The following is a 57,671-nucleotide window of genomic DNA, read 5'->3' as shown; positions in this document are numbered from 1 at the left end:
AAGCGCCTTCCGCGAGTTCATAGAAGTGCTGAAGGTGCATCTGCCGGAGGCAGTCTTCTGCAATGAGCTCCCTGCTGCCGGGGGCAGACGGGTAGATGCCTGAAACAGACCTCTGTCTGAGGCCTGCCTGCAGATGTTGATTAAGTAATCAGACTTCCGCTTCACGGAACCCGTGAAAGCCGGAGATAAAGAAACAGGGCACCAGCACCCGGAGTATCCGGGAAAGCGGTGCCCTGTTTTATGTATTTGTTTGTTAGAGCTATTACAATGCCCAATACTCTCGCCCAAGGCTCAATGTTAATGCACCGTGTTTTATATCAGCTAACTCACTCAGTGCCCCCGCTCAGCGTGTTCTTCCCAGAATTAAGTGGAATTTCACCACCTAATATTCTTCCGAAACATCGTTTTGGGAAAATAGATGGAAAAAGCACACTTAATTATATCTAAATTGCCTGCAGTAAGGCTTTCCGGCTAAATTAGATGGCATATTTCCACCTAATTACTCTGGGCAGTGAATTTTCATCAAAATAGATGGCGAAAATCCAACTAAATGGTTTTTGAATTATTCGGCCAGCTAGCCTCGGCAGATATGCGCTTGCTTGTTTGTTTAAAGGTGAGCTCACCTGAGGACGTGGAATGTGATCCGTTGCCAGGGGCAGCCCGAAACAAAAGGCACTTTTGCCTTTGAATTCGCAGAATTCCCGGAGCACACTGCTTTTTACCAACTTCAATATGCGCAGTGCCGGTCAGTGCAGCCGCCGGAACTGATCCGGTGTTGTGCCGGACTGCTTGCGGAAGGTGGCTACGAAGTGGCTGACATCGCGGAAGCCGACCAGCTGCGAGATGGTTTTGACAGTCATAGCCGGCTTGCTGACCAGTAATTCCTTACTCTTGCGGATCCGCAGGCGTACGAAATAAGCGTAAGGAGAAAGTCCGAAGGTCTGCAGGAACAGGCTGTTAAGATGGCGGCCCGACACATCAAGCTGTGAAGCAAGATCATACAGGCCGATAGACGGATCGCCGTAATGGCTGTCCATCCACTTCAGGAGCGGCTGAAGCTTGTCGACATTCCGGGAGATGGAGGTATTGTTATGCAGGTGACCGTACTTGTTAAGCGTCAGCAGGAAGCGGTAGGCATCGGTGGACACGCCCAGGCTGAACATGTCTGCAGCAGCATCATGCCGGTCCAGCATATCCTGCAGCATTACGGTCAACGGCGATTCATTCTCCCAGCGGTAAAAGGAATTCCTGTGCATGCCTGCAGATTCAAGGATGTGCCGGGATGAGCTGCCGCCGAAGGTGAGATAGTAAGTGCACCAGTTCTGTGACGATAGCGCCTCATACCTGTGCGGAGTGCCTGGCAGCAGTAAGATGCCGCTGCCTTCGGACAGGGTGAGCTTCTTGTCCTCGAAATGGATAATCCCTTCGCCGGAAGCCGTCTGCAGCCAGTGATAGACGTAATAGCCGTCCGGCCGCGAAACTTTTTCCTGATCAGGATTATAGCCCATGCTGTCCAGTGTAATTGGCAGATGCTCCCCGCCTTCGCGGGCGAATACAATTCTGCGCGGGGGTGAAGCTAACAATAGAAGTCACCTCTGTGTAATGCCATATTATTATATGTTATGGCGCGAATTTTATATTTATAGCGGTAAGTTTAAGGGTTAAACTAAGTATATACTTATACTATAAAGGAAGTGCGATTCGTGATCAACAATAAATTACCGAAAATCTGGTACGGCGGTGATTATAATCCCGAGCAGTGGGATGCCCCGGTATGGGCAGAGGATGAACGGATGTTTAAGCTGGCCGGGATTGATGTAGCGACGATTAACGTCTTTTCCTGGGCGATGATTCAGCCTTCTGAAGATACATATGACTTCTCGGAGCTGGATGAGCTGATGGACCGGCTATATAAAAATGGAACTTATGTATGTCTGGCAACGGGAACAGGCGCACATCCGGCATGGATGGCACACCGCTATCCTGAAGTGACCCGTGTTGATGTCCAGGGCAGAAAACGTAAATTCGGCGGACGCCATAACTCCAATCCGAACAGCCCGGTATACCGCAAATATTCGGCCAGGCTCGCCGGCAAGCTGGCTGAACGTTATAAGGACCATCCGGCGCTGCTGATCTGGCATATCTCCAATGAATACGGCGGATATGATTATTCCGAGCAGTCTGCAGCGGCCTTCCGGGTCTGGCTGAAGGACCGTTACGGCACGCTGGACGCACTGAACAAGGCATGGAATACCAAGTTCTGGGGACATGTCTTCTATGACTGGGAAGAAATTGTGGTGCCGAATGAGCTGAGTGAGGAATGGAACGGGAACCGTACCAATTTCCAGGGTATTTCCCTGGATTACCGGAGGTTCATGTCTCACAGCCTGCTGGAATGCTACAAGCTGGAAAAGGAGGCCATCCGGGAGCACAGCCCTAATATTCCGGTAACCACCAACCTGATGGGCTTCTATCCGGAGCTGGATTATTTTGAGTGGGCCAAGCATATGGACGTGATCTCCTGGGATAACTATCCGGCGCTTGATACTCCGGTCAGCTTTACGGCGATGACGCATGATCTGATGCGCGGATTGAAGAACGGCCAGCCGTTCATGCTGATGGAGCAGACCCCGAGCCAGCAGAACTGGATGCCGTACAACTCGCTCAAGCGCCCGGGCGTGATGCGTCTGTGGAGCTACCAGGCGGTAGCGCGCGGGGCGGACACCGTGCTGTTCTTCCAGCTGCGCCGTTCTATCGGTGCCTGCGAGAAGTACCACGGTGCCGTTATCGAGCATGTCGGCCACGAGCACACCCGCGTCTTCCGTGAATGTGCAGAGCTCGGGTGGGAGCTTGCGCTGCTTGGCGATGAGCTGCTGGACGCGAACAGTGCAGCGCAGATCGGGATTATCTATGACTGGGAGAACCGCTGGGCGCTTGACCTCTCGAGCGGACCGACCGTTGCCCTTGATTATGTAAAAGAAGTGCATAAATATTATGATGCGCTCTACCAGCAAAATATTGAGGCCGATATCATCGGTGTGGAAGAAGATCTGTCCAGGTACAAAGTGGTGATCGCACCGGTAATGTACATGATCAAGCCGGGCTTTGCCGCTAAGGTTGAGGCTTTCGTCAAGGCAGGCGGGACCTTCGTGACCACCTTCTTCAGCGGGATCGTCAATGAAAATGATCTGGTTACCGTAGGGGGCTATCCGGGAGAGCTGCGCAAGGTGCTCGGCATCTGGGCGGAGGAGATCGATGCGCTGCTGCCTGAGATGAGCAACGAAATCGTTATGAGCAGTGACTGGGGAGCATTAAGCGGCACTTACAGCTGCAATCTGCTCTGTGATCTGATTCACTCTGAAGGAGCAGAAGTGCTGGCCCGCTACGGATCAGACTTTTACAAGGGCATGCCGGTATTGACCGCGAACAGCTTCGGGGAAGGCAAAGCTTATTATGTGGCTTCCAGTCCGGAGGCCAGCTTCCTGCATGGCTTCCTCACGACCCTGTGCGAGGAGAACGGCATCATGCCGCTGGTTAAGGCACCGGAAGGCATCGAGTCCGTTCAGCGTGTGAAGGACGGCGTATCGTATCTGTTCCTCTTGAACCACAAGGAGGAGGAGCTTGGCGCGGATATCGGGACAGCGGAGCGCACTGATCTGCTTACCGGCCAAACCTATAGCGGCACGGCCATGGTTCCGGGCCGGGGTGTTCTGATTTTGTCCGATAAGAAGTAAGACGATTCTAAGATTTTGAATATACAAAAAAACCGGCAAATTTCGTGATGCGAAAGCTTGCCGGTTTTTTATATACATGACCGCTGAAGCCGGAACACTACTCGGTAAATGATCCGAAATCCGTAATCTTAAGGTCATACTTGAAGCTGATCCGGGCGCGGCTGAACACTTCGTCCCAGTGGTCTTCGACCTTTTTCCATGCCCGGGGCTGCTGGATGCTGAGCGCATCCCCGAAGCCGGCCACATCAGCCTTATAATCCTGCTGCAGCTTGCTGATCATATGCTCCATCATCTGCTTCAGCTTTTCTTCAAATAGCTTGGCGGCCTTTTCCGTATTATCGCCTGATGAAAGGATGCTTGAGGTGTTCCACGTTTCAATCAGCCGGCCCTCTGTCTCGATGGACACCTCAAACCGAATCTTATCCCCGTCCGAACGGGCTTTGATCTTGCTCTTCATCGCTTTCATCTCATAGGTCATCGGCTCATTGTCCCAGTCATAAGCTTTGATGACGCCGGTATCACCCTTGCCGGTCAGCCATGAGAGGCATTCAGTGTCTTCCTGATTCAGGTTGCCGACCCAATGCCCAGTGCCCCCCTTAACAACCGCTGCTCCGGCAAACTCGGTCTCGCCATCCGCAGTAACAAGATTCTGCAGCGCAAAACTCCGCTTGGAGTGTATGAGTGCGTCCAGTTTAGACAGAATCATCGGACTCAGCACTTTACTTGTTCTGCTCCTGTTGCGGAGCATCTGCCGGATATGAACGGAAGGGACTTCATCACTGCGTTTGGAGACCATCGTCTCCTCTGCCCGGCCCTGGCTGATAAAAACCATGGAACTGGGGCGGATGTCATTGTCACGGAGCACAAAATCCATCAGTTGCCCTATCGACTGCTGCTTCAGCAGTTCGGCTGAAATAACGATGACCTTAAGATGATGGCCGACAATCGGACGTTCGTTCCGGATGGAGTACTGGCGGAAAATTTCTAGCAACGAATCCCCGGTGCCGGAGACATTCTGGTAAGGCGTGCCCTGCTGGCCGCCCTGCTTGTCCTTACTCCCTGTAGTCTTCACCGGAATAACCTGAATCGTTGCCGTAATCTTGTTCTGCTTGGAATAGGTGATGCCTTTATCCTCCAGCTCCTGCTCCGCCTTGGTCAGCTCTCCCTTATCGAGGGCGAGGCCGGTATAAAGCGCCAGATCCTCGATCTCCTTGCTGCTCCAGCATCCGGTCTGGGTGGCGGCAAGCAGGGAGAGACAAAGGATAAGCGGAAGCAAACGCCTATACATGCTGCTTCAGTCCTTTCGTGCGGATAAGCCAGATGATGGAGAGCAGCACGGGCAGCAACAGAAACAGTACGAGCCCCATCCTGCCGATGAAATCCCCCAGACTGAACACTTCATTAACGGTTTTTGGAATCATCGCCGAGATGAAAATGACTGGAACCAGCATATAGATCACCGGATGAACCTTCAGCTTCAATATCTGGGAAAGGCCCAGCGAGGCCTGGAAAAAGAAGCTGCAGAAGTTGCAGAACATTTGCATCAGCCAGATCACCATCAGCGGAAATTCCATGCGCTCGAACAGAAAGCCGCTGATTTCAAAGCTGCGGATCAGGTCGATCGTCGGCCAGGTGCTTGTAATAACAGAATCAATGGAGAGCCCGCCGATAACCATGACTACTGTCAAAAGATACAGCCCAACCGGAATGCCGATGCCGATCAGCATTGTTTTTACTGCCTGCCCCGGCTTCTGCATAAAAGCGACAAGCGTCAGAATAACCTCGCAGCCGCTGTAGACGAGTACGGTTGACTTCAGGCCGCGGATGACGGGCATAATCCCGTTTCCCAGGACAGGACGCAGATTGTCGATATCGAACAGCCGGAAGCTGAGCGCGTAGCAGATCATCAAGATCATGATGCTGATCGGGAATACGATTTGAAACACTCTGGCGATGGAGTTGATACCGCCGTAAACGAGGTAGGTTCCCGCCCAGATAAAAGGCAGGACAATCGCCCAGATGGGCGTGCCCTCCAGAAGGAAGAACAGCGTGACTTCCGCCAGCGAACGGATTTCAAAGCCGGCCAGGATCAGAAAATAAAGAACCAGCAGCAGGCAGAGCACTGCACCCGGCACCCGGCCGACGATTCTGCCCGCATACTGGAAAATCGTTTTCCCGGGAAACTGCTGGCTGATCTTTACCATCAGGGTGACCACCGCCATCACAATGATGCCGCCCAGCGTGACAGACAGCCAGGAATCCGGGGTCTTTACAGCTTCGCTTACACCCCGCGGCAGGGTCAGAATCCCCGCGCCAAGCACGGTGTTATTAAGGAATACGGCTGCTTGTGTAGCGGTAATTTTGTCATCTGTACGGGTAAACATTGCATGGCTCCTCTCTTGCAAGGTATTTATGACTTCCTTCTGCTATTCTGCGTCTTCATCATAACCGGCCTGCGCTTCATAAGGCTGAGTGGTGAACGGAAGAACAGATCCTTCCAGTCACTGAGCCGGAATGGGGATACTGGTGTCAGGTAAGGCACACCGAAGCTTTTCAGCCTGGTGAGATGGCTGCAGATTAGCAGGAAGAACAGGATCGTGCCGAACATCCCCAGAAACGCAGCAAAGCCCATTCCGACAAAACGGAGCAGCCGCAGTGTAAGTCCGGCGCTGTACATCGGGATGGAGAACGAGGAGATGGCGGTGACTGCGACAACAATAACCAGAAACGGGCTGACGATCCCGGCATTTACAGCGGCGTCGCCGATAATCAGACCGCCGACGATGCCCATCGCCGGTCCGACCGGCTTGGGCAGCCGGATACCGGCCTCACGCAGAATCTCGATGGAAATCTCCAGAATCAGGACCTCGATCACGGACGGAAAGGGAACGTTCTGCCGGGTCTCGATAATGGATAGTGCAAGCTCAGTAGGAATCAGCCCGGGATGAAAGGATATGAAGGAAATATACAGAGCCGGAGCCATCAGCGCCATAAAAGTGGCCGCGAAGCGCAGCATCCGGATCAAAGAGCTGGGCAGCCAGCGCTCATAATAATCCTCAGGCGACTGGAGCAGCATGCTGAAGGTTACCGGAACAATCAGCGCGAATGGCGTACCGTCCAGCAGAATGGCAATCCTGCCCTCCAGCAGGGCATTGATTACCCGGTCGGGGCGTTCAGTATTCTGCACCTGCTGAAAAGGGCTCAGATAGTTATCTTCGATCAGCTGCTCGATATATCCGGATTCCGCCAGAAAATCGATATCCAGCTTGCTGATACGTGTCTCTACTTCCTTGAGCAGCTCCGGATTCACAATGTCCTTCATGTAGGCCAGGACAATATCCCTCTGTATCCGGGTGCCTGCCCGGTACGAGATCATCTCCAGCTGATCATTGAAGCCCTGGCGGCGCAGGATGGAGGTGTTCACACTGAGCACCTCCGAGAAGCCGAGCCTTGGCCCGCGCAGCAGCGCTTCTGAGACCGGCTCGCCAAGCGTACGGTCAGTGCTGGCTGGCGGCTCAATCAACAGACCCTGCGGCAGGCCTTCAACCAGCAGCCCGGCATGTCCGAACAGGACGGACTGGTTGAACAGGGTCAGATCGCTGGCCTCACTGAGCTGGCTGAAGGGCAGTCCCGGCCCGGACATCCCTTGAGCCGACAGGGACTCGGCTGTTGCTTCATTCATCAGATACTGCAGGATCTGAAGGTTCAGCTGCCTGTCGTCCTGCATCCCGTCAACGAAGATAAGCACGGCCTGCCGCTGCACCCGGGTCATGGTAAATTCTTTGAAATGAAGATCGGAGTTTCTGCCGATGGTACTCTTAATATAGCTAAGGTCAGCGGCATAGTCGCCGCTGAATTCCCGCGGAGCAGGGGCAGGGTCAACGCCAGCCTGTGAGGCAGACTGTCCTTTGGACGGATTGGCATTTTTGGTACCCGGTGATTCCACGGCTCTCCCGCTGCCTACCAGCGAGTACAGTCCTTTATACAGAATGTTTGCGAGAAGGGGGAACAGCAGGGCAATGCCTGCCTGGCCAAACACTGCCCAGCCCGGGATATAGGACATGATAGTAGCAAGCAATGGGATCACCCGACTTTTCTGGAGTAGACAGCTGTGTATATGAAGTTTTCCAAAGACTGCTTCAATTTAGTCATTTCTGCTAAAAAATATGTGCAGCATAAAAAAAGAGGCTGGCTCCCTTTCAGGATCCCATCCTCTTTGCCGGTTTATTTGCCGGCGGAGCCGGCCTCTACTGAGCTGTCAGTGCCGCTCTGGCCGTTCCCGTATCCGGGAGCACCGCCCCTGCCGCCTCCGCCAAAACCGAAGCCGCCTGAACCAACCGTAATTTTCACTGCTGTGGCAGTATCGGTCTGCAGGGTGTATTGGATAACATCATCAGCCTTGAGATCCGTAAGGGTTAACTCGGTCTCCTTCTGCTGCCCGTTCTCATAGGTAACAGAGACATACTCCGTATCGGCGGTGACGGTAATGTCAGTCGTCTCCTCCGAGAAATTTTGCATCATGCCGCCCTGGCGCCTGCCGTCTTGCTGGCCGGCTTCACCGCTTTGTGCGCCACCTGCGGGAGGAGTGCCTTGCTGGCCGTCAGCTTGTTGTCCGTCCTTGCCGCCCTCCGGCGGGGTGCCTTGTCCGCCTTCACCGTTATTCTGCGGCCGTCCTTCCGGCATTTGCCCGGTATACAGGGTGATGGTGCTGCCGCTGATGCTTTTGATTTTACCGATATTCATACCAGACCTGTTCATGCCGTCCGGTCTTTGCTCGCCCGTTCCAGGCTGAACGGCAGTACTGTTTGATCCGGTTCCGGCGTTTTGGGTGACGGCAGAGGGGGAGGCTGTGTTTCCGCTCCCTGGGCTGCAGCCTGCCAGCAGAACAGCGGCAATCAGGCCGGTGGCCAGCCTGTAAGGCATGTGCTTTTTCATGTCCAATTCTCCTTTAATATGGAAGGTTCAACTGAAATCCGTGGTTACTATAGCAGATGTTCCTGAAAGTCGGCTTAAAGTCGAGATACAGTAATCTCCGGGGGAAGCGGTGAAACAATTGTTATATAATGAAGGGTAGAATGCGGGAAACACAGAGAACTGGTTTAGAAAAGAGGAGCACATGACAACTTTACTGGTAACAGGCTACCGTGCGCATGAGCTCGGGATTTTTGACAATAAGCATCAGGGCATTCCCTTTATCAAAAAAGCGCTGGAAAATCGGCTCATTCCGCTGATCGAGGACGGTGTGGACTGGGTGATCACGCCCGGACAATACGGTGTGGATCTCTGGGCCTGCGAGGTTGTGCTGGAGCTGAAACGGCTGTATCCGCAACTGAAGCTGGGGATCATAACCGCCCATGCCAATCCGGAGGAGAAGTGGAAGGAGGACAAGCAGAATGAATACCGGCGGATTGTGGCGGGAGCGGATTACTACGGGGCGGTCAGCAATGCGCCGTATGACGGGAGCTGGCAGTTCAGGGCCAGGGATGATCTGCTATTCCGCAAAAGCGATGCCATTCTCCTGTTCTACGACGAGGAGGCGGCTGAAGGCAGTGCCAAATTTATGAAGGAACGGGCGCTGAAGCTGCATGCGGAGAGTGACTACGGGTTCTATCTGATGCTGGCGGAGGAGATTCAGAATATTGCAGATGAAGAGAGCCGGAGTGATTATGAGTAGTCCCCTTTAACCGGAAAAAGAGAGGAAGGATCGGGTATGGAAGCAATGGAGACACAGGAGGATATTTGTTATGTCATTCTGCTCAGTCCCACGGAGCAGGACCGCAGGGATATGGAGATTATCCGGGCGCATGTAAGGCATCTGCAGGAGCTGGAGCGCAGCGGCCAGCTGGTGCTGTGCGGCCCGTTCAGCGATTATCCCGGCGGCATGGTCATTATCCGGGCGGCTTCACGGGAAGAAGCCGTCCGGATTGCTGAACGTGATCCTTATGTCACTACCGGCATCCGCAGCTATGAGCTGCGTACCTGGGGGCTGTCACACGCAGGCAACAGGCACATGGGCATAGCTGCGGAGTAAGCGGATTGGCTGCCGGCTTAAATGAAGCTGCGCAGTGAAGGAGCTTTACGCACCTTATAGTGCTGCTCATAGGCATAGGCCAGCTTGATCAGCAGAGGCTCCTGATAGGCCTGCGCCGAGAACGTTACTCCGAACGGGGCGCCGGCCGAGGTATAGCCGGAAGGAACAACGATAGAGGGGTAGCCTGATCTTGAAGTAATTCTCGCGCCAAAATCGGCCGGGAAGAGCAGCGCATCCAGCTGGTGCTCTTTCATGGTTGCGTCGATCCCCAGCTCTTTGCAGAGCTGCAGATCGGTGGCCCGGTCGCGCAGGTAATTCGGCTCCGTCAATGTGCCTGAGGAGGTATATTCGGCATCAATCAGGGTTGATTGTCCATAGCGCAGGGTCTCCTGCGGATGGGCATGATTGAAGTCGATAATGTCCTTCAGCGTCCGCATCTTAGCGCCGGGTCCGAGCTTGGCCAGATAGGCGTTCAGAGAGGTTTTGAATTCATTCAATACTACAGAGGAATATTTAATCTCGCGCGCGGTTCTGATATCAGCCGGATCAATAATGATTGCCCCAAGCTCGCGCATCTTCGCTACAGAAGCGTTGAAGAGCGCCAGCTGTTCTTCCGTCAGCTCTTCAAAATAATAATCCCGCGGAATCCCGATCCGCGCCCCTTTCAGCCCGTCAGGATCAAGAAAAGCGGTATAGTCCTCATGCACCCTGCCGGTGCTTGTCCCCATTGCAGCATCGCTGTCATCCCGTCCCAGCATGGCGTTCAGCAGCAGTACAGCATCGCGCACGGTTCTGCCCATCGGGCCGGCCGTATCCTGTGTGTTCGACAGCGGCAGAATGCCGGAACGGCTGAGCAGGCCGACAGTCGGCTTGATGCCTACGATCGAGCCGAGATTGGCGGGATTAAGGATCGACCCCGATGTTTCAGTACCCACGGACACCGTGCAGAAATTGCAGGCAACGGCGACAGCGGATCCGGCGCTGGAGCCGCCGGTCGGTGTGGAGATATTATAGGGATTCAGCACCTGTCCGCCGCGCGAGCTGTAGCCTGAGGGCATGCCGTTTGTCATAAAGTTGGCGAACTCCGTCATGTTCGCTTTGCCCATAATAATAGCTCCGGCTTCACGCAGCTTCTGCACAATGAAGGCATCCTCGCCGGCAAAGGAATCCGCAAGCGCCAGCGATCCGGCGCTGGTATGCATTTTATCCCCTGTATTGATGTTGTCCTTGAGCAAGACCGGAATACCGTGCATCGGGCCCCGCGGCCCCTGCAGCGTACGTTCCCTATCCAAAGCTTCGGCGATAAACAGCGCATCCGGATTGAGCTCCAGCACAGAGTTAATCGTCAGGCCGTTTTTGTCATGCTCGGCAATGCGCTCGTAATACATGAGAACCAGCTGCCGTGAAGTGATTTCTCCGGCGGCAAGTGCGGTTTGAATTTCCGGAATGGTAGCCTCTACAATTTCAAAACTCATGCGGGTCCACGCTTCTTTCTCTCTTTGGATTGGTTGGTCTTCCCTTCATCTAACCATAGATTTCAGCGTGTAGATAGAGTGAATTGCAGTTTTGTAACGGCGGTCAGCCCAATTTTGGTGTATAATCCCATTTAAAGTTTATACGGGAGGATTACATTGTGAAGAAGTGGGGAAAAGGTATGCTGGCTGCATTGATCGCGGTTAGCCTGACGGGCTGTGCGGATGGCGGAAAACCGGATACGAAGCTTCCGGATGCGGAAGAGTTAATAGATAGAATCGCTGAAGCAGGCAGCGGGCTGAACAGCTATGTCCAGGAGTCACAGTCCAAGATTACAACCGAAATATCGGCCGACATTGGGGTTAAAGAGATTATCTCAGAAACGGCGACAACATCAGAGTATATTTTAAACCCGCTGCAGTTGCACCAGACAGGCTCCACAATTGTAGACGATAAGCAACCGATGGATGCAGAGTCTTATTTGACGGACAGCGGCTACTATATGTATTACAACGGCTTTTGGCGGAAAATGCCGGATACTATGCTGGAAGACTTGAAATTTGCTGCGGAGGTACAATCCAGCCCAGTGCAGCGAATGGAGCAGCTGAAGACGATTCTCCCTTATGTGAATGTGTCCCAGGAAGGGGACGAATATGTTCTGAGCGCTCATCTTTCCGGTGAGGAGACCAAGGAACTGGAGAACTTTTATAAGCTTCAGTACAGCAGTGACAATTTAGCCGGTGAGCAGCTTGCGCTGGTCAAGAGCCTGAGTCTTGAATACCGCGTAAATAAGCAGACATACTGGCCAACCGGGACAGTTGAAGAACTGGTAACCGAAGAGCAGTTGGAAGGTGAGGGTACCTACAGGGAAGTCAAGCAGACAACCTCAATCGGGCAATATAACACCGTTAAGGAAATCGTAATTCCCGAGGAAGCGCTGAAGGCTGCGGAGTAGGCGGCCGTGCGACCGCAAAAAAACCTGTACCCCGCAGCATCCGCTGCAGCGTACAGGTTTTTTGATGTCTCGCAGCGGAGGTCTAGTTCCCCGCCGGACGGAAGCCCTCTTCCGCCAGGTACTCCTCAGCCTCTTCGATGGTTTCAAAAGCCATCTCCAGCTGCAGACCGGCGTAGAGGTACCACAGATCCTCTTCAAATCTGAGGCTAAGCATGTTGCCGTCAGCGTTAACCCACAGGGTCTCTGCACCGGCAGCTGCCGCCGCTTTTTTGTTGCGTTTGCTTGGTGCAGGAGCCTCCGGAATGTACATCGACAAAGAGGCGATGGAAGCTGTGATCAGCTCACGCAGCTCAGCTTCGGAGTAGTCGCGGATATTGACGAGTCCCTTGCCGTCCGTTTCATAGCCGCGCAGCAGCCCGGCATAGACAAAACCGTTGCCGTTCGGATGCAGGTGGGAGGCGACGGTCTTCTTCTCATGCCGGCTTCCCTCGAAATGGTAGTTCACCCGGCCGAGCGAGACATTTCTCCGCTCCAGCTCCGGGTAGGAATCAAAGATTGCTAATTTCTGTTCAAAAGTAAGCATATACAGCCTCCGGTTCACGGTTCATCTTAATGTAAAGCCCGTGCAAGTGATTATACCATGTGCGCAGGCTGCGGTACTACTGCTTCGCCCGCGTGGTGCTATTGCTTACGAGCCTGAATGGACGCTAGGGCTGAAGCGGCAGCGTGAACACAAACGTACAGCCTTCAGCCGGTGGTTCACCGAGCATGAGGCTGCCGCCCATCGCCTCAGCCAGCAGGCGGCTGAAGGTCAGGCCGAGCCCGAGGCCGCGCAGCTGGCTCTGCTTGCTGCTGCTGCGGAAGAAGGCCTCGAAGACCCTATCCCTGATATCCGGGGCAATGCCTGGCCCGTCGTCAGTGATGCAAATCTCCGCATATCCCTGGGGAAGCCTGCTGAGCTTAACCGTCAGCTGCAGCGGCTCTCCCGCCGGTGCAGCCTGCACGCTGTTGTTCAGCAAATTGACAATAATCTGCTGGATGCGCAGCGGATCACCCCGCACATACAGCGGCTTTTGCGGCAGCTCAAGCACCGGCTCAATTACCTCATCGGCCTGCGTCAGCCTCCACTGGTAGATGATTTCCGACAGGAGCGGAACAACGTCTATCCGGTCATGGCGGACAGCAACGATGCCGGCGGTCAGAGCGTTGTAATCCAGCAGATCGGCGACCATGCGCTGCAGCCGGCCCGCCTCCTGCAGGGCGATGTCGAGGAACTCATCCGCCTCGTCACCCTCAACGACACCCTCCCGCACGGCGTGGACCAGTCCTTTGATGGAGGTGACCGGCGTCTTCAGCTCATGGGATACTCCGGCCAGCATGACCGCCCGGGACTGCTCGAACTGCTGCAGCTTGCCGGACATCTCCTGGAAGGAGACAAGCAGCTCATGAATCTCCCGCTCTTTGGCCCCCGTATCCAGAATGATGTTATATTCACCGCTGCTGATCTGCGAAGCGGCTGCGGCTACCCGCTGAATCGGTTTGGCCAGCTTGCCGGATAACAGATAGATGGTCAGCCAGCTGAGAATAATCAGGAACAGGACAATAATGGAGAAGAAAATAATCTCCTCCTGCGGAATATGCCGCAGCGAGCGTTTGGACTGAAGCACGATAACCTGCCCCAGTGTCTCGCCGCCTTCCCGGATCTGGGCAACCGCGGCCTTGAATTCCGGACTGCGGGCATCAGTTAAAGTATCGTTAAGCTTGTCATGCATCTCTTCCTGGGTCAGCGGCGGATCGGAGAACAGCAGCTTGCCCGCCGGGTCAGTCACAATGACGCACATTTCCAGTGATACCTTGAAGAACCGCTTCCGGTCTTCGACCAGCTTGGCCAGCGTCGGGCTGATCTGCATCGTCCCGTCACTGCTGACGCTGCGGTCGGCAATTTCCTGGGCCAATAGCCCGGTGGTCTGCATCCGGTTACTCATCGCCTCCTGCTGAATCCACCAGAAGGTCAACAGCGCCGTCAGCAGCAGCCCGGTGCTGATAATGATGATGTAGCGGAGCGTCCAGTAGGTGAGAATGGAAGTGCGTTTCCGCTGTTTTTTTATTCGGTCCATAGCTGATACCCCGTCCCGCGCAGGGTGCGGATTTCCCCTTCTGAAGCAGGCCAGTGCGAGAGTGCCTGCCTCAGCCGCTTGATCGACAGGTCAACAGCGCGGTCACTGCCGTCATAGTCCATCTCCCACACCTGCTCAATCAGCTGGTCCCGGGTGCAGATCTGGTTTGGCCGTTCAGCCAGAAACAGCAGCACGGACATGTCGCGCGGGCTGAGATTGACCTCGGCCCCGTTCAGGAAGATGCTGCGTGCGCTGAAGTCAACGAACAGGCTGCCGAAATGGCGCTTGCCGCTGCCGTCAGACCACTGGGAAGGGCGGCGCAGCACCGCATTTACACGGGCGACGACCTCCTCGGGAATAAACGGCTTGGACATATAATCGTCCGCACCGCCGTCAAGCCCGGTCAGCCTGTCCTTGATGCCGTCCCGGGCAGTCAGCATGATGACCGGGCAGCTGCTGATTTTGCGGATCTGGCCCAGCAGCTCGAAGCCGTCCATTTCCGGCAGCATAATGTCTAGCAATATAAGAGAAGGAGGCGATGCCCCGAACGCTTCGAGTGCCGTCCGCCCGTCGGCGGCACGGGTGACGTGGTAGCCCGCTTTTTTCAGATAGGCGCTGAGCACGCGGGCAATGGCTTCTTCATCTTCAACAATCAGAATGGATTTCAGGTCATAGCCCTCCTTTTGCGGACTGATCAATCGGAATTACTTAAAATCACGACCATTTTACCACATTCCACCGCTGGGTGCTTCGACTTATTCCCGACATATTGCTCTGCTAGAATGGGTTCAAGCCGGACAAGGCAGAGAGAAAATACCTGGATGGAGGGAATAATAATGAAGAAAAAAACATGGATATGGACAGCTGCCGGTGTCGTTGCCGCAGGAGCCATTGCAGCCTTTGTGCTTTTGAACAACAGCTTGGGCAATAACGTGGAGATCGAGTCGGTTATTCCTGCACAGGAACAGACAACAGCTAACGCAGCTAACTCGGGAACGGCAGCGGCGAATGCGGCAGAAACGGCAGGCGCAGCGGTTACGGCAGAACAATTGAACGGTGCATGGAGCGTAGCGGATACATCGAAGGTATACTGGTCGGTTACAACCTCCCAAGAAACAGTGAATTTCGTCAATCCGTCGGTTACAGGGACATGGAATGTGAATCTGGAGGATGCAGCGGCAATGACCGGTGAAGGTGCAATTGAGATGAGTGCGCTGGATTCCGGAAACGGACAACGGGACGAGCATATAAAAGCTGCTGATTTCCTGGATGCAGCCCAATTCCCGCAATCGACCTTCGTCGTAAGCTCCTTCTCCGAGCTGCCGGCCGAATGGACGGAAGGTACAGCGGTGCCTGTTCAGATGCAGGGAACGCTGACCGTTAAGGGAATTGACAAGGACGTTGTGTTTGATTCGCAGGTGGTATACAGCGGGGGACAGCTTATGCTGTCAGGAACAACAACGGTTACCTTTGCCGACTTCGGCCTGACCAGTCCCCACAACATCGTAATGGAGACGGAGAATGACCTTGAGGTGCGTTTGGAGCTTGTGCTGAACAAGTAACCCTTAATATAAATGGACACTATTACTATTTTTATAAAATAGCATGAAAAAACGAGCCCGTTCCGCTTCCGGAACGGGCTCGTTTTTGTTTGATCCTGCAAATCCCGGCACACATCAGCCTGCTGGTTAATAAATACATCCATTGGCTAATCTTCCTGCTCCGGATCCGTTTCAGCTCCGTCTGCCGCCGCTGCCCCGTCCGCCGTGCTCTCCGGCTGCGGAAGGCTCTTCTTCGGAATACCGTCCAGGCCGTATTCCCAGTCGTAAGCGTCAAAAATTTTGCGGGCTACCGGAGCAGCACTGTTGGAGCCGAAGCCGCCCTCTGGAATGACTACGGCGACCGCCAGCTTGGGCTTGTCGCGCGGGGCAAAGGCGATAAATACGCCGTTATCGGCCAGGTGGCTGCTTTTATTTTCATAATATTCCTGCTGGGACGTACCGGTCTTGCGGGCAAAGTCATACGGGAAATCCTCAAAAGCAGTAACGCTCGTGTTCATGCCCTTGATGATTTCGTTCCAGTAAGCATTGTTAAAAGTAACCTCGCTCAGCACCTCGCGGCCGAAGGCTTTGACGGTGTTTCCGGCCGGATCTGTAATTTTGCTGACCAGCTGCGGTTTAATCCGTACACCCCGGTTAGCCAGTGTGGAAGCATACTGGGCAAGCTGCAGCACGGTATACCGTCCCTGCTGTCCGAAGGAGGCATAGACCAGCGCAGACTGGGGACTCCCGTTCTCCGCTTCTTTGAAATAGTTAATTACGCCCCTATGCTCCTTAGGCAATCCGCTCTCCGGCGGCTCGCCAAGCCCGAACTCCTTCATATACTTATCCCATACATCGACGCCCTTGGAGCCATACTTTTCGTAGAGCTTTTTGCCGACCATATCAATCATAAAGACGTTGGAGGATTTCTCGATGGCTACAGCCGGAGATTTAAAGTACCCGTAGGCATGGCCGCCGGAATTGCGGACCGTAGTTTCATAACCGGCCCGCCCGAAGGTGGTGCTCCCTTTGTCGGTATAGCTCGTACTGGTTGTGATAAAGCCTTCATTCAGCCCGATTAGTACAGTCAGCGGCTTAATTACCGAACCGAGCAATACCGCTGAGTCAAAATTATGACCTGAGCGGCCTGAGGAAATTGGAGTTACTGCGCCGTTCTGATAATTCTGCTTCAGCTCATTCCACACGTCAGCAGGCATCGTGCCTGTAGTCCACAGGTTGGTATCATAATCCTCCATGCTCGCCATCGCTACAACGTTACCCGTATCGACCTCCATTGCCACTGCGTAGCCGGTTTTGGCGTCAGGATGAACTTTTCCCTGCACAGGATTACTGTGAACCCACTTGATCTGATCGAGGATAGCCTGCTCGGTCTTCATTTGAATGGTTTTGTCGATGGTGGTCCACAGATTATTGCCTTTGACAGGAGGTACTGTCTCCACGATGCCTTCAGCCATATTCTTGGCATTAACAGCTACGCTCAAGTAGCCGTTTCGTCCCCGTAACTCGCGCTGGTACTGCAGCTCAAGCCCGTCGAACCCTACAAACTCATCGTCCCGGTAGGCCAGCCCCGGATCAGCATCATTCCTCATAGCTGCCTGAATGTTCAGATACATATCAAAGCTTTCCTTTGATTTCTTGAAGGGCTTGATATATCCGACCGTCTGTACGGCTACGGTGTCCGGATCATAATGGCGCTCGTCCTCTTCGCTAACCGTCAGATTCGGATACTTGTCCTTGTTTTCCATGAAGTAGGCAATTTCCTCATTGCTCATACCCCGTTTGACCGGACGCGGCATGAAGCCGGAATATACCTTGGAATCAAGGTCCATCGCTTTGAGAATAGCCGCTTTGGTCAGCACCTGATCCTCAGGCACCTTGGCGCCGTATTTGGCAAAATCAGCAGCCAGCGCGGCAGCCAGCGTATCCGCTTTGGCAACAGCCTCAGGAGTACGTGCGGTAATGCCGGTGTCTTTGTCAGTCGCGGTCTGGGCGTATTCGGCCGTCAGGGAAAAATACAGCGTCTGCACCGGGGTCGAATAAGCCAGCTTCTCTCCGCCTTTCGCGAAAATGGTCCCGCGGATGGAGGCAAGCGGCACATTTTTGGTATCACGGCTGGCTTCGGCCTCGGTGAGCGTGGAGCCCTCGACAAATTGAATAATGGCAAGACGGACAATAATAATGCAGAATATAATAAACGTGCTGAAGAAAAAGATATTGATGCGCAGACTGAGTGACTGATTCGGTTTCGGATCGTCTTCCATAGCATTTGGCCTGAAAATATCTTTCACAGCTAGCCTCCCTGCAGAAATATCTGCTCTATCAATCTATGAACCATCGAAACGGTATATAGATCATATTTTACCATAATAAACCACTATACGGCATATTCCATCAGTTCCGGGTAACGGGATAAAAGGAGCGAAAAATGATGATTGAAGTGGCTGCGGCGATTATCCATAATGAAGAGGGAAAGCTGCTGATCGCCCGGCGGAAGCCGGGCAAAGCGCAGGCCGGACTATGGGAGTTTCCCGGCGGCAAGCTGGAGGAGGGCGAGGATGCCCGGCAGTGTCTGCACAGGGAGCTGATGGAGGAGCTGAATATCAGCATCCGGCCCTATGAGGCTTTTGGCAGCCATGAACATGATTATGGCAGCCTGAGAATCAGGCTGACCGCCTGGAAAGCGGAATATACCGGCGGTGAGCTCCGGATGAGTGACCATGATGCCTGCAGCTGGGTGGATAGGCATGAGCTGGCGGAATATGACTTTGCCCCGGCGGATCTGCCCTTTGTGGAGCGGCTGATAAAGGACAAAATGAACAGCTGAAAGGCGGATGATCTATAGTGACCGAATATAACAAGCTTGTCAGGGACGGTATTCCGGCGCTGATTGCTTCGCAGGGAAAGACATGTGCTACGAGGATAATGGACACCGGAGAATACATACAGGCACTGAGGGCGAAGCTGCGCGAGGAAACGGAGGAATATTTCAGGGCTGAGCAGGACAAGCATGCGCTGGAGGAGCTCGCTGATCTGCTGGAGGTGATCCGGGCGCTTGCTGAGGTGCATGGCGGAGACAGCATACTGCTGGAGCAAATGCGTGCAGAGAAGGCGGCACAGCGGGGCGGGTTTAATAACCGAGTTTTTCTGCTGCATACGGAGGAGTAGTCCGATGTTCAAAAACAAGATTACATTTTCGCTTAGTGCTGTTGCTGCTACTGTTCCGGTATTATTCTATATATATTTATACCGGCGGATGCCTGATTTTGTCCCCGTGCATTACGATGGTGCAGTGGCAGACCGGTTCGCTTTAAAAGGGAGCTATGAGATTATTCTGATCAGTCTGCTTGGCTGGCTCGGCTTCGGTATGATCAAGCTGCTTCAGTTGCTGCTGCGGAGGCTGTTCCTGCGCAGCTATATTGAAAATCTGGCTGTGGTTCACCGGGTCTGGAACGCGGCCACGCTGCTGGTCACAGCAGGCTTTTCAGTGCTGGCCATATATACGCTGCTGGCTATGGTATAAGCCGGCAGCATTCTTTTACACATGAAGCGCAGTTTGATAGAATCAATAGGAGCAACAACTATTTGGGCAGGAGGGAACAACAATGACTAACGATAACGCTTACAAGATAAAATGGGGCATTCTGAGCACCGGCTGGATTGCCCATAAGTTTGCAACGGATCTGGCTCATGCCAGCAATGGTGTCGCTTATGCCGTCGGATCACGCTCGCAGGAAAGTGCGGATGAATTTGCCCGGAACCATGGCATTCCGGTAGCCTACGCTACCTATGAAGAGCTGGTCAGCGATCCTGAGGTGGATGCGATCTACATCGGGACTCCGCATCCGTTCCATAAAGAGAATGCGCTGCTGGCCCTGCGCGCCGGCAAGGCGGTACTCTGCGAGAAACCGTTCACCGTAAATAGTGCAGAGCTTGAAGAGGTTGTGGCTTACGCCCGTGAACACAAGCTGTTCCTGATGGAAGCCATGTGGAGCCGCTATATTCCGGCCATCGTGAAGGTGCGGGAATGGATCGCGGCCGGCCGGATCGGGGATGTCCGTCTGGTCAAGGCTGACCTCGGCTTCCGCTCAGACTGGAATCCGCAGGGAAGACTGCTTAATCCTGAACTGGGCGGCGGCGCGCTGCTGGATGTCGGCATTTATCCGGTATCCTTCGCTTCCATGATCCTGGGGCCGAATCCGGAGTCAGTATCCAGTACTGTACATATCGGGGAGACCGGAGTGGATGAGCACTTCTCGCTGCTGCTATCCTATGGGGATGGTAAAAGCGCTTCGCTGAACGGCGGTATCCGGCTCACACTGACGGAGGAAGCGCATGTCTTCGGAACCGAAGGCTATATTGTTGTCAAAGACACGCTGGTGAATCCTCGGGCAGCTGAGCTGTACATCGGCGGGGAGCTGGCAGAGTCCTTTGAGCAGGAGCGGGCTTCGGACGGCTATTGCTTTGAGGCAGAGGAGGTAGGCCGCTGCCTGCAGGCTGGCCTGACTGAAAGTCCGGTCATGACGCTGGACGAGTCAGTAGCCATAATGAAGCTGCTGGATCAGGTCCGGGGCCAATGGGGACTTAAATATCCCGGGGAAAAATAAACTTATGGTCTTATAATATCTGCGGCGGCTCTCAGAGAGAATGTGTTTAATAGCTCTGAGGGCCGCTTTATTACATCAATCCTAAGGAGGAGGATTTAATGGCATTAATTAAAGACCGCTATCGGGGATGCCTGCACGGGCTGGCCGCCGGCGATGCGCTTGGAACGACCGTGGAGTTCAAGGCCCCGGGTACCTTTGCGACTATGGACGATATTATCGGCGGCGGGGTCTTTGGACTGCAGCCAGGAGAGTGGACCGATGATACTTCAATGGCACTCTGTCTGGCGGAAAGCCTGCTGGAACAGCAGGGCTTTGATCCCGCCGATCAGATGCAGAGGTACCTGAAATGGTTCCGCGAAGGATATCTGAGCAGCACCGGGGAATGCTTTGACATCGGCAATGCCACGCGGGCTGCGCTGCTTAAATATGAAGCCGGCGGCGGGGCCTACAGCGGCTCCGCTGACCCGCTGGCCGCCGGTAACGGCTCGATCATGCGGCTTGCTCCTGTTGTGCTGTATTATGCGGCTAATCCGGCTGATGCTATCCGCTATGCGGCGCTCAGCTCCAGGACTACCCACGGAGCAGCGGAATGCCTCAGCGCCTGCCGCCTGATGGCCGCCTATATTCTGGCCGGCCTGCACGGCTGCAGCAAGGAGGAAATGCTGGCCCCGGAAGCCTTTACAGGCTGGCTGAAAGACGATGAATTGACACCGCATATTCTGGATATCAAGCAAGGCACTTATAAACATAAGGAGCCGCCGGAAATCCAGGGCAGCGGCTATGTTGTGGAATCACTGGAGGCGGCGCTATGGGCGTTCCACCGCTCCGAAAGTTTTGCCGAGGGGGCGCTGCTCGCTGTCAATCTGGGCAATGATGCCGACACCACCGGAGCGGTATACGGCCAGATTGCCGGAGCTTATTACGGGCTGAGCGGCATTCCGGAAGGCTGGGTGTCCAAGCTTGCCATGCGCAGTCTGATCGATGATTACTCGTTAAGATTGTTGAATACAAAGAATAACCTTAGGCAAAATTAGAACCAATAACCCTAAGGGAGAGTGAAGCAGGATGGCAAGAAGAAACCGGAAATATGCAGTACCGGGGGCAGCGCAGGGCATGCAGAACTTCAAAGCGGATGTAATGAGGCGCGAAGGTTACGCGGTGGATCCGAATCACCCGGATGATGTGAAATATGAGGTAGCCAAGGAGCTTGGCATTCCGCTGCAGTCCGGCAATAACGGTAACCTGACAACCGAAGAGGCAGGGCATATCGGAGGCCGGATCGGCGGCTCCATGGTCAGGGAAATGATCCGCCTGGCCCAGGAGCAGCTTGCAGAGAAGGGCAGTCTTAAATAGCAGCATTCATAGCATTAATCACGCGCACTTTTACAGGGTTCTGGCCGCCAACGGCAGCTCCACCCGGATCTCGAGAAGCCCGGCATGGATGGCTGCTCCGGCCGCGCCGCCCATTTGCTCGGCCAGCAGCCATCGACAAGCCCGGTCCGGAGCCGCCGCGTCTGGCTTGATCACCCGTATAAGTGAAGCCCCGCACCCTGCGGGGCTTTTTTATATTTACCAGGCTGCCGTTCCAAACGTCCGGATTCCACCGCCAAAGGTCCGGATAATACCGCCAAAACATTTTAATATTAAATTGCTTCCGCAATATGCGATCATATTCTAATGATCCGCAGGCAGCACTCAGATTATTACACACAGGAGGGGATTATAATGTTAAAAAGGTTAAGCACCGGCAAATTGTTGGTCTATCTTCTGGTACTGGCGCTTGTGGCGCTGCAATTTCCGGGAGCTCCACAGGTTCTGGCGGCGGCACAAGTGTATGAGGCGGAGTCGGCCGTACTGTTAGGAGGGGCAGTTGCCGCGTCTGACCATACCGGCTACACCGGGACCGGATTCGCGGGCGGGTTCACGGACAGCAACAAAGGAAATGCTTCAGCGAAGTTTACTGTAAGCGCTTCATCTGCAGGTAATTACACGGCTGCCCTGAGATATGCCAACGGTACGGGCTCCGCCAAAACCTTAAGCCTCTACGTGAACGGCGCCAGGCTGAAGCAAATTTCGCTTCCGGCGACAGCCGACTGGAACAGCTGGGGAACTGCTTCGGAGACGGTTGCCCTGAGTGCAGGCAGCAGCACAATCACCTACAAGTTTGATACAGCAGACACCGGCAACGTCAATCTGGACAATCTGTCGCTGGATCTGTCACTGGGAGCCAACCTGGCCCTTAACAAAAGTGTTACCGCAAACAACGTCTTCTCCGGTTTTCCCGCAGCTAATGCGGTGGACGGGAATGCATCCAGCTACTACGAGGGGGCAGCTAACAGCTACCCGAACACGCTGACCGTTGATCTGGGCAGTACACAGACGGTTCACACTGTAGTGCTCAAGCTTCCGTCCGGCTGGGGAACAAGAATGCAGACCCTATCTGTACAGGGCAGCACAAATAATACCTCATACAGCACGCTTGCCGCTACCGAGACTTACACCTTTAACCCCGCTGCAAACAACACGGTATCCATTCCCTTTACAGCAGCCTCAGCCAGATATGTGAGAGTAAATTTTACAGCAAACAGCGGGGCAACGGGAGGCCAGGCTGCAGAGCTTGAGGTATACGGCTCAGGTACAGTTACTCCGACCCCGGCACCGACCGCGACAGCTACACCTGCCCCAACGGCCGCACCGACCGCGACACCATCGCCGACCGTAACACCAGTGCCAACAGCAACACCAGTACCAACAGCCACGCCGGCTCCAACGCCAACGCCATCGGCAGGAGCTTTTGGAGCAACGATGCCATATGACACCTACGAAGCTGAAAATGCCGCCTACACCGGTGCGCTCATCGGCCCTTCCACCACAGCCGGTGAGCTTGCTTCCGAAGCTTCCGGCAGAAAAGCGGTCAAGCTGACCGCCGCAGGCCAGTATGTGCAGATTACGCTCGCCAAACCCGCGCAGGGTGTGACCATCCGCTATGCGATCCCGGATAATGCGTCCGGAACGGGCATAGAGTCGGCGGTCAGCATGTACGTAGGCGGAACGCTTTTCAAGGATATTAATCTGACTTCCAAATACAGCTGGAACTACGGGGAATGGGGGACAGAGGGCGGAGAGGTCCGCTGGTCCAACAACCCGAATGCGGCTTCAACCACACCTGCACATATGTACGATGAAGTGTCAGTCCTGCTCGACAAAGCCTATCCGGCCGGTACGGTCATCAAGCTGCAGCGGAATGCGTCCAACCTGAATTTTGGCTCCACCGCTTATGTCACAGTAGATTTGCTTGAAACAGAAGCCGTTCCTGCGGCGCTCACTATGCCGTCTAACTACGTAGCTGTTACCTCATATGGTGCTGTAGCAAACGACGGTGCAGATGATACGGTAGCTTTTAACAACGCAATTGCTGCTGTCAAAAACGCCGGCGGCACCTACAAGGGCGTATGGATTCCGGCGGGAACCTTTCACCTGAACAACGGCAGCAAAGGCGCCGGCTATGACAGCAGCGGAACAAGACTGTACCTCGACAGCGGCGTTTCCGTAAAAGGGGCAGGCATCTGGCACTCCACCCTGTCCGGCAATTATGCGGGCTTTTATCTGAGAGGCGGAAATGTAACCCTGTCCGATTTCAAAATCAGCGGCAGCGACATCATCCGTGACGATTACAACGGGCTTACTGCGGTCGAGGGCAACGGTACGAACTCAGTAATCACCAATCTTTGGATCGAGCATGTAAAAGTAGGTTTCTGGTTCACGAATCAGACGGATAACGTTACCGCATCCAACTCCAGAATTCGCAATGTCTGGGCGGACGGCGTCAACCTGCACCGTGGCACTTCAAACTCTACCGTTACGAACAACTCGGTGCGCAACAGCGGTGACGACGGCATGGCTATGTGGTCCGACGCTTTTCTGAATACCAATAACACGTTCAGCTACAATACTGTTCAGATTCCGACCCTGGCCAACAACATCGCCATTTACGGCGGCAAGGACAACAAGGTGATCGGCAACCTGCTTACGGACACTGTACGGACAGGCGGCGGAATCTCTTTTGGCACCAATTTCAATCCTCCGTTCATGACCGGCACGCTGACCATTCAGGGGAACAAGCTGCTGCGAACAGGCTCAGCCCACCGTGATTACGGCTATCAGATCGGCGCAATCTGGGCTTACTGGCTGAACAACAGCGGCAAGGCGCAGAACCTCACAGTTAACGTATCCGCTAATACGATTCAGGACAGCACGTACTCGGGGATTTTTGTGGAAGAACCTGCTCCGAATATTTCAGTCACGTATACCAATAACACAATCCTGAATTCCGGAACCTATGGCGTATATATCAACGGCTCGGCAACCGGCAGCTCGGTGTTCAACAGCAATACGGTTACTGGTGCGCCAGCCGGTACATTTGTGAATGCTTCCGCCAGCTTCACCGCCACAGGTTCGGGGAACAACTGGTAAGAGATGTTATATAGAAAAGGCCATCCGGTTTCGGATGGTCTTTTTGGCAATGCGAATATGGTGTGTGCTGAAATAGACGGATTCGCTTTTACAGTGGTATGTTATTACATATTAGGAAAAAGCTTAGGTTTGCCCTTCTAATCAAACTCTAATCTGGCTGCAAAGCCTTTCTCATCCTTCGTGGTATACCATTAAGCCGAACAATCACAAGGGATGGGGAGGAATAAGGGTTATGAAAAAATCTGTGAAAATGACAGCGGCGGGATTTGCGGCAGCAGTGCTGCTGTATGCAGGCTCAGGGTTCGGAAGTGAGGTGCTTGCCCGGCAGCTGGATGAGGCTGTTTTTGAAGCGAAGCCGGCCGGGCAGGTGAAGACGCCTGTTGCGGTTGAGGTGACAGAGTCCGGATATTCTTTTGACAAAGGGACAACCGGCATCAAATTGGGCGCTGACACAGAGATGATCGTTATTACCGGCGTGAACGGTTCCATTGAACTGAAGCAGGGCAGCGGCACACAGATAGAGGTACATACAAAGGTGGTAGTCGATCATGCATCCCGTACAGAAGCAGAGGACATAGCCGCCAAAAGCGGAATCAAGGTCCAAGAAGGCAAGGAGCTCAGCATCAAGACCTACGGTGAGGCAGCCAGCAGCCGCTATAATATCAGCATTCATCTGACGGTTACGCTTCCCAAGGCTGTTAAATCAGGTGTGAAGGCGGAGCTTAACAATGGAAATGTGCGTTTGTCTAAAGTGACAGCGGGCGGGATGATTACATTAGCTGCAGATAACGGCAATATTACGGCAAAAGAGAGCGGGAGCGAGCTCAACCTGCATACGGACAACGGGGTAGTTACGCTATCAGGTGCCGGGAAAAGCGCAGCAGCCTCTGTAGTGAACGGAAACATTGAAGCTACAAAAGTTACAGGACCGCTGGATATCCGGACTGTAAACGGCAATCTGACTGTTAAGGATGCTTACTCCTCCATCAAGGCAGAAAGCGTTGCAGGCAATATCCATATTGAAACTTCAAAAGTCGGCGGCCACTGGGACGTGTCCAATACCGCAGGTAATGTCAGCCTGGCCTGGCCTGAGCAGGCGGATGTGCAGGTGGAGGCAAGTGCAACGTTCGGGAAGCCGGAAACGGAGTTCCCGTTAACGGTAAAGGGCGGGAGAGTCAGCGGAACCATCGGTGCCGGAACGTACCGCATTGAGGCTTCTTCGCTGGCCGGCTTGTCTCTTCAGCACAGCAATTAATTTGATAGCGTGAGAAGGTGGAGTAACGTTTGAGTATGAAGGAGCATGTCCTGATTATTGAGGATGAAGCGGCCATGGTCCGGCTGCTGGAGCTGGAGCTGGCTTATGAGGGCTATGACATTACCGTTGCCAGAGACGGGCTGGCTGGTGCAGAGCAGGCCATACAGGGCAGCTATGATTTTATTCTGCTTGATCTGAACCTGCCGGGGATTAACGGAATTGAAGTCTGCAAAAGAATCCGCACCGTCAAGCAGACGCCGATCATTATGATCACCGCGCGCGATACCATCAGCGAACGGGTGCGGGGGCTGGATACCGGCGCGGACGATTACGTGCCCAAGCCGTTCGCCATTGAGGAGCTGCTTGCCCGCATGCGTTCCCTGCAGCGGCGGCTGCAGCAGAGCCGGGAGCCGGTGGATCTGCTGGAAGCCAAAGACCTGACGCTCAGCGCAGCTTCGCACCGGGTAACCCGCGCCGGTCAGAATATCGAGCTGTCACAGCGTGAATTTGAGCTGCTCCGTTGCCTGCTGCAGAACAAGAACCGGCTGATGAACCGGGAAGCGCTGCTGAATCTGGTCTGGGGCTATTCCTATGAGGGAGAAACCAATGTAGTGGATGTCTATATCCGCTATCTGCGCATGAAGGTGGATGAGGGCTACGTGGACAAGCTGATCCATACAGTCCGCGGCAGCGGCTATATTCTGAGGGACTGACGGGGAGGGTAAACGAAAAATGAAGGGATGGACATTCTCCCGCAAGGTCAGTGCATCCATTGCACTGGCCTCCCTGATTGTGGCGGCTGTGCTTGGCGGCTTCGTGTATATTACTTTCAGCCAATGGACACAGAAGCAAGAGAAGGAGCTGCTCACCGAAAAGCTGAAGCAGTTCGAGCTGCAGATTAAGGAGGTTACCTTCCTGCCCTCGCTGCTAAGACCCGGCTTCGGAAGAGGGAGCGGGGCGGCGGCGGTGCTGAAGCCGGATCTGTCTTCCTTTGCCGCTGATCTGGATGAAGGCCAGACGCTGCAGCTGCTGGATGCCAAAGGGCGGGTGCTCGCGGAGGAGGGCGCTGCGTCGGGAGCCGGTGCAGCTGCAGAGAAGGACACTGCGGTATTAGGCGATGTGGAGACATGGAAAGATGCGATGCTGCCTGGCGGTGCGGAGACGGGGAACGGTGTGGCAGATTCAGGAGGTACAGAGTCGGATCGGGCCGGGGGTTATGAGGCTGTAAGCAGCCTGACCCTGCCGGCATTTGGCACGGTAACCCTGCGGCTGGCTGACAGCGGGGATTCTGCAGCAGCGGCAGCCTCGCGCGAAGTAGGCCGGCTGCTGCTGCTTGGCCTGCTGCTGGCGGCCGGGGCAGCAGCGCTGGCCGGGTGGCTGGTCGCCCGCTCCGCCCTGAAGCCGATCCGCAGCATGATTGGTGAAGTGCAGAGCATCGGGGCGGCCAATCTGTCGCGCCGGCTCCCGCTGCCTGCAGCGCAGGATGAACTGCATCAGCTGGGGGCGACCTTTAATGCGCTGCTGCAAAAGCTGAGTGTATCCTTTGAGCAGCAGCGGCGTTTTGTGGCGGATGCTTCCCATGAGCTGAAGACACCGCTGGCCATCATTGAAGGGCATACCCATATGATCCAGCGCTGGGGCAAGCAGTCGCCGGAGGTGCTGGAGGAATCGCTGGGCTACATGATGGATGAGGCGGGCCGGATGAGGGAGCTGATCGCCCAGCTGCTGCTGCTGGCCGAGACGGAGGAGGCGGTGCCAGGGGGAGCCGGGGAAGAATGTGATGTGCAGCAGATACTGCATGAGCTTCTGCCCCAGACCGTGCACGTAGGTCCCGGTGTCTCTTTGAGCGCCGGTGAAGTAGGGGATGCCGGTCCATTGCCGGTCCGGATGCCGGCCGGCGCCTGCTATCAGGTGCTGCGCAACATTGTGGAGAATGCGCTGAAATATACACCTGAAGGCGGCAGTGTGCGTATTGCGCATGAGATAGACCTGGATCAGGTCATTGTATCTGTGACGGATACGGGAATCGGAATTTCATCTGAGCAGCTCCCGCATATTTTTGACCGCTTTTACCGGGCGGAAGGATCCCGGAGCCGGGCCAAAGGCGGATCAGGACTGGGGCTGGCCATCGCCAAGGCGATTATGGAGCGATACGGAGGCTCGATCGCCATTGAGAGTATAGAGGGGGCAGGCACCAAAGTGGTGCTGTCATTTGTACGGGGGACGGATCAAGGGTTGGGGATTTAGTTGTACGTGGTAGAGTAAGAATATCGCTGGTTTGCAGCTGTACGAGGGTGTAATCATCTCCGGATCGTAACGGACCCAGGGGACGTTATTTCTCTATTCTCCTGCGGTTTGAGTTTCTAACGGACTCAGCTGCCGTTATTGTAACGAAAAAGCGGTGATTTCTGCGAAATTATGCCAAATAACGCCTGTAGTGTCCGTTAGCTTTCGCAAATGCCGGTAAACCACAGAATAAGGTCATCTCGGTCCGTTAGACCTTTCCGGACTGATCCCGCAACAAAAGGGTCGTCACAACAGCCATATCCGGCTGTTATGACGACCCTTTTTTCAGCTGCCGCGTAGCTTAGCGCGGATTCAGCTGCACCTTTGAGCCTTTGCCGCCGCTCTGGATGCCGGTGTCCTTGACTCCGGCTTCCTTCAGATCGGCGACGAGCCGCTCAATTACAGTCTTGGCAGCAGCGGCTTCCTTGGCGCCGGAAGCCTGAACATTCAGCAGCACCGGCTTGCCGGAGCGCAGGTGCTTGTCCGCCTGGCGCAGCTTCGTGTCATAATCGTGGTCCTCGATATGGGCGGTGAAGCGCAGCTCCTTGACCTTGACCTTGTCTTTGCCGCCGCTCCGCCCGGCGTTCTGGCCGGAACCGGCCTTGCGTGCGGAAGCCGCTTCCTTCTGGGCCGCAGCCTTTGCTTTGCCCTTGGGCATCAGGGTGCAGGGCGGAGGGCTGCTCATCAGCGAGGTGCAGACCAGATCAGCCCCCTGGGACCGGGCCAGCGCCAGCGCTTCCTCCCTGGAGACAATGCCGAGCTTCTCGCCCCGGAGTCCGGTAAGCACAACCTCGGACGCCCGTATTTGTTCGTTCATGAATACTGCCATTGATCGTTAACCTCCTGCAAACATGGATACTGTTATCATAACGGGAAGTGGCCTGCCGTTCAATCAGCAGAGCGGAGCTGCGCCCGCGAGCCTGTTTTTTAATCGACGCCCGTAGCCTGTTCTGCAAGCTTGTTCTTAAATCGACGCCTGCAAGCCTGCTCCTAGATTCCCGAAATTCCCGCCTGCGAGCCGCCCTGAAATCCGCGCCAGAACCCCGCCGAATCTCCGCCAGAATCCCTAACTGAATAAAAAGGACCCGGCAGTCTCTGCCGGGTCCACGTATATAAAATCCGTTGCACGATAAAATCCATTGTGATATAGTTAAACAGCGTCACTATTTTCTCTTAATTTAAGACATAAGTATTACATCTTATTTACACTTTAATCTTACCATAGGAATTGCAGCTTTGTCAAACCTGATTTTTTTGCAGAAGGCAGACCAGATTAATAAAAGGAGTGTGTCAGCGGATGATTCATGCGGAGGATTGGCAGCGGGAGCAGGAAAGGCTGGATTTGGTAACGGGGGAGCTGCAGACAGCTATTGCCGGAATTGAACCGGAAGTGTCCGGACTGCGGGAGCAGGTAACGGAGATCCGCAAGCGGTTCTGGGAGGAGGTTACCGTTAATACCAGCACGGACGAGGATTTTGAAGAGACCTTCTACAGCATCAAGCAGCAGGAAGCGCTGCTGTCGGAGCGGGAGCGCAGCCACCGGGTGCGGATGCAGCGTTACAAGAGCATGAAGCGGCTGCTGCCGTCCCCGTATTTCGGACGCATTGATTTTCAGGAGGAGGGGCAGGGCGGCTATGAGCAAGTCTACATCGGCGTAGCCTCTTTTGCCACTGAAGACGGCCTGGACTTTCTGGTCTATGACTGGCGCACTCCGATTGCCAGCATGTATTATGACCATTCACCCGGAGCTGCAGCCTATGAGACACCGAGCGGAGAAATAACAGGAACGATGACACTGAAGCGGCAGTATCAGATCCGGGGCGGCAAGCTCCAGAATGTGTTCGATACAAGCCTAACCATCGGTGATGAGCTGCTGCAGCAGGTGCTCGGCAAGGGTGCCGATTCTCAGATGAAGAGCATTGTGGCTACCATCCAGAAGGAGCAGAACGCGATTATCCGTGATGACAAAAGCCGCATGCTGATTGTCCAGGGCGCGGCCGGCAGCGGCAAAACCTCCGCGGCGCTGCAGCGGGTAGCCTATCTGCTGTATAAGCACCGTGACCGGATCACTGCAGATCAGATCGTGCTTTTTTCGCCGAATCCGATGTTTAACAGCTATGTATCCACTGTCCTGCCTGAGCTTGGAGAGGAAAATATGCAGCAGACGACCTTCCAGGAATATCTGGAGCACTGGCTGGGGACAGAGTTCCGGCTGGAGGACCCGTTCGCGCAGATCGAATATGCGATGAGTCCTGAGACAGCTCCGGGTTATGAAGCGCGGATGAGCGGGATGACCTATAAGGCTTCCGGTGATTTTTTGCAGGCGCTCCGGAGCTACGCGCTGTGGCTGGGACAGGAGGGCATGTTGTTCCGCAGCATCCGCTTCCGGGACCGTGAGCTGATTACGGCGGCACAGATGAAATCGCAGTTCTACAGCTACGCTCCTACTATACGTCTGGCTAACCGGATTATCCTGCTGCGGGATTGGCTGCTGCGGGAGCTGGCGGCGCTTGAAGTCAAGGAGCTGGAGGCGGACTGGGCCCGCGATGAGCTGGATTATCTCGATACCGAGCAATATGCCGAAGCCTACAGCACCCTGCTCAAAAAAGTGCAGCGGCAGTCGGCAGTCTTCGATTTCGCAGAGCAATATGAGGAAATCTACGGGGAGCTGCGCGGACAAGAGCAGGGCGAAGAGAACGTGTTCGATTACGCCGACCAGGAGGAGGAGCTGCTGCTCCGGCTGATTGTGAAGGAGAGCTTCAAGCCGCTGAAACGGGAGGTCAGACGCCTGAAATTTATAGATGTAACCGGACTATACAGCCAGCTGTTTGCGGAGGATGCTGAGGCTTACAAGCAGATGACGGGAAATGCAGCTGTGCCGGAGCTGTGGGCTGACATTTGCGGGCAGACGCAGCAAAAGCTGGACCGGCTTGAGCTTTTCTATGAGGATGCAACCCCGTTTCTGTACCTGAAGGAGCTGATTGAAGGGACGCGGACGAATACTATCGTCAGACATCTCTTTATAGATGAAGGTCAGGATTACTCTCCGTTTCAGTATGCTTTTCTGAAGCAGCTGTTTCCAAGGGCGCGGATGACTGTGCTCGGCGACTTCGGGCAGGCGATTTTTCCGCAGGCGACGAATCTGGCTGAGGCAGACTCATCTTTAACGGAGCTGTACGGTGAAGAAGAGACGGCTCTGATCACCCTTGTCAGGAGCTACCGGTCCACCCGCCAGATTGTGGAGTTTACGAAATCCATGCTGCCGGAGGCGGGGATTATCCCGTTTGAGCGGGACGGCAGGAAGCCGTGTCTCATCAAGCTGGGCAGTGCCGATGAACGTACGGTACGGATGATGCAGGATATTGCTGCGCTCAAGACGGAAGGCCTCGATTCCATTGCAGTCATTACCAAAACAGCTGACGAAAGCCGGGAAGCCTATGAGGCACTCTTTTCACACGGCGCTGAAGGCCTGCGGCTGGTTACGAAGGATACGCTCACTTTTGAAAAAGGAATTCTGGTCCTCCCCGCCTACCTCGCCAAAGGTGTCGAATTCGACGCCGTGCTGATCTATGATGCTTCTGCGCAGACGTATCGGCGGGAGAGCGAGCGGAAGCTTTTTTATACAGCATGTACGCGTGCAATGCATCAATTAATGCTCTATTCGTCCGGGGACTGGACACCATTTATTCAGGGAATGGACGAATCCTTGTATGACACTAGGACTGTTGATTAAGCAGGATATAAGGGCCATAAGCAGCGGGTAAACTCAGTTAAAAGCAAACTCTACATTGGCACCTGCCAGCGCGCCGGATTATGCTTAGCTCATATTGCCTGAAAGAAACAGGAGGAATGGCCATGATAGAGGCTCTATCCGTGATGCACCTGGAAACGGAGCGGCTGATTATCCGCCCATATATCCAAAGCGATCTGCAGGAATCGTTTGAGCTGATGCAGGACCCGGAAGTGCTTACGTATATGCATATGGATGTCTTTTCCGCTGAGGATTATCAGGGGGTTTTTGACTGGCTGATCAGCAGCTACGGCACACCGTTTGATGAAGCTTTTAAATATTCGTTCGCCATCCGGGAAAAAGAGTCCGGTGCATTCATCGGCTGGTGCGGTGTAGGCACACTTGATTTTTGCCCGCCTGACAAAGAGCTGTATTATCTGATCGGAAGACAGTACTGGGGCCGGGGGTATGCTGCTGAAGCGGCTGCGGCCTTGGCGGAATATAGCTTTGGGGTAATCGGGCTGGACCGGTTATATGCCAAGGCCGACCCGCGGAATACAGCTTCTGTTAAGATTCTTGGCAGGCTCGGCTTCAAAATGGACCGTGTGCTCGAAGGCCTGACCGGAGATTACGCGGACTGTAACGGAGAAGAGATGTATGTGCTGACCAGGGAACAAGTTGGGGGTGGTGAAAATGACAACGCCTTCCGAAGCTGGTTATTGAAAATAAGGATCACCGGTGGGCTGAATACACGGAGCGTGTTGGCAGGTTTGTTGAGGAGCAGGCTGTTAAAGTTTACTGAGTAGAAACTCTATGTAATGAAGCAACACCCCTGCACTCGAAGCGGGGGTGTTGTTGTATATGGCGGATTACGGGATTTCCGTACGCACTGAGGACAACTATCATTCAGCGAGACAGCAGCTCGTCCACAGCAACCGGGAATAACGTTTTTACCATGCTGAGGATGGCTTTGGCATAATCCTGAATTTCCTTCTGGGCATCATGCTCCAGCCGCTGCTGCAGGAAATGGGCGGCCGATTGCAGGGATGCCGTCCAGTACCAGCGGACATACAGGCCGTAGGCAGGGAGAAACAAACGTGCCTGCTCTGCACAGATGCCGTCCGCGAGGGCAGCTTCATATTTTTGCATACCCAGTTCAGTGTAATCCATCAGCTCTTTCGTATATTTCTCCCCAAGCTCCCAGGCAATCAGGCTGCCGCTGCCCTGCTTGGAATTCTCCGGTGCACTCCGCCACTCTCCGCCCGAAGGCAGATAAAAGGCCGGCTCCTCCGTAATATACCTGCGGCTGGACTCATTCCAGGCCTCCAGACTGTCACCGGTGCCCTCGTAATGGGCCGAACCGACCACATACTTCCACCACTGCCTGGCGACCATCAGCGGCGCATAGATTTCGAACTGGATGACAGCATGTCTGAACGGTGAAGTATGGCCTTCCCGGGCCAGAAACCGGATCAGCCGGATATCCTTTTCACTAAGCTCCTCCGATTGTTTGGCATAAGAAACCCGCGCTGCATTCACAACGGTCAGATCACTGCCCATATGATTGACCAGCCGGACATATCCCTTATCAAGCACATTAATCAACATTTCATCAGCCTCCAATAGATTAAGCTTTTACTCTTATTCACCTGCCAGGAATACTTTTCCTGCATATGGCTTTTTTGGCTGAGCGGCTGGGATATATTGTGGTATAATTTCCCTGCTTGTTCGTATCCGGGGAGTGGAGTGATTTAGTATGCGACTCAGACAGATGGCAGTTGCCTTTTTGTTTAATGAAGCCGGGGAAATGCTGTTTCTGCAAAAAAAGAGCGGCAGCCGTTTTCTGGGCGGACACCTGGTTCCTATTGGAGGCCATGTAGAGGAAGGGGAATTCGGCGATCCCCGGCAGGCGTGTGTGCGGGAAATTGCAGAAGAAACAGGGCTTGCGGAGCCGGATGTCGGAGGCTTAAAGCTCCGCTATATCATTAACCGGCTCAAGGCCGGGCAGGAGATTCGCATACAGTACATATTCATGGGGATTGTTGCATCTGGAAGCCGGCTGGTTTCCGGTGAAGAAGGAGAGCTGCTGTGGCTCGAAGCCGGCAAGCTTGACGGCATGCATGTCACGGCATCAACACGTGCTGTGCTGCAGCATTATTTTGAACATGCGGTACATAACGAATCTATCTTTACGGGCACTATGCATTCGCTGCAGGGAGAGCCTGCCATGGCCTGGAGCGTATTGGAAGATTGGGAGGATTAATAGATGAGCGGTTATGTTTCGATTCTGGGTGTGCCGTTTTCCAGAAAGACGCTTGATGGAACGGTAGCCTGTCTGGCTGAGCAGATCAACAAGGAGAACTCCGGATTGTTTCATCTGATTACAGCCAATCCGGAAATTACACTGGCCAGTCAGTCAGATCCGCTGCTGCAGGAAATTATCCGCTCTGCAGATCTGATTGTACCCGACGGTATCGGGATTGTGCTTGCGGCCAAAAGAAAAGGTGAACCCGTCCCTGAACGCGTCACGGGCTATGATCTGCTGCTGCGGCTGCTTGCACAAGGGAATGAGCAGGGGTGGAGCTTTTATTTTCTGGGGACGGATGAGCGGACAAGCGTACAGGCAGCGGAACAGATTGTCCGCAGTTATCCGCAGGTGAAGCTTGCAGGACGGCACCACGGTTTTTTCAGCGCGGAGGATGAACCGGGGATTATAGCAGATATCTGGAAAAGCAAGCCGGATGTACTGATCCTTGCCATGGGCGCACCTTATTCAGACAAGTGGCTGCATAAGCACCGCAGAGAGCTGGAGGGGGTAAAGCTGGCATTCGGAGTAGGCGGCAGCCTGGATGTCATCTCGGGAAAGGTAAAGCCGGCCCCCGCTATCTGGAAAAAGCTCAATCTGGAGTGGGCTCACCGGCTGCTTTTTGCACCTGTAGCCAAAGGCCAGAAGTCCCGCTGGCGCAGACAGGCTGCGCTTCCCAAATTTGTCTACCGGACGATGATCCGGAAAGGGAACTAAAGAGGATACAGGGTTGAACTTGGAAATGCGAACCGCCATTACAATGAAGGAAGAGTGCCCATGCAATTGACCGACAGCAGCAAAAGGATCGGCCTGATCAAGGATACAGTCTATTGCTTTATCTCGTCCGAAGCTGAAGTGCTGGAGATCGAGAGCACCCCTATGAATCTGGGGTCAAAGGCCGTTGAGCTAACGCGCAATAAGGTCTGGCTTCAGTCCGGGCCGGGAATGACAGGCAGAGCCGCTCCGAAAGAGGAGGTCTCTCTGATCACGAAGCAGGCTACCTTTGTGGAGCGTTCGGCACTCTCCAGGCTCTATTCCCAGGGGGCGAAGGTTCCGTTCAGCCTCTCGGGTCAGCCGCTGCATGAAGGACGAAGCCTGCTGTGCATTGAAGATGCAGACTGCCGGACCGATTATGGCAGGCTGAATGTACCTGCACTGCAGCATAAGGAGATGGAGGCGCTGGCGTATATCCATTACGTGAATCTAGGCTGCAGATGCGATCTGCCGTGGCTGCCGCAGGTTAACGAAGCCTATCTGTCGGAGGTTATTCATACAAACTGGAGCGTTTCCTGGAAATACGCCAGGCAGAATCCCGCTTTTGCCGAAGCATTCGGGCCGGAAACCCTTTCGGCAATTGAGGGGATAGCCGAACGGGTTGTACAAGACATGATACCGGTAATCCATGATACGGACACGTATACAATGATCCATAATGATCTGAACCCGGGCAATGTTCTTGTAAAGGACGACGCGGAGATTTGTTACATCGACTGGGAGGAGGCGCGATACGGCTCACTGTTCTTGGACATCCCCATGCGCTGCGGGACGCTGCAGCAGGCGGAGGATTACCGGAGACATCTTGGCCGCCTGGGCTACGAAATCCCGCAGCAGCATTATGCCATGCTGTTCCGGGCGGCTTCCCGTTTCCTTGGCCTCCGGTTTATGTGCTGGAATCTGGGAGTATGGCAGCAGAACGGACAAGCCAGAGCGGATCTGGCCAAATATATGAAGATGGTGACAGCCCCGCTGTATGGATGACAGGAATTACGGCAGGAGAGTTGCTTGAGCAGGAGAAAAAGGAGGAAAAGCGATGTCCCGGAGCTTCGAGGTTGTACTGAAAAAGGTGGTCGATCACTCTTACGCAATTGAAATTGGTGAAAAGCTGTTTCCCTCGCTGATCCGCGATCTGCAGCAGGGACTTGTCCCCGGCGTAAGCAAGTTCGCTGTGATTACGGATTCTTCTGTTGAGCCGCTGTACGGGCGTCCGCTGGTTGAACTGCTGCGCCGGCATAATTTTGCGGCAGAGCTGTTCGCCTTCCCTGCGGGCGAGAAATCCAAGACCCGCGAGACCAAAGCGCTGCTTGAAGACCAGCTGCTTAGCCATTCCTACGGGAGGGATTGCTGCATCATCGCAGTAGGCGGCGGGGCGGTTACGGATCTGGCCGGTTTCCTGGCCGGAACCTTCGGCCGAGGGGTACCGAGCCTGAACTATGCAACGACGCTGCTGGCAGCGGCCGATGCATCCGTCGGCGGCAAAACGGGCGTGAATACGCCGGTTGCAACCAATCTGATTGGTGTTTTCCATCAGCCGCGCAAGGTGTATATTGATCTGGCCGCCTGGCGTACGCTTCCGGTCCGCGAGCTCCGAAGCGGTCTGGCTGAGACCATTAAGCATGCCTGTCTGGCCGATGCCGGATTTTTCTGTTATCTCGAGGAGAATATCGGGAGGGTTGTTTCACCGGACGGTGAGCTGATCCTGGACCCGGAAATCTGTGAAGAGATTGCGCTGCGCAACTGCCGGATTAAATATGGGGTAGTCCAGCAGGACGAGCATGAGAGCAACCTGCGGCAGATCCTGAACCTCGGCCATACGGCAGGGCGGGCACTGGAAGCGGTCAGCGGATATGAGCTGCTGCACGGGGAGGCTATTGCCGTGGGACTCGTAATCCAGGCGAGACTTGGAGTAAAGCTTGGTTATATGACCTGTGACGAGGCCGACCGGGTGACAGCGCTGCTGCAGCAGGCAGGCCTGCCTACAGAGATTCCGGCGTCCATTACGAACCGGAGGCTGGTGGACAAAATGTACACGGATAAAAAAGTGCGCAGCGGACAAATCCGCTTTGTTTTCCAGGAGGGGATCGGGGCGATGAAGAGGTTTGCGGACGGCTCCTATTCTGTTCCGGTGGAGGAAGAGACTATTGTGGCATTGCTGGAAGAGCTTCGCGGCTAAAGATTCCGATCCTGTATACGTGAATCTGCCCCTGCTTACACGGGGCGAGTACAGGTGAAGGAGTGACAGGAGGTATCCTGGCAGCCTCGGAGATGATCTGAAACCGTATGGGCAATGATTTTTGTGTGATATTACCTAACATAATGATCTGTCATGCTTACTTTTGTTAATAAAAATGACATATTTTTTGTTGACAACTCTATCTTTTTATCTATAATGATGTATAAGTGATAGGTGATAACACGGTTTTCAGTTCTTGTGTAGTATTATATGACATTACTATGAGCTATAAAGGTGTGATCGCCATGATCGCTTCCGCTGGACAATGGAAACAGGATATTCTAAGGGTGTACAACGAGATCAACAAGAAGCTGTTCAACGCAGGCGTTAAGCAGCAGAAGGTAGATTTTGTAGGGAACAAGATTATTATCTTATCCGTTAACAGCCGGGTTCCCGTACTCAAAGTGCTTGATACGCATCATGCCTCGGCCGGTCGCGAGATTAATCTGGTGCTGCATGAAGTGTTCAAGAAGGAGATCAAGCAGGCGTTTATGGATGAATTTCAATTGAATATCAAGGCCGTTCTTAAAGATTATGATGTGGAGACCGAGTATTCCGGTACGATCATAATTTTGGAGAAAGACCTGGAGCAGTACCTGAACGTTACGTTGGAACTCTGATCTGTCAAGAGAGCCGGCCTGCCGTCAGTTTTCAGACAAAGCCCTTGGGCTCTGTCTAAAGCTGGCGGCTTTTTGCATATCTAGAGACTGGAAAGGGAGGCGATGAAATGAAGACAAAGATTGAAATTGCCGGAGTAAGCAAGTGGTTCCGCCGGGATGGACAGGAAATTATCGCTATGCAGGAGACGAATCTGTCGATTGAAGAGGGACGGTTTGTCAGCATTATCGGCCCCAGCGGCTGCGGGAAATCGACGCTTTTCAATATCATTGCGGGTCTTATGCCTCCATCCACGGGCCGTGTGCTGGCTGACGGGGAGGATATTATCGGAAAGACCGGACATGTGGGCTATATGCTGCAAAAAGACATGCTGCTGCCTTGGCGGACGATCCTCGACAACATCATTCTCGGAATGGAAATCCGCGGTGTACCGCGTAAAGAAGCCGTAGCCCGTGCCCAGCCCCTTATGGACCGCTACGGACTGAAGGGGTTCGGCGGGCATTATCCCGCAGAGCTGTCCGGCGGCATGCGTCAGCGGGCGGCGCTGCTGCGGACGCTGCTGTATGACCGGGATATTATTTTGCTGGACGAGCCCTTCGGTGCGCTTGATGCCCAGACCCGGCTGACGATGCAGAACTGGCTGCTGGAAATTTGGGAGGACTTCCGGAAGACGGTGCTCTTTGTCACCCATGATATTGACGAAGCGATATACCTGTCGGATGACATCTATGTGTTCTCGGGACGCCCCGGAAGAATTATCTCCAAAATTTCGGTGGACATGCCGCGCCCGAGACATATGGAAGATACGGTGTCTGCCTCCTTCATGGAGCTCAAGGCCCATCTGCTGGATCTGCTCTCCGGCAAGCCGTCTGCTCATATTTCCTGAACAGCAGATTGCCGGATGTATTGATACTTACAATTTAAGGGGGAGAAGAGAATGGAGAGTGTGCAAAAGAAGGGATATATCATCCACAAGCTTGAAGCAGCCGGGCCGGCGGTGCCCAGACCGGAGAAAAAGCAGGTGGAGCCGTTCATCCAGGACGAAGAAGCACTGGCCCGCCGCACCAAACGGGTGATCAGCTTCGGACGCCTGACAGTCGCCCTGCTGATTGTACTCTGCTGGGAGCTGTTTACGCGGATCGGCTGGATGGATGCCTACTACTGGAGCAGTCCGGTGCGAATTCTTACCACGACCTGGACGCAGATTACGCAAGGGACGCTGCTTGAGGATATCGCCTATACCTCCAGCTCAACGATTCTCGGATTTGTTGGCGGCACCCTGATCGGATCGCTGCTGGGTCTCTCCTTCTGGTGGTCGCGGAAATTTGCCGGAATCAGCGAGCCGTTTCTAATCCTGCTGAATGCCATGCCGAAGCTGGCTCTGGCTCCGGTGCTGGTCATTCTGCTTGGCATCGGATTCTTCTCGAAGGTGGCGCTGGCATTTGCCATGACGGTAGTGGTCGCCGCCTTGTCGGCGCACAGCGGTGTACAGAGTGTGGACAAGGACATGGAGAAGCTGATGTACTCCCTCGGCGCCAAGAGACACCAGGTGTTTACCAAAGTGGTGATTCCGTGGGCCATGCCGTGGATGATCAGCAGTCTGCGGATTAATATTGCCCTGTCACTTGCCGGAGCCATTGTCGGAGAGTTTATTGCTTCAAGCCACGGGATCGGGCGGATGGTTATTTATGCCGGAACGATTCTGGACATCAATCTGGTCTGGGTAGGGGTTGTAGTCCTGTCAGTATTGTCCATGGTGATGTATATGGGGGTCGTGCTGCTCGAAAAATGGCTGTCCAAAGGGTACGGAATGAAGAAGGCGTAGCAGAAATCATTATAGATTATTCATCCAAAAGGGGAGAAACGAATGAAAAACACACGCAAGTTCAAGCTGCCCGCCGTCCTGCTGCTTATCTCCGGTATGATTCTGCTGTCAGGCTGCGGTGCCGACGGGGCCACGGATGCCGATGCCGCCGCCGCAGACAAGGGGCTGAAGAAGCTCGTCATCGCTGAGCCGCTCCACTACACCGGTTATCTGCCGCTTTATGTGGCCCAGCAGGAGGGTTATTTTGAGGAAGAAGGGCTTGAGGTGGAGATGCTGCAGGCTGCGGGCGGTGCACATGTCACGTCGGTAGTCAGCGGGGATGCTTGGGGGGTTATCGGCGGGCCGGAGTCGAACGCCTTGGCGAACATCGGCAATTCGGATCCGATTATCTCGGTAAGCAATGTCGTCAACCGTGCGAATGTCTATCTGATGGCCAAAAAGGGTACGGCACCGGCAGGTGGTTCGGATGAGGAATTAAAAGCTTTTATAGAGGGCAAAAAAGTAAATGCCGGACGGCATGGCGGAACACCGAACCTGCTGACCCAGTATTTGCTGCTGGAGCTCGGCCTTGATCCGAAAAAGGATGTACAGCTGCTGGAGCCGGCAGACGGTTCGACGGTTGTTGCGATGGTGCAGCAGGGCGCGGCGGATATTGCGAACGGTGCAGAGCCGCAGATCAGTGACGGGATGGAGAAAGGAGTATGGGACGAGCCTTTTTATAAATTTCATGACATGGGTGACTATGCGTATTCAGTCCTTAGCGTGAAGAAATCGACGATTGAAAAGGACCCGGAAACGGTGCAGAAGGCAGTAAATGCAGTGGTCAAAGCACTGAAGGCGATTCAGGAGGATCAGGCGATGGCGATGAAGGTGCTGAAGGCCGAGTTCCCGACCCTTTCGGATGCGGCAGCGCAGGCTGCGCTTGACCGGGCGTTCGAAGATCAGCTGTGGAGCCCGGACGGAATCATCTCGGAGGAAGCGCTCGATAAGGATATGAATGTGATGATCAAGACAGGGATTTTTAAAGGCGAATATACCTACGGCGGACTTGTGGATATGCAGTTTGTTAACAAGACCAACGGAAATTGAACATGCAGCGATGAGGCTCTCCAAATAAAGAAGAGGTGACGATATGGAATTAACAGCAGATCTGATTATGCCGGAAAGAACAGCACTCATAATAGTGGATGTACAGAATGATTACTGCCACCCGGAAGGTGCGCTTGCTTCAGCAGGGAATGATGTATCCGCTGTAAAAGAGATGATGCCGCGACTGCACGGGCTGATTGCGGCGGCAAGAGCGCATGATGTCCCGGTTATATTTATCCAGACGTTCCATGAAAGAGCCACGGATTCGCAGGTATGGGTCTCGCGTTCCGGACGCGGTTCGCTGGGTGTATGCCGGAGAGGGAGCTGGGGGGCGGAGTTTTTTGAAGTAACGCCGCTCGCGGATGAGATTGTAGTCAACAAACACCGTTACAGCGCCTTTATCAATACTAGGCTCGATTCTGTACTGCGGACCTTGCGGATTGAAACACTGATTATGACCGGAGTAAGCACCAACGTATGTGTGGAATCAACGGCTCGCGACGGCTTTATGCGGGATTACCATATTGTACTGGCGGAGGATGCCTGTGCCTCGTATTCCCGGGCGGCGCATGAGATGACTGTAGAGAACATGAAGGGCTATTTCGGCGTAGTCTCTTCGGCAGCTGAAGTGGAGGAGAATTGGAACATCTGGAGTCAGTCTGCGCTGCAAAAGATATTATGAATTCCCCGGATGTGCGGGCGCCCCGGCGGGTTAACCTTTCACCCGTAAAGGTAGTCATCTGTCTGGGCGCATTCCTGTCCAACCTGTCCGCCGGCATGTTCAATATTGCGCTGGTCGATATCTCAACGGATTTGAATATCCCGGTGGCTTCCGCACAGTGGGTGGTGAGCATCTACCTGCTCGTCATCTCGGTACTGCTGCCCGTGATGGGCAGACTTGGAGATATGCTCGGGCGCAGGAAGGTGCATAACTTCGGCCTGTTTGCTTTTGCATTCGGAGCGCTGGGCTGTGCACTGGCCCCGAATGTGGTGCTGCTGCTGGTCTTCAGAGTCATTCAGGGAGTCGGCGCCTCAATGTACCAGGCCACTAACATGGCCCTGATTGTCTCTGTGTTTCCCGGGGAGCAGCGGGGGCGGGCGCTCGGTCTGATGAGCACTTTTGTAGCGGCAGGCTCTATGGCCGGACCGGCACTTGGCGGCTTCCTGATCCAGTGGTTATCCTGGGAGAGCAATTTCTGGCTGCTGGCCGCAGTAGCCGGAGCTGTAGGTGTGCTTGCGCATCTGCTAATTCCTCCGGATATGGAAACAGAGGGAGGCAGACTGAATCTAGGGGGAGCGGCCTGGTCCGCTGTTGCCCTGTCTGCGCTGATGCTTGCTCTGGATCTCGGCGGCCGGACTTCGTTCTTATCACTGCCGGTGCTGCTGCTGTTCGCGGCTTCTGCTGGAACAGCTGCCGCTTATGCTTCTCATACCCGTGCAGCGGGCCGGAGGGAGAAGCAGCCTGCTGTCGAAGCGGAGGCTAAGGAGTCCGTGGAAGCTGGCCCGCGGTTAGGCCGGAACCGGCCAGCTTCTGTTGTACCCGGGAAAAGGGGCTTTGCCGACCGGAGCTTTGTTATGGGAATTGCCATTACGGTGATCACGTATATGGCGGCTTTTACAGCACAGCTGGCTCTGCCTGCGGTGCTGCGGCTCTCCGGGGCCGAACCTGCCTGGATCGGTCTGATCATGATCGGGTATCCGCTGGCACTTGTGGTGACGGCGCCGTTAAGCGGGGGGATTGCGGACCGCAAGGGCCCGCTCGGCATTCTGGCAGCAGGCCTTCTGCTCATGAGCGCCACACTGCTGGCGCTGGGGTTCGCCGCCCCGGCGCTTGGTGCAGGCACGATGTTCCTGCCTGTGCTGCTGCTGGGCTGTGCGATGGGCATGATCACCTCGCCTAACACCAGTATAGTTATGGGGCTTGCCGCCAAAGCAAGACTGGGCATGGTCAGCAGCATACTGGCATTATCCCGTAATATCGGGATGATGCTCGGCACAGCGGCAGGCGGCCTGGTCATTGGAAGCGGAATTACCGGAGAGGGAGGGACATACAGGGCTGTGTTCCTGGCATGTGCGGCAGGAGTAGCCGCCGCCTGCATCTGGCTGCTGTACTCCTTCCGTCGAAGCGGCAAACAGGAAGGTGCGGGGCTGCGCGGCTCGGCACGCTGAGCGCAGCAGGATGCCCGCATCTTTACATGCTCCAGCGGTCCTTCATTATAGAGAATTCTCAATTCACACAACTCTCCGCCAAAAAACTCTGCCTCTGCCGGCGGAGTTTTTTGGCGGAGGAATCATTATGCTGCGTATAAATTAAAAGTCCTTTTGTACAGGTGTTCATACAGGCCCATAAACCGGGAGGAGTGCTGAAACCGCTTCTGCTATTCTGGGTAAGTAATAGTAAAGATAAGCAGGAGGGGATTGACATAGGTAACCCGATTAAGGAATTCAAGAACAGCCTCGACGGCCTGAAGCAGTCGCTGGATGGGGTGAAGCAGTCGGTGGACCGCCTCAAAAAGCCGGTGGATGAGGTGAAGGCAAATGTCCAGGAGACGCTGGATGAGGCGAAAATCAGGCAGGCAGGGGTAAAGTCGGAGTTCAGCCGGATGAAAGCCTGCGTTCAGGAGACAAAAGCAGTGCTGGGTGAGGTCAAGGATACCGTCTCCGCAGCCTCAGAAGTGCTATACGCACAGAAGCGCTATAAACGTCTTTTGGGACGCGGGAAAAAGTCAGACATTGCCGGCTCAGCAGGATAATTCCGGCAGGGTAATGTGATTTTTTGGAGTGCCCGGATGAGCTGGAATGGATGGCGGTGGCAGGATGGTGTCTGGAATGTACAGGCGGGGATTTGCGGATAAAGCAAGACCTGCTGGCTGCTGCCGATTTAACGGACTGAGATGACGTTATTCACCTAATTTGCGGCACGGCTCAGCTTTAACGGACTCCACAGACTTTATTGCCCGCCTATACTCGGATAACCCGGCTTGGTGGTATAAGTAAGCGCATCCGGGTCCCTTAAGAGGGAAAACCACCGCAAAACCGGCATATAAAGTCATCTGTGTCCGTTAGAATTGCTGCAGCTGGTATGGACAGGGATTCAGGATTTACACAGTCAGCATATCTTCTACAACAACAAACAGAGCAGCGTTCCTCGGATGAACCGAAGAATCGCTGCTCTGTTTTATTTAGTTCAAGCCGGTATTGGCATTCGTGCCGTCACCCGTATCATCCGAAGCCGGATTCAAATCCGTGCCTGCATCCGGGTTAATATCCTGACCGGATTCCATATCCGTACCCGTTACTGCACCGCTTGAGCTGAGACTCTCCAGCGAGTCAACAACAAATACAGGAACGTACTGTCCGCCGGTTTCTGTCTCTATATAATCATTGCTGCCCTGATACTGGCCCTTGACCACAGCAGAGCCTGTAAACGAACCGGCAGCGCCTTGCAGAGCGAAGTAACGGCCTTCGGCGAAGCCGACGCTCCGCCCGCTATTGTCGATATAAATTTCCATACCCAGCTTCACGGTTTCGTACGGGTAAAGCTCAAGATCGAAGGCGGAGATAAGCGGAGGCTCTGTCACCACCTGCCGGATTCCGGCAAACTGATAGCTGCCTTCACCTAAAGTATACACTCCGGTCTCACCGGACACGCCGTCGCCAGTATCTGCATTGGCTACAAGGATTGAGGCGTCCTCTGCCTGCAGCTCATAGCTGTCACCGGCAAAGGTGAACAGTACAGAAATGCCCTCAGGCTTAATCTGATAAGCTGTAAAATCCGTGCGGCCGTCATCCCGGCTCCCTTGAGCTACCACAACCGGCACCTCGGCCACAGCAGCCAGCCGGTCGTCAAAGTAAATGCCGCTCAGCTGCCCGAAGTCCGGAATAACGTCACCAGTGCGCGTGGAGGTGATTCCGTCTTCCTGCAGATCGGCATAGTACAGCCTGCCGCTGTTATCAATACCGGCTACAGCGATCTTCGCCCCATACTTAGAAGAAACGGAAGTTACAAATACATATTTACCTTCCTCATTACCGCCCGGCAGCAGGCGGACAGGCTCTGCCGTATTCCAGGCCAGCTGCGCAGCGGCTATCTCGGCTGAGGTATCCTGAAGCGGAGTGAGGCTGCTGTACAGCTGAATCGCTTCAGCATACTGCCCGCCCCGGACCAGCCGGACAGCACTGGATAACAGCTTTGAGGTGCTGCGCTCAATGGAGGACAGCAACCTGGAGGAGCCGGCATCAAGTCCTGCTGCTGCAGCATAGTTGCGGTACATGACGGCATGACCCGCAAAAGCCGTGACGTTATCGCCCTCAAGATCCTTGTCGAGAATAAGCTTTGCGCTTTCTTCCGCCTGCTCATGCACCCATGGAGCTGTATAACTGTGACTGCCGTAGGCCTGTGCCATGGATAATGCGCTGTCCAGCATGGCCTGGAAGCTTCCGGCTGCTGCCAGCACCTTCAGCCTGGAAACGTCATGCGATTTGAATCCGGCTGCCAGCAGCTCTGTCTTGGTCTCCGCGCTTCCATAGTAAGCGTCAGGAATCAGCAGCAGGTTCCATTTGTATGTCTCACCGGTATCATCTCCGCTGCCGCCGGCTGCGAGCTCAGCCAGAAACTGGTCTTTAAATTGCCGGAAGCCGCTTGTCAGCTGCACCGAAAGGCCTGACTCCTCCGACAGCTGGCGGTAAAAGCGCTCATACGGCCCGCCGCTGATGAAATATTTGGATTTCAGGCTGAGCAGAGCAGCATAGCTCTCCATGAATCCGGAAAAATCTTTGGTTACGAGCTGATCTGCAGACGTACGGACCAGTGTGTCCAGACCGCTGCGGATCGCCGTAATCGGTGCCAGCTCCGTAAGCCGTCCGGCAATCTCTTCTTCTTTATAATAGATAGAAAAATTATCCGCTGCCTGACGGTACAGCCGTTCGGCGGCGATCAGATCCCCGGCGGCGTACAGCCGCTCAGCTTCCTGCACCATCCGGAGCTTGTCTTCAATCCGCAGCGCCTTCGAGATAAGCAGCCCCGCCATGCATATACACAAAACGATCATAATATTCCGCAGGGTTATGGCTTGTTTGAACGTCATAGTATAGTAGCCCCTTTTTTTCGAAAATACAGCATGCCTGAATCTCCCGGCACTCTATCTAAAAATCGGGGTCCCAGCGGTACTTCGCTTCCCTGACTTCAGCTACCTTCTGGTCAAGTCCGTTCCATGCCTCATGCGGGCTGGCGGTGATCAGTCTGGACAGGCGCAGAAACCGGTCCTTGGGCAGATCCTGTATATATCTTCCGATCAAGCCGGAATAGAGCAGCACATAGCGCTTCAGGCGTACAGCCGCCCCGGCAACACCGGCCAGAATATCTCTGCCCTTATCCATTTCGAGAATCTGCGCCTCATAATTTTTGACATAGCGGAGGGTGCGGTCCTTGATCAGCTCGGGCCGCACCCGGGCAATCTCACCGATATATTCGGCGAGCAGCGGCTCGAAATCACGCAGCAGCAGCTGCTCCAGCTCCAGATTCATATCCTTGCGCAGCTGGAAGCCGTGCAGCAGCGCTACACGCTGGCGGGCGATCCGGTCGCCGCGCAGCAGGACGGAAATTTCGCGCAGCTTCTCGTAAGCGAGCACATCATCCTCGCGCAGCACGGCGACTGCCTCCTGCCGGTTCAGCTCCAGACCTTCCCGGATGCGGTCGATATTCCGGCCCAGCAGCTCGTTGAGGGAGACCAGATTTTCATTCTGCCGGACCTTCCGCTGCATATAGTAGAGAGCTGCGATGAGTACAGCTCCCCCGGCGCCGCTGAGTGCCATCTGCTGCAGGCTCTGGCCGAAGTAGACCGCAGCCAGGGTAAGCAGGAGGAGGAGCAGCAGGCGGGTCTGCATCTTTCGTCCGGCAAGCGATGCAGCCTGCTGGTCAATGGGTCTGAGCGCGGCGCGGCCGCACTTGAGGCAGCGTTCTTCGCCCAGCGCCGTATAATTGCCGCAGTGCCGGCAGATCCGCAGCTTGTTATAGGCGTAGCGCGGAGCCTTGAACGGCCGGAAGGTTACGGGTCTCTTTTTAGTCACGTGATGGTGTCCCTCCGTTCAGGGCGGCGAGCAGCCGCTCGTCGATATCGTCACGGGTAAGCGGCCTGCGCCGCCTTGAGGCATAAATTGAAATTTGAATGACGGCATATAGAAACGCAATGCCGAGCAGGACGTATGAAATCATGGAACTCTTCCTTTCACGCGGGCCTAAAGTTGAAGTTTACAATGTTTAATTATATCATAATGGCATGCTATTGACAGATTTTAGCTAACTGCTGCACCGTCCCTATTAACGAATATAACACAAGAGGAGCCATCTTTATGCTTCGTACACAGCTTTGCCCCAGAACAACCAAGAATATGCTGCAGAGGCTGATCCCTGTACTGCTGCTGATCCTGTGCCTTACGGCATCGCCGTTCACCACCCTGCGGGCTTCGGCGGCTTCGGCCGGTTCGGCTGCTACAGCGGCGGGCCCGTCCCGGATTGATGCAGTGCTGCTGATCGATGTCAGCAACTCCATGAACAAGAGTGACAAGAACAATATCGCCGGTGAGGCGATGAAGATGTTTATAGATATGCTGTCCACGCAAGGCGACAAGGTCGGTATTGTAGCCTACACCGACAAGGTGCAGCGCGAGAAGGCGTTGCTTGAAATCGGCTCAGCCGGCGACAAGCAGGACCTGAAGGATTTCATCGACGGGCTGAACCGCGGGCCGTACACCGACATCGCTGTCGGTATGGAAGAAGCGGTCAAGGTGCTTGAGAACGGCAGTGACCCCAGCCATGAGCCGATGATCGTCATGCTGGCCGACGGCAACAATGATCTTGATGAGGCAAGCGGCCGGACGCAGAGCCAGTCTGACCAGGAGCTGTCTGCTGCGGTGGATGCCGCCAAGCAGAAGGGCTACCCGGTTTATACTATAGGGCTTAATGCTGATGGCAAGCTGAATAAAGACATTCTGGCCGGACTGTCCAATGAGACAGGCGGCAAATCGTTTACGACGAACTCCGCGGATGATCTACCGCAGATTCTGAGCGAGATTTTTGCCAGCCACCTGAAGCTGAAGATTGTTCCGGTCCAGTCGATCACGGCGGACGGCAGCTTCCAGGAGGTTACGGTAAATGTGCCGAACAGCAGCGTGCTGGAGGCGAATATCTCGATCATGTCAGCACAGCCGGTGACTGCGAAGCTGACCGATCCGTCGGGCAAGGAAGTGGCGATCCCGTCAGATGATGTGCTGCTGTCCAAGTCGTCCACCTACAGCCTGATCAAGCTGCTGTCGCCGGAGCAGGGGGACTGGAAGCTGCAGGTTAAGGGTGTTCCCAAGGATAAAATCGACATCAATCTCGTATTCAACTATGATCTGGAGCTCAAGATAGACGCGCTGCCGTCGGCAACGTACAAGAAGGGTGACACCGTGGACATCGTCTCCCACCTCTATAGTAACGGTGCTCAGGTAACACTCAGCAATTTGTATCAAGATATGAATGCGGTGCTGCTCGCTACGGACCTCGATACGGGGACAACAGAGGAGCTCCCGCTGGACAATTCCGGGGCGGAGTTCAAGGGTTCTTTTGAAATAAAAGAGAGCCATAGCTACGAGCTGAAGGTCCGTGCGGAAGAGAGCAGCTTTTACCGTGAAAGTGATGTGCTCAAGATCGATGCGAAGACGGGGGCTGTAAGCACAGCGCCTGCAACAGGAGGCGGAACAACGGGAGAAGAGCCGCTCCAGCCAAAAGAATCCTCGAACACCCTGTACTTCATCATCGGCGGTGTTCTGCTGCTGATTATTGCGGCAGTGGCCGTATGGATGCTGCGCAAGCAGGCCAACCGCGGCTTTGTCGGGCAGATGGTCGTAGAGGTGCTGGATGGCAACACCGGAGAGAAGACGTATCCGCAGTACAAGAAGCTGTCCGGCTTCCGCGGCAAATTCACGCTGCACCAGCTGCTCCAGCTGGCTCCTGAACTGAAGGAGAGCGAGAAGGTCATCTTCACACCGGGCAAAAACGACCGGCTGCTTCTGCGCAGCAGCGAGGGTATTACAGTAGAGAGATCCGGGCGGGCGGCTGACGCTTCGCGCGGGCTGGAGCTGAAGAGCGGGGACCGCGTTTCGGTGCCGCTGCAGACAGTAGACAAGACCATTCTGTTGGAGTTTTTAATATAGAGGGGGAGAACCTATGAAACCGGTAGTAAGAGAGCATATTCAGCAGCTGGACGTATCGCTTGGCGGGGGAATCGTCAGCGACAAGATCAGAGTGGATACGATTGACAATCCGATCCTGATCATCGGCCTGGGGGGTACGGGGATTGATGCCCTGCTGCGCCTGAAATACCAGATTAACCGCCGCTTTAAGCTGCCTGAGGACCCGATTTCCAAGAAGAAGCGGGATAAGCCGGACAACGTGGAATTTCTGGCTTTTGAAACGAATGAACAGGACCGCGGCAAAAAATACAAAGGCATCGGCCTTGATCCGCAGAGTGAATTTGTGCTGCTTGCGAACGCGGAAATCGGCGGTCTGCTGCAGAACAGAAGCATCCTTGACCCGTATATTACGGAGTGGCTGTCGCCTGAGCTGAGCATTACCGATGGCATGAACGGGGCCGCCGGTGTGCGCCAGGCCGGACGCCTGCTGATGTTCACCAAGATCAACCAGGTCGTCGGCGCGATCGACAAGAAGATCAAAACTCTGTCCGTCGGCACTAACAAAAAGCTGATGGTATTCCTGCTTACCGGCCTTTCCGGCGGTACTGGCAGCGGTTCTTTTCTCGATATCGCTTATATTGTGCGCGGGATTATTGAACGTGACTACGGTGCAGCGGGCATCGACCGGGTCAACACGCTCGGTTATCTGTTCACACCGGACGTCAATCTGTCCAATAAAAGCCTGAGCGAGCACACCCGCGAGTATATCCGCAAGAACGGTTATGCGGCGCTCAAAGAGCTGGATTACTGGATGAATGTAGACAGCCGGGGTGAGCGGTTCCGCCAGCAGTACGGCAATATTTTGACCGTAAATTCACCGTTGCCGCCGTTTAACCTCTGCCATCTGATCTCTGCAACCAATACAGAAGGCAAGCTGCTGGAGAACGCCTACGATTACTGCATGAACGTAACGGCTGAGAATATCACGAACTTTATGGCCAGTGAGGAAAAAGCCTCCGGCGAGGAATTCGCCATCCACGACTATATCAGCAACATTAACACGAACATTGCACAGATGAACAAAACGTATCCGGCCAACTATCAATACAACATTATCGGGGCTTCGTCGGCCGTGCTGCCGATTGAAGAAATGACTACTTATCTGGCCTACCGCCTGTTCGACAAAATGGACAAGATGTTCCAGCAGGCTCCGGGACAGGAGGATGTCGAGAAATTTGCCCGCAAGCTGGGGATCGATCTCGATACGATGATCAAAACGTTTGAATCCCGCGTGCCTGAACCGCTGCCGGGCTATCAGAACAGCGAGCGGCTGAGCCACGCCAATGTAATCAAAAACCAGGTTGTCGATATGGACACCGAGCTGGAGCAGAGCTTCCTGTCCCGCGCGCGTGAAGAATATATCAAGGCCAAAAAGCAGCTGCCGGGCGAAATTACCGGACGGTTCGGCGAGGAGCTGGAGCGTATTTTCCTGCATCCGGAGCAGGGTCCGTTCTATGTGTCGCGGCTGCTGTATACCGAGAAGGGCTTCTGCATTCTGAAGCTGATCCAGTCCTATATCGAAGCGCTGCGCGAGAGCCTGCTGCGTCTGCCGCGTGATATCGAGACGGCCCAGGACAGTGCGGAGGAGAAGCTGGGCGATGCGCGGAGCGCTTTTGTCTCCAAAGAGAAGAAGAAAAATGCTTATATCGAAGCCAAAATCAACGAGTACTGGCTGCATGCCGATGTTGAGCGTACGGAGCAGATGATCCAGTTCTACGAGGATCTGTTTGAGCTGCTGAACGAAGAGAACAGCCGGATTTACGGGGTGTTTACGGAGATTCTGAGTGCGCTGAGCACGATTTTTGAGAAGAACGGAAACATTCTGCTGAACGGTGAGGAGCAGACCGACCACCGCGGCAACAAAACCTACTATTGGAATATCGTCAACGTGCCGGATATTGCCTCGAACATCTCCAAGCTGATGGATCAGAAGGACGGCGACGACCTGATCCGTGACTTTGCCCGCGAGATGCTGAAGCATTCCGGACGCTGGGTGAGAGAGCAGGAGATTGATATCGTCCGCTCGATTTCCGAGTTCCTGACCGACAAGTTCGGCGATCTGATCACCCGTTCGATGGAAGACTTCCTGGTGATGAAATACGGCCGCGAAGAGCCGCTGGACAAATTTGTGGAGCGGATTATCGCCGGACGGCTGGATGAGGATGCCGTACCGATTTTCCATCTCAGCAACAGCTCGGGCAGCCTGCACTTCCCGTCATGGGGCTTCGTCTCCGTGCCGGTTAAAGCGCCGGGCATCCTGAAGGGGATCCGCAATTACCAGAACAATGCGCTGGGCAAATCGCAGTTCACGATTAAGGAGAGCGAGGTCAAGAACCGGATTTTCTGGCTTAACACCCGTAACGGTGTGCCGCTCTTTGTCTATACTCCGCTGCGCGTATATGAAGAAAACTACGAGCGCACCATTCTCGATAAGGAAGGCATCGGCCGCCATCTGGTGATGACCGACAAGAACAACTGGACCTATCTGCCGTCGCCGATTCCAGAGAAGTCCTGGGGCGATACGTATGTGAATGCCCGTGTGCGTGAGTACAATGCCAGAGTCCGGGCTGATTTTGAGCGGGCGCTGGCATCCGGGGTTATTACCGAAAAAGGGCTGGACGAAAATACGAGCAGCCGCTACTCTGTTGTCTTTACCAAGCCGTTCGATATCGATAAGCTGCTGAGCGGCTATGACCTGCAGCTGGGCGCTTCCCGGCCGAACCTTGGCGAAGTGAAGAAGGCTGCCGATGAGCTGCGCTCACTGCGTGAGAACGGGCTGGAGCGTGAAGGCGTGAAGGACATCTTCGGCAGCATCAACAAGGAGCTGGCCCAGGAAAATCTCATCCGTTCGCCGCAGCTGATCAGCCGTGTGCGCGAAGAGCTGGTTAAATATGATGCGCTGGCAGCCAAGGCTGCCGAGCTGGATACGCTGCTGCGCCAGTATCTGGATGAGGACAAATGGCTTGACCAGTTCATCGAGGCGCTCTACACCGATACCATTGTCAAAAAAGGCGCGCTCTACGTCTACGACCGCGACGAGGAAGAAGATGCCTGGGAGCCGTTCGCCAATTTAATGAAGGAGCGCAGCTACGTGGAATATGCCGTCTACCGTCATTTCCGCGCGCTGGATGAGAAGAGCCGCAGTGTGCTGCTGCGCAAAGCGGCACGCCGTTCCGGGGAAATGACCGCAGCCGAAGATGTAACCCCGCTGCTCTATAAACTGGAAGGCCTGTATGTTTCCTTCCTCGAAGCGCGCGACAGTCTGGAATACGAGCGGGTAGAGCATGCCGACGGCGATGAAATGTACGGCTTCTACAAGAGTCTGACCGGCAAGCTGGCCAGCATCCGCAGAAAGCTGAAGTAAGCCTATGATTAGAACAGAAGCACTGGTCTATGCAGAACAATATGCGGCGCAGGAAGAAGCGCTGCACAGCAAGGGGGATGGACGCAGCAGCATCCATTACCCTGCGCTGTTTCTGTTCCTTGGCGACAAGGTATCGGCAGCGATTGAGCCGGTGCTTATGCGCTGCGATCGGAAATGGGATAATGCCGCCGGGGTACTGGCGCTGCATGCCGGCGCGCATGGCGGCAAGGAGCAAGATAGCAAGGAACGGGTGATGACGATAGCCCTGCCTGATGCGGCAGGGCGTGATCCCCGTACAGTGCGCCAGGATGTCTACCGGGAGTTTCACGAAGACAGCCGTTATCTGGCCGGGATGAACCGGACGCTCCGGCAGATTGGCAACAGGATAGCAGACTATGGACGGCTGTATTCTTCTTTTGACGTAATCCATCTCTCCATCATTACGCGGGTCGATGACCCGCTTAATGTGCTGCTGCCGGAGATTGCCCTGCTGGCCCGGGCAGTGCTCAGCCAGTCGTTCAAATCGGTGCAGACCGACCTGTACACGCTGATCAACGAGCGGGAGCAGGGGGATAACTTCGGATATTCCAGCTCGGTCGGGCTGGCTTTTCTGCGTGAGCTGGAAGGCATGCAGCTGCCGGACTATACGTTTAAAGCGCCGCTCCTCGTTACGGAGGACGGCTTGTCGATACCGGTGGCCCATGGCCCTTCCGCCCTGTTCGATCTGGTCTACCTGCTCTCGGACAAAAACGAGCGGGGCATGACCCCGGTGAACGGCATGGAGGATAACTACGAGATTATCGCGCATATCAGCCTGCTCAAGAACCGTGTGCGTCCCTCTTCCGATCAGGCTTCCGGTCACGGCGGCTACAACAATATGACGTTCAAAAGCGGCATCCGCGGCAGCACCGGCCGGCAGGGCTATGCCTCCGCCGGGTTCTCGGCGGTGCGCAGGCCGAGCAAGCCGATTGCCATGGCGGTGCTGTACCATGCTTTTCATGTTCTGGCCGCGAAGCTGCAGACCGGCGGCGGCTTTAGTCTGCGCGACCGCCAGGCGCTGCTCGGCCTGACGCCGGAAGCACTGCGCGAGCGGGCTGCGGGCCTCCTGCCCGATGAGGCGGGCATCGCCGAAATGACCGGGCTGATGAGCCACGGCCGCCCGTCCTACAGCGAGCTGAAGCCGCTCTCGCTGCGCGAGGCGGAAGCTTTGCTGTTCGGCGACGGCGGTGAGGCGTATTTCCGCAGCAACTTTGCGGATGTATCCGCTGCGCGTGCTGCGGCCCTTGACCCTGCGCGCGAGTGGGCCGCCGTACTGGCAGCTCAGGAGCAGGCCACTCCGCCGGTGACGTTCTACCAGCTGGCGGAGTGGACGGCCGAGCAGGGAGAGGCCGGAGGCAGTGTGCTGAACGCGCTGCGCCAGCACATGGGCGGTTTGCGCTCGGCGCTGGCGGGCGCCGAGGAGGAGCTGGAGCAGCTCTACGCGCAGAGCGTGGAGCGCCAGCCGTTCCAGCGGGTGCCGCTGCTGGATAAGCGGACCGTGCGCAATTTCATTCATTATTTGTTCGAGAGTATATATAGTAGAAAATACGAGATTCTCAGGCTGAAGCTGGAGCTGGACATTGCGCTCCGCTATGACGCTGCACTGGAACAGCTGCATGCCGAGAGCAGAGCCAAGGTGCAGACGATGCAGGCGCTGGAAGAAGAGCTGCGCAGCCTTGCGCTGGCAAGCATTGGGCGGTCCGGCGAAGCAGTAGACCAGAATATTATGGAATACTACCGCACAGTGACCGCAGAGGTCATGCTGGACATCGAGACCCGGCGCGGGCCGGACATCTTCTTCAGCGACCGCTTCATGGGCAGCATCTCGGAGCTGCTGCGCCAGGGCGGTCCGGCTGTTGTCCGCCGCCTGATCGAAGTATGCAGGAGAGAGCTGCTGACCGCAGCGCCGTTCGTCCTCCCGTTTGAGGAAGAGCTGCTGCGGCGGGCCAATGTTGCAGCGGCTTACGAGAACCGGGAGATTGTATCCAGGGAAGAGCTGTTCAGGCAGCTCTACCTCGGCCTTGAGGACGGGGCAGCCATAAACGTCCGCCTGTTCGAGTATACGCAGGAGCACCGCCATGAGGAGAAATATTTCTTCGGCGACAGCGGCTCCGAATTTCTGCGTTATGCGCTGAACGCGGATGGAACCACCCGGATATACCGCCTGGGCGTTGTCCACGAGCAGCGCAGAAGCGGTGTGGAGAAGCTCAACCTGATGGGCGGCTTCCATCTGGAGGACCTGCTCTACTACCGCAACGGCAAGGTCTACTATGAAACCTATGTCCAGAACGGCTATAAGCTGCACGGCGTGGATGAGGAGCAGCTGCCAGCGCTTAGATGAATAATGAGGCTGCTGAGATGCTGTTGAGCTGTGGAACTGTTGTGCTATGGAGATGTCCGGTTGTTATCTGCAAGGGAGTTTTTCCGCCGCCTATTTCGACAGGGAACACACGTCCAAGAGGAAAACAGGCTGGCTGTGCTCCGCAACGTATAAATATAACAATAGTTGTTCCTGAAAGGATGAGGATGGATGCAGCGGAAAATCAATCTGCTCTTATTGTGTTTCAGCCTGCTTGGCGGCGGCATAGCTTTTGTGTTCGGAGAGCTGCTGCTGGGCAGCAGGCCTTATGATCTGCCTTCAATCCTGATTATCGGCATCTATTTCGCCATAGTGGCGCTTGGCATCGGACTGGGTGCACTGCTGGCTGAGATGATCTCCCCGCGGCTGAACGGCTTGTCATGGAAGCAGCGCTATCTGGGGCTGTCGTGGAAGCTGCTGCCGCTGACGGTGGTTATACTGTTCGGCGTCGGCACGCTGATGGAGTTTGTGTATGAGCTGAACTTTGGCGGCATCAAAACGGTCAAAAACGTCGTGATGGTCATCGACGACTCGGGCAGCATGCAGCAGAGCGACCCCGGCAACAGCCGGTATGCCGCCGCGCAGGCACTGGTGCAGCAGATGGACACTGATAATCAGGTGGCTGTAGTCACCTTCAGCCAGGATGCTGCAGTGGTTCAGCCGCTGATCTCACTGCGGAGTACCGAAAACCGCGAGAAGGTGTCGGAGATTATCGGCAGTCTGCAGACGACGGAAGGCGGCACGAATATCAGCGGAGCACTCACCGAAGCCATGAACGTAATTAACACAGACAGCGGAGCCAGTCGTGGAGCGATGGTGATCATGCTCTCGGACGGCTTCAGCCAGTTTGATACAGCCACTGAATTAAATGAGTATAAAAGCCGGGGAATCGCCGTGAACACCGTCGGGCTTGCGCTGGACGACCCGTCAGGCGCCTCATTGCTAAGGGATATAGCCGCTGCGACAGGCGGGCAATATTATGATGTTACCGATGCTGGCCGTCTGGGAGAAGTATTCCAGCAGATCTATGACCGGCTGGGCGACCGCACCCTGCTCACAGAGCGCAGCGATGCTACAGCGGACAGTCCTTATTATGCAGTTGTGCGGATTCTGGCGCTGATGCTGGTGGGCACTGCGCTTGGGATCGGGCTTGGCATTATTTTTGATAACCGGCATTTGGCCAAAAGCTTCGGCATCGGCGGCTGGGCAGCCGGCCTGTGTGCCGGACTGATTCTCGAATTCGGGCTTGACGGCCATTCCGTCGGCGATACGCTGGTCCGGCTGAGCGCTGTACTGGTGCTGGCGGCTATCATTTCACTCTTTACTTATGTAGTACCGGTCGGCGAGGGACGGCTGTCCCGCCGGGGAAGAAGAGAGGCAGCAGCGGCAGCATCCGGATCCGAAGGGTTTCATTCGCCGCGCAGAAACAGGAACAGCAAGGGCTTTTGAGGCCCGGCAGCACCAGCTAAAGTTAATGAACAGGTGAAAGGAGCATACAGTCATGAGGTACGCCGAAGAAACTCCCCCTGCACAGGCCATTACGGAAGTGACTGCCCGGGTGGAGGACCGGTTCTGTACGCTGAGATGGCGCTGGCCGGACGGCGTACAGGCGGTCTGCATCCACAAAGGAACAGCGGAGGGCCCGGGCCGCGGGGAGCTTCCCCCTTCCGGCATGAAGCTGTACACCCGTGAGGAATACAAAGCGAACAACGGCTACCGGGACCGGATGGATGATATCGGCCTGGTGGTCTATACCATATATGCCCGGATTAACGATAACGGGGAGACACTGCTCATCAGACAGCCGGATCGTGCCAACGAGATTACAGTCAGTGCCGGCAAGGCCAGAATTTATTATTCCGTCAGCCAGAAGAAAACGATATTCGGCAAGCAAAAAACAGTACATATGACGATTACCGCCGAAGTGCCGGTGCCGAAGGATGTACTCTGCTATGTCAAAAAAAGAGGCGGGTACCCGGCTTCCAGGGAGGACGGCGTGCTGTTCCCGTTCGTGCAGGATTTTGCCGCCGGACGGAACGCGCTGCCGCCGATCGAGATCGGTAAAGAGGACTTTGTGCGGATCTTTTTCACTGACGGGCGGAGGTACGGGCAGTATTACGAGCTGGTGCCGGAATAAGTGTACTTTATGCAGCTAAAAACTCGGATTTATTGCTGGAACAGGCTTTAGCTGCACTTTATACAGCTATATCAGGAGATTTCCCCGAAAAGAGGCTAAACTGGCTGATATAAGTGTACAAAGGAGACAATTTCATAATCCAAAACCCTTGCTGCGCTTGGATTTTTTGAGCATAGAAAAAGGAGTACCTCCCCAAATTCTCGAAGTTATAGGCGACCAAACCGACACCCGAGAAAGAAAAGAGGTAATCCCTATCTATTCAATTCGACAAGAAGAGCTATTTTCCTTTGAGGAATTGCTCCTGATGCGCCCAGAAAATAAATACTGCCAAATCTTTGAACATTTAGATCTGGCTCCGGTCCTGCACGTCCTTCGGAAAAAGAACCACCGTGGTCGGCCGCAGGAGCTAAACATTCCTGCCATGATCTACTCGCTGCTTATCTCCAAAATGGAGGGCATTGAGTTTGTTT

At 54.8% G+C, this 57,671-nt stretch carries 49 protein-coding genes and 1 pseudogene (1 of these 50 running past the window's edge); 35 read left to right on the top strand and 15 right to left on the bottom strand.

The genetic code is table 11. The annotated features are described in order from the left end of the window. Window positions 1-103 carry the final stretch of a LysR family transcriptional regulator gene (locus BLR64_RS17360; protein ID WP_090716054.1) on the top strand. Its footprint begins 815 nt before the window's first position, so only the last 103 of its 918 coding nucleotides appear in the window; the start codon falls outside the window, past its left edge; the stop codon is at window positions 101-103. A 643-nt stretch (window positions 104-746) separates the two neighbouring features. Here BLR64_RS17360 and BLR64_RS17355 read toward each other — a convergent pair. Then, on the bottom strand, window positions 747-1,583 hold the full coding sequence (locus BLR64_RS17355) for an AraC family transcriptional regulator (RefSeq protein WP_090716053.1): 837 nt from the start codon (window positions 1,581-1,583) through the stop codon (window positions 747-749). Window positions 1,584-1,703: 120 nt separating this feature from the next. Between BLR64_RS17355 and BLR64_RS17350 the strand changes: the two genes are divergently transcribed. Further along, complete coding sequence (locus tag BLR64_RS17350) at window positions 1,704-3,734, top strand: beta-galactosidase (RefSeq protein ID WP_090716051.1); 2,031 nt, start codon at window positions 1,704-1,706, stop codon at window positions 3,732-3,734. Window positions 3,735-3,831: 97 nt separating this feature from the next. On the opposite strand, the gene BLR64_RS17345 is transcribed toward BLR64_RS17350, so the two are convergent. The 4 genes from BLR64_RS17345 to BLR64_RS17330 form a co-directional block, all read right to left on the bottom strand. Further along, on the bottom strand, window positions 3,832-5,022 hold the full coding sequence (locus BLR64_RS17345) for a Ger(x)C family spore germination protein (protein WP_090716050.1): 1,191 nt from the start codon (window positions 5,020-5,022) through the stop codon (window positions 3,832-3,834). After that, window positions 5,015-6,118, bottom strand: coding sequence for a GerAB/ArcD/ProY family transporter (locus tag BLR64_RS17340; RefSeq protein ID WP_090716049.1), 1,104 nt, complete (start codon window positions 6,116-6,118; stop codon window positions 5,015-5,017). Before BLR64_RS17340 ends, BLR64_RS17345 begins: the two co-directional genes overlap by 8 nt. Before the next feature lie 26 nt (window positions 6,119-6,144). Next, window positions 6,145-7,812 (bottom strand): spore germination protein, encoded by a 1,668-nt coding sequence (locus BLR64_RS17335; RefSeq protein WP_090716047.1) that lies wholly within the window; start codon window positions 7,810-7,812, stop codon window positions 6,145-6,147. A gap of 146 nt (window positions 7,813-7,958) precedes the next feature. Next, entirely contained in the window at window positions 7,959-8,669 is a 711-nt protein-coding gene (locus BLR64_RS17330; RefSeq protein ID WP_090716045.1) for a hypothetical protein, read from the bottom strand. Between the two features lie 181 nt (window positions 8,670-8,850). On the opposite strand from BLR64_RS17330, the gene BLR64_RS17325 reads away from it, so the two are divergent. After that, a complete protein-coding gene (locus BLR64_RS17325; protein WP_090716044.1) occupies window positions 8,851-9,408 on the top strand; it encodes an SLOG family protein in 558 nt (185 codons plus the stop codon). 36 nt (window positions 9,409-9,444) lie between these two features. Continuing rightward, window positions 9,445-9,765 carry a YciI family protein gene (locus BLR64_RS17320; protein ID WP_208607193.1) on the top strand — a complete coding sequence of 107 codons (321 nt, stop codon included), beginning with the start codon at window positions 9,445-9,447 and terminating at the stop codon, window positions 9,763-9,765. 17 nt (window positions 9,766-9,782) lie between these two features. On the opposite strand, the gene BLR64_RS17315 is transcribed toward BLR64_RS17320, so the two are convergent. Next, window positions 9,783-11,240 carry an amidase family protein gene (locus BLR64_RS17315; protein WP_090716042.1) on the bottom strand — a complete coding sequence of 486 codons (1,458 nt, stop codon included), beginning with the start codon at window positions 11,238-11,240 and terminating at the stop codon, window positions 9,783-9,785. A 158-nt stretch (window positions 11,241-11,398) separates the two neighbouring features. Here BLR64_RS17315 and BLR64_RS17310 point away from each other — a divergent pair, with 158 nt between their 5' ends. Then, the gene (locus BLR64_RS17310; protein ID WP_090716041.1) at window positions 11,399-12,193 is read left to right on the top strand and encodes a DUF6612 family protein; all 795 of its coding nucleotides are present in this window, start codon (window positions 11,399-11,401) and stop codon (window positions 12,191-12,193) included. 82 nt (window positions 12,194-12,275) lie between these two features. Here the strand turns inward: BLR64_RS17310 and BLR64_RS17305 are convergent, their stop codons facing one another. The 3 genes from BLR64_RS17305 to BLR64_RS17295 all read right to left on the bottom strand — a co-directional run bounded on the left by BLR64_RS17305 (window position 12,276) and on the right by BLR64_RS17295 (window position 14,978). Next, on the bottom strand, window positions 12,276-12,776 hold the full coding sequence (locus tag BLR64_RS17305) for a hypothetical protein (RefSeq protein WP_090716039.1): 501 nt from the start codon (window positions 12,774-12,776) through the stop codon (window positions 12,276-12,278). Window positions 12,777-12,900: 124 nt separating this feature from the next. Continuing rightward, complete coding sequence (locus BLR64_RS17300; RefSeq protein ID WP_090716037.1) at window positions 12,901-14,310, bottom strand: HAMP domain-containing sensor histidine kinase; 1,410 nt, start codon at window positions 14,308-14,310, stop codon at window positions 12,901-12,903. Next, window positions 14,298-14,978, bottom strand: coding sequence for a response regulator transcription factor (locus tag BLR64_RS17295; protein ID WP_090716102.1), 681 nt, complete (start codon window positions 14,976-14,978; stop codon window positions 14,298-14,300). The genes BLR64_RS17300 and BLR64_RS17295 overlap by 13 nt, the downstream gene beginning before the upstream one ends. A 168-nt stretch (window positions 14,979-15,146) precedes the next feature. On the opposite strand from BLR64_RS17295, the gene BLR64_RS17290 reads away from it, so the two are divergent. Further along, window positions 15,147-15,872 carry a YceI family protein gene (locus BLR64_RS17290; RefSeq protein WP_090716035.1) on the top strand — a complete coding sequence of 242 codons (726 nt, stop codon included), beginning with the start codon at window positions 15,147-15,149 and terminating at the stop codon, window positions 15,870-15,872. A gap of 146 nt (window positions 15,873-16,018) precedes the next feature. On the opposite strand, the gene BLR64_RS17285 is transcribed toward BLR64_RS17290, so the two are convergent. Further along, on the bottom strand, window positions 16,019-18,160 hold the full coding sequence (locus BLR64_RS17285) for a peptidoglycan D,D-transpeptidase FtsI family protein (protein ID WP_415841099.1): 2,142 nt from the start codon (window positions 18,158-18,160) through the stop codon (window positions 16,019-16,021). 137 nt (window positions 18,161-18,297) lie between these two features. Here BLR64_RS17285 and mutT point away from each other — a divergent pair, with 137 nt between their 5' ends. The 10 genes from mutT (at window position 18,298) to BLR64_RS17235 (ending at window position 28,451) form a co-directional block, all read left to right on the top strand. Beyond that, window positions 18,298-18,696 (top strand): 8-oxo-dGTP diphosphatase MutT, encoded by a 399-nt coding sequence (mutT, locus tag BLR64_RS17280; protein ID WP_341833390.1) that lies wholly within the window; start codon window positions 18,298-18,300, stop codon window positions 18,694-18,696. Between the two features lie 17 nt (window positions 18,697-18,713). Further along, window positions 18,714-19,037 carry a nucleoside triphosphate pyrophosphohydrolase gene (locus tag BLR64_RS17275; RefSeq protein ID WP_090716032.1) on the top strand — a complete coding sequence of 108 codons (324 nt, stop codon included), beginning with the start codon at window positions 18,714-18,716 and terminating at the stop codon, window positions 19,035-19,037. Window positions 19,038-19,041: 4 nt separating this feature from the next. Continuing rightward, window positions 19,042-19,392: a DUF1648 domain-containing protein gene (locus tag BLR64_RS17270; RefSeq protein ID WP_090716031.1), complete on the top strand. Its 351-nt coding sequence runs from the start codon at window positions 19,042-19,044 to the stop codon at window positions 19,390-19,392. 82 nt (window positions 19,393-19,474) lie between these two features. Further along, window positions 19,475-20,476, top strand: coding sequence for a Gfo/Idh/MocA family protein (locus tag BLR64_RS17265; protein WP_090716029.1), 1,002 nt, complete (start codon window positions 19,475-19,477; stop codon window positions 20,474-20,476). A gap of 98 nt (window positions 20,477-20,574) precedes the next feature. Beyond that, complete coding sequence (locus BLR64_RS17260) at window positions 20,575-21,510, top strand: ADP-ribosylglycohydrolase family protein (RefSeq protein WP_090716027.1); 936 nt, start codon at window positions 20,575-20,577, stop codon at window positions 21,508-21,510. A gap of 31 nt (window positions 21,511-21,541) precedes the next feature. Further along, on the top strand, window positions 21,542-21,829 hold the full coding sequence (locus BLR64_RS17255) for an alpha/beta-type small acid-soluble spore protein (protein WP_090716026.1): 288 nt from the start codon (window positions 21,542-21,544) through the stop codon (window positions 21,827-21,829). Between the two features lie 372 nt (window positions 21,830-22,201). Further along, entirely contained in the window at window positions 22,202-24,949 is a 2,748-nt protein-coding gene (locus tag BLR64_RS17250; protein ID WP_090716024.1) for a galactose-binding domain-containing protein, read from the top strand. A gap of 232 nt (window positions 24,950-25,181) precedes the next feature. Further along, a complete protein-coding gene (locus BLR64_RS17245; RefSeq protein ID WP_090716023.1) occupies window positions 25,182-26,204 on the top strand; it encodes a DUF4097 family beta strand repeat-containing protein in 1,023 nt (340 codons plus the stop codon). 35 nt (window positions 26,205-26,239) lie between these two features. After that, entirely contained in the window at window positions 26,240-26,917 is a 678-nt protein-coding gene (locus BLR64_RS17240; RefSeq protein WP_090716021.1) for a response regulator transcription factor, read from the top strand. Window positions 26,918-26,936: 19 nt separating this feature from the next. Continuing rightward, on the top strand, window positions 26,937-28,451 hold the full coding sequence (locus tag BLR64_RS17235; RefSeq protein WP_090716019.1) for a HAMP domain-containing sensor histidine kinase: 1,515 nt from the start codon (window positions 26,937-26,939) through the stop codon (window positions 28,449-28,451). Window positions 28,452-28,791: 340 nt separating this feature from the next. Here BLR64_RS17235 and infC read toward each other — a convergent pair whose 3' ends face one another. After that, a complete protein-coding gene (gene infC / locus BLR64_RS17230; protein ID WP_090716018.1) occupies window positions 28,792-29,319 on the bottom strand; it encodes a translation initiation factor IF-3 in 528 nt (175 codons plus the stop codon). Window positions 29,320-29,787: 468 nt separating this feature from the next. Here infC and helD point away from each other — a divergent pair, with 468 nt between their 5' ends. Both helD and BLR64_RS17220 read left to right on the top strand, forming a co-directional pair. Continuing rightward, window positions 29,788-32,223, top strand: coding sequence for an RNA polymerase recycling motor HelD (gene helD / locus BLR64_RS17225; RefSeq protein WP_090716017.1), 2,436 nt, complete (start codon window positions 29,788-29,790; stop codon window positions 32,221-32,223). A gap of 122 nt (window positions 32,224-32,345) precedes the next feature. Continuing rightward, entirely contained in the window at window positions 32,346-33,026 is a 681-nt protein-coding gene (locus tag BLR64_RS17220; RefSeq protein WP_090716016.1) for a GNAT family N-acetyltransferase, read from the top strand. A 100-nt stretch (window positions 33,027-33,126) separates the two neighbouring features. Here BLR64_RS17220 and thyX read toward each other — a convergent pair whose 3' ends face one another. Next, window positions 33,127-33,828 (bottom strand): FAD-dependent thymidylate synthase, encoded by a 702-nt coding sequence (gene thyX / locus BLR64_RS17215; RefSeq protein ID WP_090716014.1) that lies wholly within the window; start codon window positions 33,826-33,828, stop codon window positions 33,127-33,129. Between the two features lie 148 nt (window positions 33,829-33,976). Between thyX and BLR64_RS17210 the strand changes: the two genes are divergently transcribed. The 11 genes from BLR64_RS17210 to BLR64_RS17160 all read left to right on the top strand — a co-directional run bounded on the left by BLR64_RS17210 (window position 33,977) and on the right by BLR64_RS17160 (window position 43,820). Continuing rightward, entirely contained in the window at window positions 33,977-34,483 is a 507-nt protein-coding gene (locus BLR64_RS17210) for an NUDIX hydrolase (protein ID WP_090716013.1), read from the top strand. 3 nt (window positions 34,484-34,486) lie between these two features. Continuing rightward, a complete protein-coding gene (locus BLR64_RS17205; RefSeq protein WP_090716011.1) occupies window positions 34,487-35,242 on the top strand; it encodes a WecB/TagA/CpsF family glycosyltransferase in 756 nt (251 codons plus the stop codon). A gap of 60 nt (window positions 35,243-35,302) precedes the next feature. Then, window positions 35,303-36,283, top strand: coding sequence for a phosphotransferase (locus BLR64_RS17200; RefSeq protein ID WP_090716010.1), 981 nt, complete (start codon window positions 35,303-35,305; stop codon window positions 36,281-36,283). 52 nt (window positions 36,284-36,335) lie between these two features. Then, window positions 36,336-37,475, top strand: a complete 1,140-nt coding sequence (gene aroB, locus BLR64_RS17195) for a 3-dehydroquinate synthase (RefSeq protein WP_090716008.1) — start codon at window positions 36,336-36,338, stop codon at window positions 37,473-37,475. A 305-nt stretch (window positions 37,476-37,780) separates the two neighbouring features. Further along, window positions 37,781-38,155, top strand: a complete 375-nt coding sequence (locus BLR64_RS17190) for a Na-translocating system protein MpsC family protein (RefSeq protein WP_208607192.1) — start codon at window positions 37,781-37,783, stop codon at window positions 38,153-38,155. Window positions 38,156-38,262: 107 nt separating this feature from the next. After that, the gene (locus BLR64_RS17185) at window positions 38,263-39,039 is read left to right on the top strand and encodes an ABC transporter ATP-binding protein (RefSeq protein WP_090716006.1); all 777 of its coding nucleotides are present in this window, start codon (window positions 38,263-38,265) and stop codon (window positions 39,037-39,039) included. A gap of 51 nt (window positions 39,040-39,090) precedes the next feature. Continuing rightward, complete coding sequence (locus tag BLR64_RS17180) at window positions 39,091-39,978, top strand: ABC transporter permease (protein WP_090716005.1); 888 nt, start codon at window positions 39,091-39,093, stop codon at window positions 39,976-39,978. A 42-nt stretch (window positions 39,979-40,020) separates the two neighbouring features. Further along, window positions 40,021-41,067, top strand: coding sequence for an ABC transporter substrate-binding protein (locus BLR64_RS17175; RefSeq protein WP_090716003.1), 1,047 nt, complete (start codon window positions 40,021-40,023; stop codon window positions 41,065-41,067). 43 nt (window positions 41,068-41,110) lie between these two features. Further along, the gene (locus BLR64_RS17170) at window positions 41,111-41,749 is read left to right on the top strand and encodes a cysteine hydrolase family protein (protein ID WP_090716001.1); all 639 of its coding nucleotides are present in this window, start codon (window positions 41,111-41,113) and stop codon (window positions 41,747-41,749) included. Beyond that, window positions 41,707-43,236: an MFS transporter gene (locus BLR64_RS17165; RefSeq protein ID WP_244157745.1), complete on the top strand. Its 1,530-nt coding sequence runs from the start codon at window positions 41,707-41,709 to the stop codon at window positions 43,234-43,236. Before BLR64_RS17170 ends, BLR64_RS17165 begins: the two co-directional genes overlap by 43 nt. Before the next feature lie 191 nt (window positions 43,237-43,427). Then, window positions 43,428-43,820: a hypothetical protein gene (locus BLR64_RS17160; RefSeq protein WP_090715997.1), complete on the top strand. Its 393-nt coding sequence runs from the start codon at window positions 43,428-43,430 to the stop codon at window positions 43,818-43,820. Window positions 43,821-44,249: 429 nt separating this feature from the next. Here the strand turns inward: BLR64_RS17160 and BLR64_RS17155 are convergent, their stop codons facing one another. Genes BLR64_RS17155 through BLR64_RS30370 form a run of 3 tightly spaced genes read right to left on the bottom strand, consistent with a single transcriptional unit; the run spans window position 44,250 to window position 47,281 of the window. Further along, a complete protein-coding gene (locus tag BLR64_RS17155) occupies window positions 44,250-46,154 on the bottom strand; it encodes a hypothetical protein (protein ID WP_090715996.1) in 1,905 nt (634 codons plus the stop codon). A 58-nt stretch (window positions 46,155-46,212) separates the two neighbouring features. Continuing rightward, window positions 46,213-47,136 carry a hypothetical protein gene (locus BLR64_RS17150; protein ID WP_090715995.1) on the bottom strand — a complete coding sequence of 308 codons (924 nt, stop codon included), beginning with the start codon at window positions 47,134-47,136 and terminating at the stop codon, window positions 46,213-46,215. Then, a complete protein-coding gene (locus BLR64_RS30370; protein WP_167360711.1) occupies window positions 47,129-47,281 on the bottom strand; it encodes a hypothetical protein in 153 nt (50 codons plus the stop codon). The genes BLR64_RS17150 and BLR64_RS30370 overlap by 8 nt, the downstream gene beginning before the upstream one ends. 176 nt (window positions 47,282-47,457) lie before the next feature. Here BLR64_RS30370 and BLR64_RS17145 point away from each other — a divergent pair, with 176 nt between their 5' ends. From BLR64_RS17145 to BLR64_RS30570, 6 genes and pseudogenes are all read left to right on the top strand, one after another. Beyond that, window positions 47,458-49,263: a vWA domain-containing protein gene (locus BLR64_RS17145; protein ID WP_167360712.1), complete on the top strand. Its 1,806-nt coding sequence runs from the start codon at window positions 47,458-47,460 to the stop codon at window positions 49,261-49,263. A gap of 13 nt (window positions 49,264-49,276) precedes the next feature. Beyond that, window positions 49,277-52,666 (top strand): tubulin-like doman-containing protein, encoded by a 3,390-nt coding sequence (locus BLR64_RS17140; RefSeq protein ID WP_090715991.1) that lies wholly within the window; start codon window positions 49,277-49,279, stop codon window positions 52,664-52,666. Between the two features lie 4 nt (window positions 52,667-52,670). Then, complete coding sequence (locus BLR64_RS17135) at window positions 52,671-55,046, top strand: transcription initiation factor TFIID (protein WP_090715990.1); 2,376 nt, start codon at window positions 52,671-52,673, stop codon at window positions 55,044-55,046. A gap of 189 nt (window positions 55,047-55,235) precedes the next feature. After that, complete coding sequence (locus BLR64_RS17130) at window positions 55,236-56,513, top strand: vWA domain-containing protein (RefSeq protein WP_090715988.1); 1,278 nt, start codon at window positions 55,236-55,238, stop codon at window positions 56,511-56,513. A gap of 52 nt (window positions 56,514-56,565) precedes the next feature. Next, entirely contained in the window at window positions 56,566-57,201 is a 636-nt protein-coding gene (locus tag BLR64_RS17125; RefSeq protein ID WP_090715986.1) for a beta-mannanase, read from the top strand. Between the two features lie 166 nt (window positions 57,202-57,367). Next, window positions 57,368-57,671: pseudogene (locus tag BLR64_RS30570) on the top strand (hypothetical protein); the annotation flags it as partial.

Origin of the sequence: Paenibacillus typhae (assembly GCF_900099765.1) — a bacterium.
Taxonomy (GTDB): domain Bacteria; phylum Bacillota; class Bacilli; order Paenibacillales; family Paenibacillaceae; genus Paenibacillus_AQ; species Paenibacillus_AQ typhae.
This window is presented reverse-complemented; position numbering and strand designations above follow the sequence as displayed.

Coding starts and splice junctions, on each gene's coding strand:
- BLR64_RS17125 (WP_090715986.1), top strand. CDS start 56,566: ATGAGGTACGCCGAAGAAACTCCCCCTGCACAGGCCATTACGGAAGTG.
- BLR64_RS17305 (WP_090716039.1), bottom strand. CDS start 12,776: ATGCTTACTTTTGAACAGAAATTAGCAATCTTTGATTCCTACCCGGAG.
- BLR64_RS17240 (WP_090716021.1), top strand. CDS start 26,240: ATGAAGGAGCATGTCCTGATTATTGAGGATGAAGCGGCCATGGTCCGG.
- BLR64_RS17315 (WP_090716042.1), bottom strand. CDS start 11,240: ATGAGTTTTGAAATTGTAGAGGCTACCATTCCGGAAATTCAAACCGCA.
- BLR64_RS17345 (WP_090716050.1), bottom strand. CDS start 5,022: ATGTATAGGCGTTTGCTTCCGCTTATCCTTTGTCTCTCCCTGCTTGCC.
- BLR64_RS30370 (WP_167360711.1), bottom strand. CDS start 47,281: ATGATTTCATACGTCCTGCTCGGCATTGCGTTTCTATATGCCGTCATT.
- aroB (WP_090716008.1), top strand. CDS start 36,336: ATGTCCCGGAGCTTCGAGGTTGTACTGAAAAAGGTGGTCGATCACTCT.
- BLR64_RS17170 (WP_090716001.1), top strand. CDS start 41,111: ATGGAATTAACAGCAGATCTGATTATGCCGGAAAGAACAGCACTCATA.
- BLR64_RS17135 (WP_090715990.1), top strand. CDS start 52,671: ATGATTAGAACAGAAGCACTGGTCTATGCAGAACAATATGCGGCGCAG.
- BLR64_RS17220 (WP_090716016.1), top strand. CDS start 32,346: ATGATAGAGGCTCTATCCGTGATGCACCTGGAAACGGAGCGGCTGATT.
- BLR64_RS17250 (WP_090716024.1), top strand. CDS start 22,202: ATGTTAAAAAGGTTAAGCACCGGCAAATTGTTGGTCTATCTTCTGGTA.
- BLR64_RS17300 (WP_090716037.1), bottom strand. CDS start 14,310: ATGGACCGAATAAAAAAACAGCGGAAACGCACTTCCATTCTCACCTAC.
- helD (WP_090716017.1), top strand. CDS start 29,788: ATGATTCATGCGGAGGATTGGCAGCGGGAGCAGGAAAGGCTGGATTTG.
- BLR64_RS17175 (WP_090716003.1), top strand. CDS start 40,021: ATGAAAAACACACGCAAGTTCAAGCTGCCCGCCGTCCTGCTGCTTATC.
- BLR64_RS17130 (WP_090715988.1), top strand. CDS start 55,236: ATGCAGCGGAAAATCAATCTGCTCTTATTGTGTTTCAGCCTGCTTGGC.
- infC (WP_090716018.1), bottom strand. CDS start 29,319: ATGGCAGTATTCATGAACGAACAAATACGGGCGTCCGAGGTTGTGCTT.
- BLR64_RS17210 (WP_090716013.1), top strand. CDS start 33,977: ATGCGACTCAGACAGATGGCAGTTGCCTTTTTGTTTAATGAAGCCGGG.
- BLR64_RS17325 (WP_090716044.1), top strand. CDS start 8,851: ATGACAACTTTACTGGTAACAGGCTACCGTGCGCATGAGCTCGGGATT.
- BLR64_RS17140 (WP_090715991.1), top strand. CDS start 49,277: ATGAAACCGGTAGTAAGAGAGCATATTCAGCAGCTGGACGTATCGCTT.
- BLR64_RS17180 (WP_090716005.1), top strand. CDS start 39,091: ATGGAGAGTGTGCAAAAGAAGGGATATATCATCCACAAGCTTGAAGCA.
- BLR64_RS17185 (WP_090716006.1), top strand. CDS start 38,263: ATGAAGACAAAGATTGAAATTGCCGGAGTAAGCAAGTGGTTCCGCCGG.
- BLR64_RS17270 (WP_090716031.1), top strand. CDS start 19,042: ATGTTCAAAAACAAGATTACATTTTCGCTTAGTGCTGTTGCTGCTACT.
- mutT (WP_341833390.1), top strand. CDS start 18,298: ATGATGATTGAAGTGGCTGCGGCGATTATCCATAATGAAGAGGGAAAG.
- BLR64_RS17265 (WP_090716029.1), top strand. CDS start 19,475: ATGACTAACGATAACGCTTACAAGATAAAATGGGGCATTCTGAGCACC.
- BLR64_RS17330 (WP_090716045.1), bottom strand. CDS start 8,669: ATGAAAAAGCACATGCCTTACAGGCTGGCCACCGGCCTGATTGCCGCT.
- BLR64_RS17260 (WP_090716027.1), top strand. CDS start 20,575: ATGGCATTAATTAAAGACCGCTATCGGGGATGCCTGCACGGGCTGGCC.
- BLR64_RS17145 (WP_167360712.1), top strand. CDS start 47,458: ATGCTGCAGAGGCTGATCCCTGTACTGCTGCTGATCCTGTGCCTTACG.
- BLR64_RS17340 (WP_090716049.1), bottom strand. CDS start 6,118: ATGTTTACCCGTACAGATGACAAAATTACCGCTACACAAGCAGCCGTA.
- BLR64_RS17190 (WP_208607192.1), top strand. CDS start 37,781: ATGATCGCTTCCGCTGGACAATGGAAACAGGATATTCTAAGGGTGTAC.
- BLR64_RS17290 (WP_090716035.1), top strand. CDS start 15,147: ATGAAGAAAAAAACATGGATATGGACAGCTGCCGGTGTCGTTGCCGCA.
- thyX (WP_090716014.1), bottom strand. CDS start 33,828: ATGTTGATTAATGTGCTTGATAAGGGATATGTCCGGCTGGTCAATCAT.
- BLR64_RS17320 (WP_208607193.1), top strand. CDS start 9,445: ATGGAAGCAATGGAGACACAGGAGGATATTTGTTATGTCATTCTGCTC.
- BLR64_RS17255 (WP_090716026.1), top strand. CDS start 21,542: ATGGCAAGAAGAAACCGGAAATATGCAGTACCGGGGGCAGCGCAGGGC.
- BLR64_RS17235 (WP_090716019.1), top strand. CDS start 26,937: ATGAAGGGATGGACATTCTCCCGCAAGGTCAGTGCATCCATTGCACTG.
- BLR64_RS17200 (WP_090716010.1), top strand. CDS start 35,303: ATGCAATTGACCGACAGCAGCAAAAGGATCGGCCTGATCAAGGATACA.
- BLR64_RS17245 (WP_090716023.1), top strand. CDS start 25,182: ATGAAAAAATCTGTGAAAATGACAGCGGCGGGATTTGCGGCAGCAGTG.
- BLR64_RS17205 (WP_090716011.1), top strand. CDS start 34,487: ATGAGCGGTTATGTTTCGATTCTGGGTGTGCCGTTTTCCAGAAAGACG.
- BLR64_RS17155 (WP_090715996.1), bottom strand. CDS start 46,154: ATGACGTTCAAACAAGCCATAACCCTGCGGAATATTATGATCGTTTTG.